This is a genomic window from Arthrobacter sp. NPDC057009, from assembly GCF_042673905.1.
Classification (GTDB): Bacteria; Actinomycetota; Actinomycetes; order Actinomycetales; family Micrococcaceae; genus Arthrobacter.
Map to the genome: position 1 here is coordinate 1 of NZ_JBHUSB010000005.1, position 56,720 is coordinate 56,720.

Here is a 56,720-nt window from a genome sequence, read left to right on the forward strand (position 1 = left end):
GCGGTCACCTTGTGAGGTGACCGGCCGGCGTCGTTGTTGGCAGCTCAGCAGACGTGCCCGTTGGGCATTGGCTGCCCAACTCCGGGGTGCAGGGGGTTCTCCCGTAGCACTTCGGCAAGACTTCAAGAAAGCTATTGCATTAATCATACAATGATGTATCTTTAATTTGTGACTAGGCGCACACCCCCGCTCCTGGACCACACAACGGTTACGGAAACCCGGTGAAGCCCGCCCGCGCTGTCAACGAAGAAGCGCCCAGGCGTCCGTTACCACACACGTTCCACACCGGATGCTCCCGCCCAGGCGGCAGGCTCCTGGTTCCCCTGAGTAAGAAGGTTCAAAATCATGAAAGATGTAGTCATCGTCGGTGCTGGACTCGCCGGCCTGTCGGCAGCATGGCGCCTGCGGCACTGGGAGACCGTGGTCCTGGAGTCCGAGAACCGCGTCGGCGGCCGGATCCGCTCGGAGCGCCGCGGTGCCTACTGGCTGAACTGGGGAGGACACGTCTTCGCCGGCGCCGGATCCTCCACCGATGCACTGCTCAACGAGGTCGGCGTGACCGCCGTCAACATCCCGGGTTCGCTGCAGGCCCTGTCCATGAACGGGAAGTTCATCCGCAAGGGGCACATCGCCACGTACCCGTTCCGCATTCCCATGTCGCTGTCGTCGCGCATCGACACGCTGCGGGCCGGCATGAAGGTTGTCAGCGGCGTCGCCAAGTACACCGGCGTTGTCCGGAAGCGCGCAGGGGAGTCCGGCGCAATGCGGCAGCAGCGCATCTACGATTTCGAGAACCAGAGCTCCTTCCAGGACTTCATCGGGAACCTCTCCGAGGATGCAGCAGCGCTGTTCAAGACCACGGTCACCCGCTCGGCCGGCGACATGAACGAGATTTCCGCCGGCGCAGGCATCGGCTACTTCAGCCTGGTCCTGGGCATCGGCCAGGGGCTCAGCCAGGGCATTGTCGGTGGCCCCTCCACCCTGACCGAATCCATCGCCGCCTCCCTCGGCGACCGCATCCAGCTCGGTGCCGCCGTGCAGGAGGTCGTGCACAAGAAGGAGTCCGTCGTCGTCCGTTACACCCAGGGCGGCGTGGACCACGAAGTGGAAGCCCGCACCGTCGTCCTCGCGACCACCGCCGACGTGACGCACCGGGTCGGCGTGGACCTTCCGGAGGAGCTGCGCGGGGCGCTCGGCCAGATCAAGTACGGCCCGCACGTCAGCACGGCCTTCCTGACCAACGAGACCTCGGCCCGTCCCTGGGACGACATTTACGCCATCGCGGCGCCGAAGCGCTCGTTCGCGATCGCGCTGAACCAGGCGAGCATCGTCCGCGGCACCGAGTCCGTGCGCAAGCCCGGCGGCAGCTTCATGACGTTCTCGCCGGCCAGCCTCGGAAAGGCCCTGCTGGACAAGAGCGACGAGGAAGTCATCAAGACCCACCTCACCGACCTCGACCAGGTCCTCGGCCACGGGTTCGCCGACAGCGTCGTCGAGGCCAAGACGGACCGCTGGAAGGTTGCTTCCCCCTACTGCTTCCCCGGCCGGGCGAAGCTGCAGTCCACGCTCATGCGCGGTACCGACCGCGTCTTCCTGGCCGGCGACTACCTCGGAACCTTGTACACCGAAAGCTCCATCACCACCGGCTTTTCGGCAGCACAGGAGGCCGCGAGCCTGCTGGCCACTCACCGCCAGGCCCCGCCCCATTCCGGCCTCTCGGTCGTCGCCTGAACCCAACAGGCACCTGAATCAACCATCGTTTTCCACCCCCCGTACTTAAGAAGAGGAACCATTCCATGTCCAACGACCTTCGCGGTGTCCTGACCGCACTCTCCACCCCCTTCGCCCAGGACGGCGCCATCGACGTCGAGACCCTGCGCCGCATCGTTGACCGCTCCATCGACGCCGGCGTGGACGGCGTCGTCGCTGCCGGCTCCACGGGCGAGGTCGGTGCCCTGTCCTCGGAGGAGCGGCTGCTCCTGATCAACACCGTCATCGAGCAGGCCAAGGGGCGCGTCCCCGTCATCGCCCAGACCGGAGCCACCTCCACGGCCGAGGCCATCCGCCTGTCGCAGGCCGCCGAGAAGGCCGGCGCGGACGTGCTGATGCTCATCACCCCCTACTACGAACCGCTCTCCCTGGAGGAGACCGTCACGTACATCAAGGACGTCGCCCGGTCCGTCACCATCCCGGTCATGCTCTACAACATCCCGGCCGTCACAGGCGTCAACCTGGACCCGGCCACGGTCCGCGCCCTGGCCGAAGAAGTGGACAACATCAAGTACATCAAGGACTCCAGCGCGAACTGGGAACAGGCACTGCAGCTGATCCACCACCACTCGGACGTCATCGGCACCTTCATCGGCTGGGACGTCTACCTGTACAGCGCCCTGGTCGAAGGCGCGGCCGGCGTCATGGCCGGCACGGCCAACGTTGTCCCCGACGAAATCGTCGCCGTCAGCCGCCTGATCTCCGAAGGCGATCTCACCGGCGCCCTGGAGCTGTGGAAGAAGCTCTACCCGGTCATCGACGCCCTCCTCTCCGTGCCGTTCATCCCGGCCGTCAAGGCGGGCCTTACCCTGCAGGGGCTTCCGGCCGGCTCCCCGCGCCAGCCCACGGCAGACCTGAACGCCGACGACCTCGCACGGGTCCAGCAGGCCGTGTCCGCCCTCTACCAGAACGTGGGTTAAGACCATGACGACAGAAACTGCACTGTTCACCGTCATCCGGGCGGACGCGACGCCGGCGCCTTCCCTTCCCGCCTTCGGCCAGTTCATCGGCGGGAAGTTCGTCCCCTCCACGTCCACCTCGACGGTGGACATCGTCAACCCGGCCACGGAGGAAGTCCTGACGCAGGTCCCGGCTGGCACCGCGGAGGACGTGGACGCCGCCGTAGCAGCCGCCGTAGCAGCCAAGGACGCCTGGGCGGCAACGACGCCCCGGGACCGCGCCACTGTCCTGCTGAAGATCGCGGACATCATCGAGGCCAACCGGGAGCTGTTCGAAACCCTTGAAGCCGCCAACACCGGCAAACCCCCGGCGGTGGCGGAAGACGACATCTCCAGCGCCATCGACACCTTCCGGTTCTCCGCCGGCGCGGCCCGTGCCTACAGCACCCTCGGCGCCGACGACTACGCCGAAAACCACACCTCGGTGATCCACCGTGAGCCGGTCGGCGTTGTCGGTGTCATCACGCCGTGGAACTACCCGCTGCTGATGGCCGCGTGGAAGATCGCCCCGGTCCTCGGAGCGGGCAACACGCTGGTCCTCAAGCCCTCCGAACAGACGCCGCTGACCACCCTCAAGCTGGCCGAACTCATCGCCGGCGAAGTCCCCGCAGGCGTCCTGAACATCGTCACCGGCCCCGGCCGCGTGGTGGGCAATCGCCTCTCCGAGCACCCCGACGTGGACCTCGTGGCCATCACGGGCAGCGTGGGCAGCGGCCAGAAGGTGGCCGCCGCAGCTGCCGGTTCGGTCAAGCGGGTGCATCTTGAGCTGGGCGGCAAGGCACCCGTCGTCGTCTTTGCCGACGCCGACCTCGAGGCCGCCGCGAAGGGCGTCCGCAGTGCCGGGTTCTGGAACGGCGGGCAGGAATGCGGCGCGGCGTGCCGTGTCCTGGTCCATGAATCGGTGGCAGACAAGTTCACCGAGCTGCTCGTCCGGGAAATCAGCGAAATCACTGTCGGCACCCCCGGCGCAGCGGACGCCGAAATCGGCTCCATGATCTCCAAAGCCCACTACGAGCGGGTCCTCGCCGCACTCGACGACATCCGCAAGGACGGCCTGACCATCGCCGTCGGCGGACGCGCCATCGAGGGCCCGGGCTACTTCATCGAGCCCACCGTGGTCACCAACGTCCCCGCGCAGGCCCCGATCACCAGCAACGAGATCTTCGGCCCCGTTGTGTCCGTGGAAACGTTCAGCACGGACGAGGAAGCCGTCACCCGCGCCAACGAAACCATCTACGGCCTGGCAGCCTCGGTGTGGACCAAGGATTCGGCCCGCTCGCTGACAGTCCCGCGGAAGCTGGACTTCGGCACGGTCTGGGTCAACTCACACCTTGTCATCGCCACCGAAATGCCCTGGGGCGGATTCAAGGGATCCGGCTACGGCCGCGACCTCTCCAGCTACGCCCTGGACGACTTCTCCCGCACCAAACACGTCATGTACAACCGAGGCTAAGCCAGGAGTGACCATGTCATCCACGAAGAACCCGGCCGATCATCGCACCGATACCTCGGCGGCCAGCAAGCGCCGCTTCCTGATCAGGATGGTCACCGTCCTGATCGGCGGCATGGTCCTGGACGGCTACGTCCTTGGCATCATCGGACCGGTGTCAGGGACCATGGCGGAGGACCTGCAACTCACCGCCGTTTGGCAGGGCCTGATCGCGGCGGCAGCCCTTGTGGGCATCCTGATCGGCTCACCTATTGGCGGCTGGGCCTCCGACAAGTTTGGCCGCAAGCCGATTTTCATGTTCGACATCGGGCTGTTCGCTATCGCATCGGGGATGCAGTTCTTCATCGACTCTCCGGTGTGGCTGGTCGTGGTGCGGCTGCTGATGGGCATCGCGATCGGCACGGAGTATGCGGTGGGCTGGCCCCTGATGGCTGAGTTTTCGCCCACCCATCTGCGCGGCCGGCTGATGGCCGCCATGGGGATCGCCTGGTACGGCGGCTTCATGATCGCGTTCCTGACCGGTCATTTGCTCAATGAATACACGGATCTGAGCTGGAACTTCATCCTGGGTACCAGCACGTTCATCGCTGTTGCCATCTTCCTCGCCCGGCTCGGCATGCCTGAGTCCCCGCGCTGGCTGTGGAGTGTGGGCCGCAAGGACGAGGCCCGCGCCCTCGCCGCACGGTACATGCCCGACGACGCGCTCGACGATCTTCAGCACGAGGATGTCCGTAAGGGCAGCTTCGGGATGTTGTTCTCCAAGGAGTACTGGCGCTCCACGCTGTTCATCTCGGGTTTCTGGTTCTGCGCTGTGACACCCTATTTCGCGATCGCCACGTTCGCCGACAGCGTCCTGAACCAGTACGGTCTGGCTGGCGGGCTTGCCGGCGGCGTCGGGCTTTCAGCCGTCGCGCTGGCCGGGGTCGTGGTCACGTTCCTGCTGATTGAAAAGATCGGACGGCGCGCGCTGACCGTTCCCCCGCAGTGGCTGTGCGCCGTCGTCCTGGCGGTCATCGGGCTGTGGGCCGGTGCGCCCGCCATCATCGTGCTGATCCTCTTCCTGGTCTTCTCGTTCTTCAACGCCGGCTACAACACGCTGACGAACGTCTATCCGGGTGAGGTCCTGCCGACGGAGATCCGGGGGATCGGAACCGGTTTCGCGGCCGCCGTCAGCCGGGTGGGGGCCGGCATCGGCACCTTCCTGCTGCCCATCTCGATGGAGAACCTGGGCCCCGGCCCCACCATGCTGATGGCCGCTGGTGTCGCCTTCGTCGGAGCCGCTCTTTCCCAGTGGCTCGCCCCGGAGACCAAGGGTAAATCGCTCACTGAAGCAGCCGCCGGATACGCGCACTGATAAGGCGCGCCGGCTGAGAGGAACTTTGCCAACGCTAAGCCTGCCCCGGAACCACTCCGGGGCAGGCTTAGCGTTGCCCTGTGTGACCACGTACATTGATGCGTAAGCCGATACGGAACGGAGTGCTTGCGTCATCGAATCTCTGGCCAGCCTTGCCTACAGGGTCATTGCCGACAGAATCATCACCCTCGATATCCGCCCCAATGAGGCAATCAACGAATCGCAGTTGTCCAAGGACATGCAGATGGGCCGCACGCCGATCCGCGAGGCCCTGGGCAAACTCGAAAACGACCGCCTCGTGGTGACAAAGATGCGCAAAGGGGCTTTCGCCGCCCCCGTCGATGCCAGTGACTTCCGCCAGGTTTCCCTGATCCGCCATGCCCTCGAACCAGTAGCGGCCGGACTCGCGGCTGAGCATTACCACCCGGGACACGCAGAGACCCTTGACCAGCATCTGGAACTCCTGCGGTCGCTAAGAACGCGCTCCCTCGAACAGAGCGAACTCATGCGGCTCCACCTTGCGGTGCATAAACTCATCTATGGCCTGAGCATGAACCGGCACCTTGAGGACACGCTCACACGATACGCCCACCTGTCCATCCGGCTCTGGTCACTGCTCCTGGAACGCCAGCCGCCTGTCGTCGAACGGACCCTGGAACTGGCCGAAATCCTGGAACGGATCGAGGCAAATGACAGCGAGCAAAGCCGCAGCCTGATGGATCAGCATGTCCGTGCCTTCGACAACTACCTGGCCGGGCTCCGCTAGCCGGCATCCAGCGTCACGTTCCCAAGGAGTTCCATGGACATCCATGCCGCCATCGATGAAGCACGCTTCTTACGGTTCCACAAACGGCTGGTTGCCGCCTGCCTGGGCGGACCCGTTTTGGCCGGCTACATCCTCGGCATCATCGCAATTGCCATGTCCGGTATCTCGGCTGACTTCGGGGCCAGCCCCCTGGAGACCAGCCTCATTGGTGCCTCGGCGCTGCTGGGCATCTTCTTGGGAGCCCTCGTCTTCGGGCCGGTAGCGGACAGGATCGGGCGTCAGTTGATGTACACCATCGACCTCTGGGTCCTCGTGGCAGGCTCCCTGCTGCAGTTTTTTGTCCAGGATGCAGTCCAGCTCATCGCCGCGAGATTCATCCTGGGCATAGCGATCGGCGCCAACTATCCAATTGTCAATGCCCTGCTGGCTGAATGGCTTCCGCGCCGGCGCCGAGGCCGGGCGCTTGGCCTTCTCCAGGCGGGGTGGTTCATCGGTGCTGCCTTCGCGTCGCTGGTGGGCTACTCCATGTTCGAAATTCTTGGTGCGGCGTCATGGCGCTGGATGCTCGTTTCCTCAGCCGTACTCGGGGTCATCGTCCTGACGCTCAGGCTCGGCATGCCTGAATCCGCACGGTGGCTCCTCCACAAGGGCAGGCCCAAGGAGGCGAAGAGCGCCGTCCGTGCTGCGCTCGCAGACCAGCCCGGTATCGGGCTCCTGGTGATTGATACCACGGGAAGGCAAGACGAGGCCGCAAACGGACAGGGACTGCGCATCCTGCTGCAACCCAGATACTTTCGGAGGCTAATTTTCTGCAGTGGCTTTTACGCCCTGCAGGCGGGCCCGCTCTTTGCCATCTACACATTCGGTCCCACGATCCTCTCCGCCCTCGGTTTAGCCCAAGGCAGCCACTCGACCCTCGGCTCCGCGGTGATCAATTTGGGGTTCCTGGCCGGCTGTCTTGCCGCCCTTGGCCTGGTCGACACCTGGGGCCGGCGCCCGCTCATCATTTGGGGCTTCGCTCTGATGTCAGTTCCGCTGTTAGTTCTGGGCATCATTCCATGGGCTCCCGCAGGCGTCATCATCGCGTGTTTCTGCGCCTATGCCTTGTTCTCCGGGGGTCCGAGCATTTTGGAGTGGGCCTATCCCTGTGAGCTCTTTCCGACCAGCGTTAGGGCCAGCGCGGTGGGAATCAGTACCGCGGCCAGCCGCATCGGGGCTGCTCTTGGCACCTTCGGTCTGCCCCTGGCACTGGAAGACAGGGGAATCGGCGCAACCATGCTGGTTGCTGCATTGATGACCGTGGCGGGACTCCTGCTGTCTTTCTTCCTTGCCGTAGAAACCAAAGGTGCCCCTCTGATGCACTCCAGCGGGGAGAGCACATCCGAACTTCGACCCGCTTCCGGAGCCGCCTGAGCGTGCCTTGCCAGGCACATGGAGCACCGCGGTGATGAGGCCTGCTTCACATTCTGGCCCGTCCGCCAAAAATGTTGACTGCATCACAGCACGTGGCATACCGTTCCTAGTGTTCTGATATATCAGCTGTTGACACGGCAATGAGGCCGTGCCACTGTCGGGAGGAACCCGTAGATGACACAAGTTGGCTTAACCCAGGCGCGCGTAGAGACTCAACAAAAGACGAGCATTCCTCGGATCCTTACGTACGCCGGCGCCATTGTCGCCTTCCTCATCGGTTCGGGCTTCGCTACCGGCCAGGAAATCCTCCAGTACTTCACGTCGTACGGGTATTGGGGCGTGTTCGGGACCGGCCTGCTGGTTCTCGCCCTGATGACGTATGTCGTCATTGAGTTCTTCGTGGTAGGCCAGGCGAAAAGCTTCGATAAGCCCTCACGAATCTTTCACTATTACTGCGGCAAGTACCTGGGCACCTTCTTTGACTACTTCTCGGTCCTCTTCGTGTTCCTGAGCTTTGCGGTCATGGTTGCGGGTGCCGGCGCCGTTTTCGAGGAGCATTACGGATTGTCAAAGTTTGTTGGCGGCATCGGACTTGCAGTGGTCGTCGGGCTCACCGTGTGGTTCGGGTTGAAGAACCTGGTGGACGTGATCGGCAAGATTGGCCCGCTTATCGTCGTCATCGCCATCGCGCTCGGCGTCCTGGGCATTGTCCGGAATCCAGGCGGCATCGCCGAGGGGAACGCGCTGCTGCCCGGGCTGGAGCTGACCCAAGCCTCAACGAACTGGTTCATGTCCGGGCTGTCCTATGTGGGTTTCTGCATGCTCTGGTTGGCTGCATTCCTCACCGCACTGGGCAAGACGGCACGCAGCCGCAAAGAAGCTGCCACTGGCGGTTTGGTGGGTTCAGTTGTCTTCTCGGTGGCGTGCATCATCGTCGGGTTGGGGCTGCTCGCCCACATCGCCCGCGTGAACGGCACCGAAATTCCCATGCTCGTGCTGGCAAACGACGTAAGCCCGCTGCTGGCCGCCGGGATTTCCGTCATGATCCTTGCCGGCATCTACACAACCGCCGTCCCGCTGCTCTGGACCGTATCCTCACGCTTCTATTCCGACGAGAAGCCGGGCTTCAAATACCTGACTCTCGCCCTCGCAGCGGCCGGAACCGTTGTGGGCCTGGTCGTCCCGTTCTCACAGATGGTCAACGTTGTCTACGTGATCAACGGCTACGTCGGCATCCTGCTGCTCTTGCTGATGCTCGTCAAGACAGGAAGCAGAGTGGTACTGCGCCGCGCCTTCTAACAGTGTCAGGAACAGTGGTGGGGGCGCCAACGCAAGCGGGCGCCCCACCACCGTTGACTCCTCAAAACCATCAAAGGAGATGGACATGAAAAGCATCGAGGCAATGAACGCTCTACGCCCGGCGCGACGTGCCGTTGTCACCGGGGTCCACTGCCCGCACACAGGTTGGTGGATCCCTGAAGGCCAGCAAGGAGGCACAGCCCGTTACTTGTGGCAAGGCTCCCTAATGCCCGGCCTGCATGGACAAAGCGTGACATGGCGGCTGGCCAAAGCAGACCCGGCAGGGAGCCAGGCAGTGAGCCGTTAATCGGCGTCGATCTCCTCCAGCAGGTCCTTGGCGGCCTTGCTGATGTCGTCATGGTCGTACTGCGCCGCCCGGCTCTCCAGGGAAATAATGGCGCAGCGGTGGACCTTCTTGAAATCCCCGAAGGGAAAGCTCACGCTGCCCTTGGTGCCTTCCGATTTCTCGCTGTCGATGCCCAGGTGCCACTTCGAGAATTCGTCGAAGCCGTGCTTGTCGATAAACGAGTTCTCCTCATCCGTTGAGGGAGCATGCTCGCTCCAGTCGTCACGGATATCCCGTTCCACTTTCCCTTTCTTTACGAGGCTGCGTGCATGCTCCAGTGCCTTGCGGTTCAGTTTCGTAGCCATGTGGTGCCTCCGGCGGTCAGATCCAGGAACAGCTCAAGGCTAAGACCGACGACGGCGGGCCCGCCAGTGGTCGCCCGGGTGCCTTAGTGCCCTGAGACTTAACTGCCCGGAGCCCCCGGCAAGCCCCCGAAACAGGCGGAAAAGACCCATTAGTGTCGCTTTGGCCACACTATTCTTGACGTTGCTGCTTTATGACCTAAACTGCTTCACTGAGGTGCCTGAATGGCGCTGTGCAGCAACGAAAGTGAACAACGCTATGGCTACCGATTACGACGCCCCACGCAAGACAGAAGAAGAGTCTCCCTCCGAATCTTTGGAGGCCCTCCAGGCGTCCCGCGGCGGCGGTGCCCAGACCGCCGTTATCGACGTCGACGAGAATGACACCGCCGAGGGCATCGACCTTCCGGGCGCCGATCTTTCCAACGAGGAACTGACGGTTATCGTCGTTCCCGAGCAGTCCGACGAATTCACCTGCGGCTCCTGCTTCCTGGTCCGTCACCGGTCCCAGGTGGCGAAGGAAAAGAACGGCATGAAGTACTGCCACGACTGCGAAGGCTAAGACAGCCCGACTGTGCATGGCCATGCGAGGCGCCGGCTCCCATTTGGGAGGCCGGCGCCTCGCATTTTGCGTCCTGCTTTCCTCACACCCGCATTATGGCCGCAAAGGGCCCGTTATGAGCGGTAACGGAAGCATGGAGAAAGGGCCACAAACGACTCTCGACGCCCTCAAAAAGACCCCGGCAATTACGTCCCCGTGACCCGCTTTTTGCGAGATTAACGGTTGCGCCCCGAACCGGCCACATCCCTCGTTTAGGGCTTTTGGCGCTCCTACGCTGGAGCTATCCAATCGCTCACTCGAAAGGGGTGGCCAAATGAAAAAAATCCCCGCCTGGTTCACAGTCATTCTGCTGGCTGTTGGACTGGGCCTGTTGGCTCCGGGCTCTGCCTCGGCAGCCTCCTACTGCGGGCAGGTGTGGGGCTCGCTGGCGAAGGCAGACCAGACCATGAGCACGGCAGCCGTCACTAATGTCCGCACTGGCCAGCACCGTTGCTTCGAGCGCCTGGTGATCGATCTCAGGGGCAAGGCCAAAGGCTACAACATCCGCTACGTTTCCCAAGTTGCCCAGGAAGGGTCCGGCCTGCCAGTCAAGCTCCGCGGCGGCGCCTTCCTGCAGCTCACCATCAACTCGCCGGCCTATGACAACGCCACCGGCAAGGCCACGTTCATCCCGGCCAACCGGTCCGAGGTGACCAACGTGTCCGGCTACCACACGTTCCGGCAGGTGGCCTGGGCCGGCAGCTTTGAGGGCTATACCACCCTTGGCCTGGGCGTCCGCGCCCGGCTGCCGTTCAGGGTGTTCACGCTGGACGGTCCCGGCTCGGGCTCACGGCTCGTCGTCGACGTTGCGCACTACTGGTGAGATGCCCGCGCCCATTAAAACAGCGGTGCCCCGCCTCCCGGGACCTGTATGGTCCGGGAGGCGGGGCACCGCCGCTGTTGCAGGATGAAGCAGGCTGCTACTCGGGAACCACCAGCGCCGGGGTGTCCCTGCGGATGGTGTCTCCGCGGAAGTAGCCGGGCTGCAGCCGTGCCATCACCAGCATGAAGACGATTCCCAAGGCGAGGATCCCCACTCCGAGCACGAACACGAGCCCCACGCCGAAGATCTCCGAACCGCTGCCGAACTCAGGCGCCCAGCTGTCGATGGCGGTCTGCAGGAAGACCACCGTCAGGCCAATGCCGCCCAGCAGCGGGCACAGCAGCCGCAGCACGAAGTTGCGGGCGCTGCTGAAGACGCTGCCGCGGAAGTACCAGGCGCAGGCAAAGGCGGTCAGTCCGTAGTAGAAGCAGATCATCAGGCCCAGGGCGAGGATGGTGTCGTTCAGGACGTTCTCGCTCACCACATGCATCACGGCGTAGAACCCGGCGGACAGCACGCCGGCCGCGATCGTGGCGAAGCCCGGCGTCGAAAACTTCTTGCTCATGTGGCTGAACGGCCGGGGCAGGGCGCCGTAGTGGGCCATCGCGAGCAGGCTGCGCGAGGGCGAGGTGAACGTCGACTGCAGCGATGCCGCCGAACTGGACAGGACCGCCAGGGACATCAGGATGGCGAACGGGCCCATGATGGGCGAGGCCAGGGCGGTGAAGACGTTCGCGTGGTTTTCCTCGTTGTTCAGGCCGATCCCCGTATCGCCCACGCCGGCGAACATCATGGTGGCGATGGTCACCAGCAGGTAGATGCCCAGGACGACGACGGCGGTCAGGGTGCCGGCGAGGCCGGCGGTCTTCTTCCCGTTGGCCGTTTCCTCGTTGACGGTCAGGCACACGTCCCAGCCCCAGTAGACGAAGATGGACAGTGAGATGCCCGCGGCGATCTGGCCGAACGTCTCGATCTTGGTCACGTCGAACCAGTCCCAGCTGAACGGGATGGCGGTGGAGGACGTGGACCAGTTGGCGAACGCCATGGCCACGAAGAGGCCCAGCACGAGCAGCTGGAAGCCCACCAGCCCGTACTGGACAAGCTTGGTGGTGTGCAGGCCGCGGTAGCTGACCCATACAGCCAGGGCCACGAACACAAAGCACGTGAGCACGTTCAGCGGCTTGTTGGCGGCAAGGTCCGCCAGCTCCGGCGACCCGGTCAGCTGTGCCAGGAACAGGTAGAAGAAGTCCACCGCCACCCCGGCGAGGTTGGACAGCACAATGATGTTGGCGGCCAGCAGGCCCCAGCCGCCCATCCAGCCAACCCACGGTCCGAAGGCCTTGGTCACCCACGTGAAGGTGGTGCCGCTGTCCGGGGAGTCAGCGTTCAGCTCCCGGTAGGCGAGCGATACGAGGATCATGGGGATGAAGCCGATGAGGAAGATCACCGGAAGCTGGAGTCCCGCCTCGTTCACCGTGGGACCGAGCGCGCTGGTCAGCGTGTAGGCCGGAGCGATCGTGGAAATGCCCAGGACGACGACGGCGAGCAGGCCCAGCTGCCCGCCCTTCAGGCCCTTCCGGGTGATGCCGTGTGCTGCGTCGCCGGCCGGGGAAGCGCTCTTCCCGCCCGGCTGGATGCTTTCACGCGTGGTTTGGCTCATGAGTGGCCCTTTCTAGATGGCAGCGGGCTGCTGCTGGGTGATGCAGTGGATCCCCCCGCCGCGGGCGAAAAGTTCGCGGGCATCGATGCCCACAACTTTGCGTCCGGGATAGGCGTCCGCGAGGATGCGGAGCGCCTTTTCGTCGTTGGGGTCGGAGAACGTGCAGGCGATGATTCCGCCGTTGACCACAACGTGGTTGATGTAGCTGTAGTCCACGAAGCCCTCCGGGTCCGTCAGGGCAACGGGCGCCGGGACTTCGATGATGTTCCATTCCCGGCCGGCGGCGTCGGTCGTGGAGGACAGGAAGCTGATGATCCCGCGGCTCACCTCATAGTCCGGGTGGGCAGGATTCTGCTGGGAATGGACCAGCAGGGTGCCCGGGGACGGGATGGCGGCCACGATGTCCACATGCCCGCGCGTTCCGAACCGCTGGGAATCCCGGGTGAGTCCGCGCGGCAGCCAGATCACCTTGGTGGCGCCGATGGTCCTGGCCAGTTCAGCCTCGACGTCGGCCTTGCTGAGTCCGGGATTGCGGCCCGGATCCAGCTGCACCGTTTCGGTGACCAGCACGGTTCCTTCGCCGTCCACCTGGATTCCGCCGCCCTCGTTGACCAGCTCGGAGACCAGGTGCCGGGCGCCCGACCGGCCGGCCACCTCGGCGGCGACCAGTGAGTCCTTGTCCCACCTCGCCCAGTCCTGTGCGCCCCAGCCGTTGAAGACCCAGTCCACAGCACCCACGGACCCGTTTCCGTCCAGGACAAACGTGGGGCCGATGTCGCGCATCCACGCGTCGTTGAGTTCCGCCGTCAGCACCTCGACGGCGGGGGAGAGGTAGAGGGCGGCGGTGCCGACGTCGGACGGGTCCACCACCATGGTGACCGGTTCAAACTCGACGGCGGCGTTCGCGACGGCGGCCCAGACGGAGCGGGCGGCATGCGCCGCCTCCGCGGTGTCCCCGAGGGTGTAGCCCCCGGTGGGGAAGGCCATCCAGAGCCGCTCCTGGCGAGCCGTTTCAGCCGGCATGCGCCACGTGCTCACGCCTGCACTCCGGCCTCGACGAGCTCGGCCGGGGCATTAGGCGTGCCGAACGGCTCCCCGGGGCGGACCGGCTCGGTGAGCCGGGCATAGGTGTCCGGGCGGCGGGTGGTGAGGAACGGGAAGAGCGTCAGCCAGTCCTTGCGCTGGTCGAGGTCGAGGTCGGCCACGAGGACCGCCGACTCGTTCCGGGGTGCCTGGACCAGGACGCGGCCGTAGGGATCCGAGATGAAGGAGGAGCCATAGAAGTTCAGGCTGCCCTCCTGGCCCCAGCGGTTCGGGACCACCATGAACAGGCCGTTGGCGATGCCGTTGCCCACGATGACCTGCTGCCAGAGCGGCTGGGTGTCAAAGTCCGGGAACAGCGGCTCGGAACCGATCGCCGTCGGGTAGACGAGCAGTTCGGCGCCGCCGAGTGAGTACATGCGCGCCAGCTCGGGGAACCACTCGTCCCAGCAGGTGGGCATGCCCAGCCGGGCACCGCCGAGTTCAGCCGGGGCATGAACCTGGTAGGCATCCTCCGCGGCGGGACCCTGGCGGAAGAACTTGTCCTCGTAGTATCCGGCGGTCACCGGGATGTGCAGCTTGTGGGTGCGGGCCAGGAGTTCGCCGGACGGCGAGACCAGGATGGAGGTGTTCAGGCCCAGCCCGTCGTCGGAGCCGTCCGGGTTGGCGGCCCGCTGGTAGAGCGAGGCGTGCACACTGATGCCGTTCCGGCGGGCGGCCTCGGCCGCGAAGCGGAAGGTGGGGCCGGTCAGCAGGTCCTCGGCGGCGTCGGAGGGGCGGGGGCGGTGCTGCCCCTGCAGCGCCAGGTCGTTCTCCGGAACCTGGTCGGCGGGGTAGCGGGAGAGGGTGAGCTCGGGCAGGAACACCATGGTGGCACCCAGCCGGGCGGCACGGTCGATGCCGTCGTTGAGCTCTGCACGGAGTGCGGCGGCGCTGCTGTGCCAGCGGTGCTGTACGACGCCCACCCTCAAGGAAGGACGTCCGGACGGCGCTGTCCGGGCGAGCGAAGCAGGCGCGTTGGGGCAGGTTATTTCGATCATGATGATGATTACTCCAGTGAGACGACCGTCACTAAATGAATGACGTTCATTTAGTATGCACGTGCGTCCGTGGCGTGGCAAGGGTTATTTGAATGCCGATCATTTATGACCCTGCCCGCTCGCGACCGGAAGTTGGTGCCCGGAAAATTAGTAAGTAAGCTGATCGTGAAATTCGCACTCCGCTGCTCCCCGTGCTGGAGCGCCTGCGGTAGCGTCGAAAGCACTGGACCATTCGAGGAGGATTCATGAAGGCTTCACCGACACTGACCAACAACATGCAGGCCGTCCTGACGGACCTGATCGAACTGCACATCCAGGGCAAGCAGGCGCACTGGAACATCGTTGGAACCAACTTCCGGGATCTGCACCTCCAGCTGGATGAAATCGTCACCGCCGCCCGGCTCTTTGCCGACGACATGGCCGAACGGATGCGCGCCCTGCATGCCCTGCCGGACGGACGCAGCACCACCGTGGCCAAGTCGACGAACCTTCCCCAGTTCCCGGAGGGGCTCATCAACACCAAGGATGCGATCGACCGCATTGTGGCCGCGCTGGAAGCGGCCGTGGGCACCATGCGCAAGGTCCATGACGAGGTGGATGAGGAAGACCCCACCACCGCAGACCTGCTGCACACCTTCATCGAAAAGCTCGAGCAGTTCGCGTGGATGACCGCCGCCGAGAACATGAAGGCGACGGCCAGCGTCACGCAGCCTGACAGCAAGTAGCCGCGCGGGCAGTTATTGCCCGCGCCGGTTGTCATGGGCGGCCCTGGGGGGATTCCTCCGGGGCCGCCCGATTCTGTGTCCGCTACTTCTTTGTGCCCGTTACTTCGCGCGGTCCCGACTACTTCTCGCGGTGCCCGCTACTTTGCGCGCGGGATGCGGCTAAGTACGACGGCGGCCAGCACCGACGCGGCAGCCATCAGTACCAGCCCAATCGCCGCAGTGATATGGACGCCGGAGCCAAAGGACGCCCGGGCTGCTGCCGTCAGCGCCTCGGCCAGCGGTGCCGGCAGCGATCCGGCGAGCTCCATCGCGCCGGCCAGTGTTTCCCCGGCCTTGTCCGCCGCCGCTGCAGGGACCGTCTCCGCAATGACTGCCGGCAGGGCGAGGTGCTGCTGGTAGGACGCGGTCAGGATGGATCCCAGCACCGCCGTGCCGAGGAGTGAGCCCACTTCGTAGCCCGTCTCGGAGATCGCTGCCGCTGCGCCGGACTTCGCTGCCGGCGCTGCTCCCAGGATCAGGTCGTTCGAGATGGTCTCGGCTGCTCCCACACCCACGGCCAGGAGAAGGAGGGCGGCCAGCAGCGTGGCGGGGCCGCCGTCGTGATTTCCGAACGTGACCAGGCAGTAGCCGGTGGCGCTCAGCGCCAGTCCCGCGGCCACCACAAAGCCGGGCCGTACCTTCCTCACCAGCGGAACCACCAGCAGGCCCGCCAGCACCATGGCCGTAAGCGCGGGCACCATGGCGGTGCCGGACTCCGATGGTGACATGCCTTCGAGCAGCTGCAGGTGCTGTGCCAGGAACAGGATGAAGCCGTTGTAGGAGAACAGCGACAGGATGTTTGCCGTGATCGCCGTGCTAAACACGGGGTTCCCGAACAGGGACAGGTCCAGCAGTGGCGATGCCAGGGCCTGCTGGCGTCGGACGAAGAGGAAGCCCATGGCCATGCCGAAGGCCATGACGGCGAAGGGGGCCAGGCCGGGGCCGTGGGTTGCCAGTTCCTTGATGCCGTAGACCACCGGCACCATGGTCAGCATCGACAGCACCACGCTGGGGGCATCCACCCGTCCCGGCTTCGGATCCTTGGATTCGGGGATGAGGAAGCGGCCCAGGACCAGCGGCGGCAGCATGATCGGCACGGCCACCAGCAGGACTGCGCCCCACCAGAAATGCTCCACCAGCCAGCCGCCAAAGATCGGCCCCAGCGCTGCACCCCCGGAGAAGCATGCCGCCCAGATGGCAACGGCCAGCCTCCGCCTGCCCGGTTCCTGGAAGATGTTGCGGATCAGGGACAGCGTGGACGGCATGAGCATCGCGCCGAAGAACCCGAGTGCTGCGCGGCCGGCGATGAGCCATTCGGCACTCGGTGCGAACGCAGACGCTGCGGACACGGCCGCAAAGCCCGAGATGCCGACCAGGAGCAGGCGGCGGCGTCCGATCTTGTCGCCAAGGCTGCCCATTGCCACAAGGAGCCCGGCAAGGACCAGCGCGTAGGCGTCCACCACCCACAAAAGCTCCACGCCTGAGGGATCCAAGCTGCGCGCGATGGCGGGAAGGGCAAACGTCAGTGCCGTATTGTCCACGGCCACCAGGAGGACCGGGAACATGAGCAGGGCCAGGGCGAACCAGTCGCGGCTCTTGTGTGCAGCCGCGTTGCCGCCGGTGAGCCTCGGGCTAAGGGTCGAGTGGATCGTCATGAAATAACTATACCGTCCGGACGGTATAGTTATCACCCTGTTTGCCGGAACCGGGCATGATGGAATCCATGCCCAGAAAACCGGTCGCGCGCGGCGCAGTCCTCGATGCCTTCGAATCCCTCCTGATTGAGGTGGGGGAGCGCGCTGCCACACTTGACGCCGTGGCCGCCCGCGCCGGCGTCTCCAAGGGCGGGCTCCTGTACCACTTTCCGAACAAGGAGGCGCTGATCGGCGTCCTGCTGGACCGGCTGGATGAGTTCGCCGAGGCGGATGCCCAGGCCATGGCAGCGGCTCCCGAGGGTGCTGCCGCCTACTTCATCAAGTCATCGGTCTGGGCCGATACGCCGCTGGACCGCGCCATCGTGGCTGCCACCCGGCTCGCCGAAGTGGCCCACGAGGAAACGCGGCGCCGGTTCGCCCACATCCAGCAGCGGTGGCTTGATGAGATCGCACGCGATGTCGGACCGGGCCTGGCCAAGGCTGTTTTGTACATGGGTGACGGGCTCTACTTCAACGCCATGCTGTCCATTGGCCCCGCCGCGACCCCGTCCGAGACGGCTGCGGACGTCGAAAGCCTCCTTGCCGCCCTTGACCGGCTGCGGGGGTAGGCCGGCTTGCGGCCGGGCTGCCGCCACGGTTTGTGGACGCGAACCCGTCGGAACGCATCGAAGCCGCCGGAAATTTCCAGCGAACGGGAGGCCTTCCGGCGTTTTCGTTCTGGGGCCGGCCGTCATGCCTCACCCTGCGCCGACACGGTTTGCGGACGCGAACCCGGAGTAGGAGAATAGGCTCGGTGGCAGCTGTCACCGCCCAACTTAATAAAGCCTTTGATCTGCGGCGGGAGAGTCCTGCAAGTAGGTACAAGCAGGCGCCGTAGGAGCAAAACCTCCCCAGGAATCTCTCAGGCCCACGTACCGCCGCGGCAAGGCAACTCTGGAGAGCAGCAGGCTGCCCCTGAAATGCTCCGCTCCGCGCGGACGGTTCAGGGCGTGCTGTGCTCACCGACGGTGCAAGCGGGGCTGTGCGAAGGCGCAGCAACGCGGAATCTCTCAGGTCCAATACAGAGCGGGGAGGAACCCGAATCAATGTGGCGTACCCTGCGCCGCCTTAGTCATGGAGTTCCTTTTGACCGTTAGTTCAGCCTCCTCGTCCTTCGTCGACCGGCATATCGGCGCCCGCCGCCAGGCCGACGTCGAAGCCATGCTCAAGGCCGTCGGCTACGACACCGTCGACGCGCTGGTTGATACGGCAGTGCCCAACGACATCCGCCAGGACTCCCCGCTGGCGCTCGCCCCGGCGCTGAGCGAAGTGGAAGCTCTCGCCGAACTCCGGAAGCTCGCGGCGAAGAACAAGACTGCCGTGCAGATGATCGGGCAGGGTTACTACGACACCGTGACGCCGCCGGTGATCCGCCGCAACATCCTCGAGGCCCCCGCCTGGTACACCGCGTACACCCCGTACCAGCCGGAGATCTCCCAGGGCCGGCTCGAGGCGCTGCTGAACTTCCAGACCATGGTCCAGGACCTGACCGGGCTGCCCATCGCCAACGCTTCCCTGCTGGACGAAGCCACGGCCGTGGCCGAGGCCGTGCTGCTGATGCGCCGGGCCAACAAGAAGAACGAGGGCAAGACCGTCCTGGACGCGGACTGCCTGCCGCAGACCATCGCGATCGTGAAGGGCCGTGCCGAGGCACTCGGCTTCGAGGTGGAGGTCGCGGACCTCGCCCAGGGGCTGCCCGACGGCGAGATCAACGGTGTCGTGCTCCAGCAGCCCGGCGTTTCGGGCCGGGTCTTTGACCACTCGGGCGTGATTGCCGCCGCCAAGGAGCGCGGCGCGCTGGTGACCGTGGCCGCCGACCTGCTGGCCCTGACCCTCATCACGCCTCCCGGCGAGCAGGGCGCCGATATCGCCGTCGGCACAGCCCAGCGCTTCGGTGTGCCGCTGTTCTATGGCGGACCGCACGCCGCCTACATCGCCGTCCGCACGGGCATGGAGCGCACCCTTCCCGGCCGCATCGTCGGCGTTTCCAAGGACAACGCCGGAACTCCCGCGTACCGGCTTGCCCTGCAGACCCGCGAGCAGCACATCCGCCGCGAGAAGGCTACCTCCAACATCTGCACCGCGCAGGCGCTGCTGGCTATTGTGGCCTCGATGTACGCCGTGTACCACGGACCGGAGGGTCTGAAGGCAATCGCCGAAACCGCCCACGGCCACGCCAGGACTCTCGCCGCGTCGCTCAAGGCTGCCGGGCTGGACGTCCTCCACACCAGCTTCTTCGACACCGTGACGGTCTCCGTCCCGGGCAAGGCGGCCGCCATCGTCGCCGCCGCCGAGCAGAAGGGCATCAACCTCCGCAGCATCGACGACACCGTTGGCATCTCCACGGATGAAACCACGACGCCGGCCATTGTCGCTGACGTTCTCGCCGCCTTTGGTGCCACGGCAGTGGAGGCGGGTGACGGTTTCGCACTGGAGACCGCCGTCGAACGTTCCTCCGCGTACCTGCAGCACCCGGTGTTCAACACGCACCGCTCCGAAACGCAGCTGCTGCGCTACATCCGGAAGCTTTCCGACCGCGACCTTGCCTTGGACCGGACCATGATCCCGCTGGGTTCGTGCACCATGAAGTTGAACGCGACGGCTGAGATGGAGGCCATCTCCTGGCCGGAATTCGCCTCGATCCACCCGTTCGCCCCGGACTCCCAGACCGCGGGCTGGCGCGAACTGATCGCTGACCTTGAGGGGCAGCTGACGGAGATCACCGGCTACGACCAGGTGTCCATCCAGCCCAACGCCGGGTCGCAGGGTGAGCTGGCGGGCCTGCTGGCGATCCGCGGGTACCACCGCTCCCGCGGTGATGAGCAGCGCAACGTCTGCCTGATCCCGGCATCCGCGCACGGCACCAACGCGGCCTCGGCCGTGCTGGCCGGCATGAAGGTGGTCGTGGTGGCCACTGCCGCCGACGGCACGATCGACCACGGGGACCTGTACGCGAAAATCGAGGCCAACAAGGATGCGCTCTCCTGCATCATGATCACGTACCCGTCCACGCACGGGGTATACGACGGCGATGTCCGCGAAGTATGCGACGCCGTGCATGCCGCCGGCGGTCAGGTGTACGTGGACGGCGCGAACCTCAACGCGCTGGTGGGCCTGGCGCAGCCGGGCAAGTTCGGCGGGGACGTCTCGCACCTGAACCTGCACAAGACCTTCTGCATCCCGCACGGCGGCGGCGGACCGGGCGTCGGCCCCGTCGCAGCCAAGGCCCACCTCGCCCCGTTCATGCCGGGCGACGCGGCGACCTGGACGGAGGGCAACGACGTCCCGATCTCCGCGTCGCGCTTCGGCTCCGCGGGCGTGCTGCCCATCTCCTGGGCGTACGTGAAGCTCATGGGCGGGGCTGGCCTGACCGAGGCCACCAAGTCTGCGCTGCTCGCAGCCAACTACGTGGCGGCCAGCCTGAACGACTTCTTCCCCGTGCTCTACACGGGCGAAGGCGGCCTTGTGGCGCACGAGTGCATCCTGGACCTGCGCGAACTGACGGCCAAGACCGGCGTCACCGCCGAGGATGTGGCCAAGCGGCTGATCGACTACGGTTTCCACGCGCCCACGCTGGCGTTCCCGGTGGCGGGAACGCTGATGGTGGAGCCCACCGAGTCCGAGGACCTGGGCGAAATCGACCGGTTCATCAAGGCCATGATCGCCATCCGCGGCGAGATCGACCAGGTGGCCAACGGAGACTTTACGGTCCAGAACTCGCCGCTGCGCAACGCACCGCACACCGCGGCCGCCGCGATCAGCTCCGACTGGGACCGCGCCTACCCGCGCGAGCAGGCCGTCTTCCCCGGGCACACGCACAAGCAGGACAAGTACTTCCCGCCGGTGGGCCGCATCGACGGCGCAGCGGGTGACCGCAACCTGGTCTGCTCCTGCCCACCTCTCGAAGCGTTCGAGGACAACACAGCAGCGTTCGAAAACTAAAGCTCCCATGGTGGGCAGGCCGAAGCCGTACTTCGGCCTGCCCACCGGCACCCAAAGGATTCCTCAATGACTGAGAACTACACCGCCCTTTACGAGGAGCACAAGAAGCTTGGCGCCTCCTTCACCGACTTCGGCGGCTGGCAGATGCCCCTGAAGTACGGCTCCGAACTGGCCGAGCACCACGCCGTCCGCAATGCGGCCGGCATCTTCGACCTCTCCCACATGGGCGAAGTCTGGGTGACCGGCCCCGAGGCCGCAGCCTTCCTGGACTACGCCCTGGCCGGCAAGATTTCCGCCATGGCCGTCGGCAAGGCCAAGTACTCCCTGATCTGCAACGAGGACGGCGGCATCATCGACGACCTCATCGTGTACCGGCGGCCCTCTGACATTGAGGACAACGACAGGTTCCTCGTGGTCCCGAACGCCGGCAACGCCAAGGTCGTGGCCCAGGCACTGGCGCAGCGGGGCGCCGGCTTCAACGCCGTTGTCGAAGACGTCTCCGCCGAGACATCGCTGGTCGCCGTGCAGGGTCCCAAGGCCGAGGAAATCCTCCTGCGCCTGGTCCCGGCCGCCCAGCACGAGCTGGTCACCGGGCTGAAGTACTACGCCGCCGTCGAGGTCCCCTTCCTGGTGGGCGGTGCCAGCCGGAACCTGCTGCTGGCCCGCACCGGTTACACCGGTGAGGACGGCTTCGAGATCTTCGTGGAGAACGACGGCGCCGCCGCCCTCTGGCAGTCGATCGTCGCCATCGCGGATGAGGGTGAGCTGACGCCTGCCGGTCTTGCCTCCCGTGATTCGCTCCGTCTGGAGGCCGGCATGCCGCTCTACGGCAACGAGCTTTCCCTCGAGGGCGACCCGTTCGCCGCCGGCCTCGGCCCCGTCGTCGCGCTGTCCAAGGAAGGCGACTTCGTGGGCAAGGCCGCGCTGGCAGCCAAGAAGGAAGCCGGGGCCGGCTCCACCACGGGCCGCAAGCTCGTGGGCCTCAAGGGCCTGGGCCGCCGCGCCGGCCGCGGGCACTACCCGGTCCTCAAGGACGGCAACGTCGTCGGTGAAGTGACCTCCGGCCAGCCCAGCCCCACCCTCGGCTACCCGGTCGCCATGGCCTACGTCGACGTCGCCTACGCCGAACCCGGCACGGCCCTGGACATCGACCTGCGGGGCAAGGCGGAGCCGTTCGAAGTCGTCGCACTGCCTTTCTACAAGCGCTCAAAGTAGCCCAACCAGTCCTGCCCCCTAGTGCCGTTCCCGGCACCGGCCCCGTCGGGGCTAACATCCTCCGCGTGCTCGGTCGCGTAGACGCCCGCTGAGCGGACGTGACGCTCCCGAATGGGCCCACGCCGTCAGGGTTCCCTGGCCGAGCTTGCGAGGTTAGGGAGACGGTGGGGAGCACGCTTCCGGATGCCAGCCCCTAAGGGGGCCGGCAACTCAGCTCGGGTTTAGCAGTTGGGACAGAACACGCTGAGGCTGTCGCGCTCCTCGCAAGCCAAAGGTGCTGGAGAGGGGCCGCCGTCGGATGAGCCCTACCGAAATCCGACCGGTGGGGTATGCCCTCGCCAAGCTCGATCATTGGCGGTTGAGCTTGGCGAACCGGCACCCCGGCTTTCCCAGCACGGGACCGCCGTAGTTTCCTCCGGGAAACTGTTGGCCCCGAGAACTGAACTGACTAACGGCGGGTGAGGGGTCTCCGGAAGCGTGCTCCCCACCGTCCCCCTAGCCTCGCAAGCTCGGCCCGTGAACCCGGACGGCGTGGGCCCAGCACGCGGAGGAGTTCCCTCAGCCGCCACCCAAGCCACGCAAGCCGGGCGCGGAGGAGTTCCCCCACACGCCACCCAAGCTACGCGCTGTACGAGACAACAGATTTCAACAGTTAGGAAAAAACACATGGCAAAAGTTGCCGCTGAACTGCAGTATTCCGCCGAGCATGAATGGGTTTCCCGCGGGGACGGGAATGTGGTGTCCATTGGCATTTCCGCCGTGGCCACTGACGCCCTCGGCGACATCGTTTACGTTGACCTGCCCGAGGTCGGCTCGGCCGTGACCGCGGGGGAGACCTGCGGCGAGGTGGAGTCGACCAAGTCGGTCTCTGACCTGTACGCCCCGGTCACCGGTGAGGTAGTCGAGATCAATGACGACGTCGTTTCCGATCCCGCGCTGATCAACAGCGACCCGTACGGGGCCGGCTGGCTGTTCAAGGTGGCCGCAGAGTCCGAGGGGCCGCTGCTGTCGGCCGAGGAGTACGCGTCCACGAACGGCGGCGAGCTGTGAGCGGCGCAGGTGCCGCAGGCACAGAAACAGTTGCGTTTGAGCAGGTTGTGTCGCCGAGCCTGAACGCTGACCTCGCGGAGCTGGATCCGGAGATCGCGGTGAAGATCGACGACGAACTTGGCCGCCAGCGCTCCGGTCTGGAGATGATTGCGTCGGAAAACCACACTGCGGCTGCGGTGATGCAGGCGCAGGGTTCGGTGCTGACCAACAAGTACGCCGAGGGCTACCCGGGCAAGCGTTACTACGGCGGCTGCGAGCACGTTGACGTGATCGAGCAGCTTGCCATCGACCGGGTCAAGGCCCTGTTCGGTGCCGAATACGCGAACGTGCAGCCGCACTCCGGTGCGCAGGCGAACGCCTCGGTGATGCACGCGCTGATCAAGCCGGGCGACACCATCATGGGCCTGAACCTGGCCCACGGCGGGCACCTGACCCACGGTATGCGCATCAACTTCTCCGGCAAGCTGTACAACGTGGTCCCGTACCAGGTCCGTGAAGATGACCACCGGATCGACATGGCCGAGGTGGAGCGCCTGGCCCAGGAGCACAAGCCGCAGCTCATCGTGGCCGGCTGGTCCGCGTACGCCCGGCAGCTGGACTTCGCCGAGTTCCGCCGGATCGCCGATTCCGTGGGCGCCTACCTGATGGTGGACATGGCGCACTTCGCGGGCCTTGTCGCTGCGGGGCTGCACCCGTCCCCGGTGCCGCACGCGCATGTCACCACGTCCACCACGCACAAGACCCTGGCCGGTCCGCGCGGCGGCATCATCCTGACCAACGACGCCGACGTCGCCAAGAAGATCAACTCGGCAGTCTTCCCCGGCCAGCAGGGCGGACCGCTGGAGCACGTGATCGCAGGCAAGGCCGTGGCCTTCAAGATCGCCGCGTCCGCGGAGTTCAAGGAACGCCAGGAGCGCGTGCTCGCCGGTGCCCGGATCCTGGCCGAGCGCCTGGTCCAGCCCGATGTGACCGCGAAGGGCATCTCCGTGGTCTCGGGCGGAACGGACGTGCACCTGGTCCTGGTGGACCTGCGGAACTGTGAGCTCGACGGGCAGCAGGCCGAGGACCGCCTCGCCGCCATCGACATCACCGTGAACCGCAACGCCGTGCCGTTCGATCCGCGCCCGCCGATGGTCACCTCCGGTCTGCGCATCGGCACCCCGGCCCTGGCCACCCGCGGTTTCGGCGAAGCCGCTTTCGCCGAGGTTGCGGACATCATCGCAGAGGCACTGACCGCCGACGCCGGCGCGGACCTCTCCGGACTGCGCAACCGGGTAGAGGCCCTGGCCGAAGCCCACCCCCTCTACCCGGGCGTCGCAAACCTCGCCTGACCCCGAGGGTGGAGTTTTTGTCCAGATACCGCGGGTTGAAGGCCCTTTTGCGGCCATGATCTGAACAAAAACTCCACCCTCACCCGACCCCATGCCTAGTTAGGATTGTTTTATGGCCGTTGGAGTCTTTGATCTCTTTTCCATTGGGATCGGACCCTCGAGTTCCCACACCGTGGGTCCGATGCGTGCCGCTGCCGTTTTCGCCGGGGAGCTGAAAGCTGGCGGGAAGCTGGACAGCGTGGCCTCGCTGCGGGTGGACCTGTACGGCTCGCTTGCGGCCACCGGGCACGGGCATGGCACCATGACAGCGATCCTGCTGGGCCTGGAGGGGTTTCACCCGGAGCTGATCCTGCCCGATGAGGTTGAGGAGCGGCTGGCGTCGATCGCGGAGACTGGAATCCTGAACCTGGCCGGCTCTGTGCCCCTGCCTTACGGCGTGAAGGACATGGTCCTGCGCCCGCTCACCGTTCTGCCGCGGCACACCAACGGCATGATCTTCGCGGTGTCTGACGCCGAGGGGACGGTGCTTCACGAGGCGACGTTCTTCTCCGTCGGCGGCGGGTTCATTGTCCGTGAGGGCGAGGAGGACGCTGCACAGCAGGAGCTCGACGAGTCGAAGAAGGTACTGCCGCTGCCGTTCCGGACCGCCGCCGAGCTGCTGGAACATTGCCGTGCCCAGGGCCTCTCCATCGCCGACATCATGCTGGTCAACGAGTGCGCCTCGCGCTCCGAGGCGGAAATCCGGGAGGGCCTGCTCCACATCTACTCCGTGATGGAGGGCTGCGTGGACGTCAGCCTGAAGCGGGAGGGGCTGCTGCCCGGCGGACTGAAGGTCCGCCGTCGTGCCCCTGACTGGCACGAGCGCCTGCTGAAGGAAGGCCGTGACCACGGAGGGGACTATCACGATCCCAGGTACTGGCAGGAGTGGGTGAACCTGATTGCCCTGGCGGTCAACGAGGAGAACGCGTCGGGCGGTCGCGTGGTCACCGCTCCGACGAACGGTGCGGCGGGCATCATTCCGGCCGTGCTGTACTACGCGCTGCACTTCGCGCCGGGCATGGACAAGGCTACCCAGGAAGACCGCGACGACGTGGTGGTCCGTTTCCTGCTGACCGCGGGTGCGATCGGGGTGCTCTATAAGGAACAGGCGTCCATCTCCGGCGCGGAGGTGGGCTGCCAGGGCGAGGTGGGATCGGCGTCGTCGATGGCGGCCGCCGGGCTCGCCGAGGTCATGGGCGGCACACCGGCGCAGGTGGAGAACGCGGCCGAAATCGCGATGGAGCACAATCTGGGCCTGACGTGTGATCCGATCGGCGGGCTGGTCCAGGTGCCGTGCATCGAACGGAACGCGATCGCGGCGGCGAAAGCGATCAATGCGGCGAAGATGGCGCTGTGGGGTGACGGTTCGCACCGGGTCTCATTGGACGAGGTCATCGTGACCATGCGCGAGACCGGCAAGGACATGAGCTCCAAATACAAGGAAACCGCGATGGGCGGCCTCGCCGTCAACGTCGTCGAGTGCTGACCGCTCACCCGCCTTCCGGGACCTAGTTGTTGGCGGCGGCCCAGAGATTCAGGCTCGAGGCAAAGACGACCCACGACAGGTACGGCAGCATCAGCAGGCCGGCCGTGCGGCGGATCGGCCCGAACAGCAGCACGCAGGCGGCCACAGCCAGCGCCAGCGCACCGATAATGCCCAGCGCCAGCCAGAGCGCGGCCGCACCCCACGCCGGATAAAGCCCGAAGAACACGGGCGTCCAGGCCAGGTTGAGGGCAAGCTGCATGCCGTAGACGGTGAGCGCAGCCCTGCGGTTCGGGCTGCGGCTCCGCCAGACGAGCCAGGCCGCCACGGCCATGGCCGTGTACAGCATGGTCCAGACGGGACCGAACACCCAGTTGGGCGGAGACCACGGCGCCTTATCGGCCACCGCGTACCAGCCGGTGACGTTGGTGATGGTTGCCTGCGAACCGAGCCAGGCCACGAGGGCGGAGGCCGCCAGGAACCCCACGAGTGCGGCCAGGTCGACGGCGGTGCGCCGCGGCTCAGGCTGCGCGCCGCCACCCGTGCGTTTGCCGTCTGTTCCGGCTCCCGCGGCCGGTGCGCTGTCCCTGCTGCCCATTTCACTACAGTTGCCAAGGGCACAGGCAGAGTCAAGCTGCTGACCAGGATCACGTGCCGGCATCGAGCGGGCAGGGAGGCCTGCCGGATAGACTTGAGGCTGCTTCTCCGGCATCTGCACGAAACGTAAGCGAAGATTGGACACGGCACACTTGCGAGAATTCACTGCCCGCTTTGCCACCTCCGAAGAGGTTGCCAACTGGGACTCCCACGTCACCGCGAATCCGAACGGCGGAAACCTGCTGCAGTCAGAGGCCTTCGCCGAGGTCAAGCAGCACTTCGGCTGGAAGACCCTGCACCTCGTTTACGAGACGGCCGACTACACGAGCTACAACCTGGTGCTGGAAAAGAGCTTCCCGGTGCTGGGCAAGCTCTGGTACCTCATCAAGGGACCGGACGTGGCCGGCGTCGAGGACATTCCGGGCATCGCCGCGGCGAACGCCGAGTTCGTCAGGCGCGCACGGCTCGGCGTGTTCGCCATCAAGATCGAGCCGGACATCATCCTCAGCGACGCCGCGCGCTCCGTCATCGAGGGGGCCGGCCTGGTCAAGACGCATAACCTGCAGCCCAACGACTCCACGGCCCTGCTGGACATCTCCCCGGAGGAGAACCAGCTGCTCCGCAACCTCCACTCCCGGGGACGCAACGCCATCCGCCGCGCCATCCGCGAGGGCGTCGAGGTGCACAACGTGGACCCCAGCGAGGAAAACTTCAAGGCCATGTACGCCCTGATGACCGACACGGTCCAGGCGAAGTCGCAGGTCCGCGTCCGCGAATACGAGTATTACCGCCAGTTCTGGACCAACTTCATCAAGCGCGGCCAGGGCCGGCTCATGTTTGTGTACGAGAACGGCGTTCCCTCCGTGGGTGCCTTCGTCATCAACTACGGACGCAAGGGCACGTACAAGGACGGCGGATCCCTGCAGAAGCGCAGCCAGTACGGCGATTCGCACCTGGTGCAGTGGACCGCCATCAACCAGCTGAAGGAGCTGGGCTGCACGGAATACGACTTCTGTGGAACGCCGCCCAGCGACAAGCTGAAGGACACGTCGAATCCCTTCCACGGGCTGGGGCTTTTCAAGACCAGTTTCAGCAAGACCGTCACGGACTTTGTGGGCTGCTATGACCAGGTCATCAGCCCGCTGAAATACAAGGCATGGATTGCTGCCGGCGAACGCGTGGCCCGGCAGCTGTACACCCGCCGCACCGGGCAACAGTTCTACTGACCGGGACGTTTAACGGCTAAGGCACCGAAACGGCTAAGGCACTGACAGAGGGGAGCCCTGATGACTAAACAACCCCGCGGCGCCAACCGGCCGCCCACGGACGGGCTGCCGAAGACGGAGCCGCTCACCGCCTCGCAGCTGCACCAGAATGCGGCGGCCAAGCGCATGCTGCGCCGCTTGGTGCAGGGGGAAAACCCGCCGACGGCGCCGCTGAGCATCGTGGACCGGCTCGCCGGAAGCCCCTACGCCAACCCCATGATCCAGGTGGGCGGGATCGACGAGTCCGCCCGCAAGACAATGGACTTTGCGCTGCATCTTGCCGAGTCCATGTTCCGGTACGGCGCCGGCGCCCTCGAGGTGGAAACAAGCATCATCGCCGTGACGGCGGCGCTGGGGCTGAAAAACATCGAGGTGGACATCACCAACCAGTCCGTGGGCATCAACTACGCGGCCAAGGACCAGACGCCCATCACCCTCCTGCGCGTGGTCCGTTCCTGGACGAACAACTATGCGGGGCTGGCCCAGGTCCACCAGCTGGTGACCGATATCGTTGCCGGGGGAGTGGGCCGGGACGAGGCCGTCCGCCGGCTCGACGAGATCGTCCGCCGCCCCAAGCCCTTCCCGCGCTGGATGGTGACGGTCGCATTCGCTGTGTTCTCGGCCGTGTTCGTGGGCGTCATCGGCGGCGGTCCCGGCGCCTCCGCCGTCGCGTTCGTCTCCAACCTGCTGATCAGCCTGGTGGCCCGGAAGCTGGGCCGCTGGCGGACACCTGACTTCTTCATCACGGCGGCCTGCTCGTTTGTGGTGACGGTCATCGCGCTGCTGCTGTGGCGGTTCGGCAGTCCTTTGGGGATCCGGCTAGCGCCCGCCATTGTGGTGGTGGGCGGAATCCTGCTGCTGCTTCCCACCGGGCGGCTCGTGTCCTCGGTCCAGGACGCCATCAACGGCTTTCCCGTCACGGCGGCCGGCAGGTTCCTGTCCACCCTGCTTACGTTCGGGGCTGTCGTCGCCGGAATCGCCGTCGCGTTTGTGGTGGGGGACAGGATCGGCATGGAGCCGATCGACGTGACCGAGACGTTCCCGCCCGCATACCCGCTGTGGGCGCAGGTGATCCTGGTTGCCATCGCCGTCGTGGCAATCGGCATTACCGAGCAGACAAACTGGAAGCTGCTGCTTCCGACGGCGGCCGTCGGTGTGGTGGGGCACCTGACCCTGATCGCGGGGGAGGCGCTCGGCGTTGGCTCACGCTTTTCGCCGGCGCTCGCTGCCGTGGTGATTGGCCTGCTGGCCCGTGTGGTTGCGCTGAAGATGGGGGCGCCGCAGTTGGTGGTCGCCGTGCCGGCCGGCCTGATCCTCCTGCCCGGCCTCACGATCTTCCGGTCGATGTACGTGCTGACCATCGAGGAGTCCGAGATCCTGCTCGGGGCCGGCGGAATGCTCAGCGCCGGGGCGATTGTGTTCGGCGTGGCGGGCGGCATTGTGCTTGGCGACACCCTGGCCCGCCCGCTTACACGGAACCTGGCCAGCAACGAGCGGCGGCGTTCGCGCCGCCGCTAGGGCAGGTTGGACGGGCACCGCTGAATCCTGGCCGGCTTAGATTTGGCCGATGGGGAGCTTCTTCTCGGCCTGGAACACGTCCTCGACCCGGCCCTTGGCCCAGTAGCCGGACAGCGAAACCTGGCTGCGGTCCAGGCCCCGCTCGCGGAACAGGACGTCCCGCAGGCCCTTCATGTAGCCGCGCTCGCCGTGCGCGAACACGTTCACCCGGCCCTCCGGCCAGGCGGCGTTACGCACCGCCTCCACGAGCTGGTCACTCTCGCCGGCGGCGACGCCGCCGCGCTGCAGCCAGACCAGTTCGAGCCCGGCCGGCGCAGCGAGCTCCTGGATGTCCGCGTCCGAGCCCACTTCGATGAAGGCCAGGCCGCGGGCGTGCTCCGGCAGGGACTCGATGACGGCGGCCATGGCCGGCAGGGCCGCTTCGTCCCCGGCCAGGAGGTACCAGTCCGCGGCCGGATCGGGGTTGTACGCGCCGCCCGGCCCGGTGAAGATGAGGCTGTCACCCGGTTCGGCCTTGGCGGCCCAGGGGCCGGCCAGGCCCTCGTCCCCGTGGACCACGAAATCAATGGCCAGTTCGCCTGCCGCCGTATCCACCCGGCGGACCGTGTACGTCCTGGTGTAGGGCCACTGCTCCCGCGGCAGCGTTTCCCGGATGGCCCAAAGGTCCAGGGGTTCCGGGTAATCCACGCCAGGCTGCGGAAAGACGATTTTGACGTACCGGTCGACGAAGTCGTTGTTGATGTAATCAGCGAAGCCCGGGCCGCCGGCAACGATCCGCACCATGTGGGCGGAAAGCTGCTCGCGCCGAAGGACAGTCAGGGTGACCTGCGGGCGGGATTTCTTGGTGGCGGACGTGGTGGCCGGGAGGGAACTCATGCAGGTAAGCCTAGCCTAAGCTCCTTAAGGGACGGCGGGGATCTCCCAGTCCACCGGGCAGGCGCCCTGCTCCATCAGCAGTGCGTTGACGCGGCTGAACGGCCGGGAGCCGAAGAACCCGCGCGAGGCGGACAGCGGGCTGGGGTGGGCGCTGGCCACCACGGGCGTGCTGCCCAGCAGGGGGCGGACGCTCTCGGCATCCTTGCCCCAGAGCACCGCGACGAGCGGGGCGGCGGTTCCGTCCGCTGTCCGGCGCCCGGCGACGGCGGTGACGGCCGCCGTCGAGATGGCCTCCCAGCCCTTGCCCCGGTGCGATCCGGCGGCGCCCTCGCGGACGCTCAGCACCCGGTTGAGCAGCAGGACGCCCTGCTCCGCCCAGGCGCCGAGGTCACCGTGGATCCGCGGCGGCAGGCCAAGGTCGGATTCAAGCTCCCTGTAGATGTTGGCCAGGCTGCGGGGGATGGGGCGTGTTCCGGCGTCAACGGAAAAGGCAAGCCCCACCGCATGGCCAGGGGTGGGGTAGGGATCCTGGCCCACGATCAGGACCCGCACACCCTTCAGGGGCTGCCGGAAGGCCCGGAGGACATTCGACGCCGACGGCAGCACCCGCCGCCCGGCTGCCTCCTCAGCGGCGAGGAAAGACAGGACGGACCTCAGCGCGGCTTCCACCCCGGACAGGGCCTCCGCCCAGTCAGGCGCCATCAGTTCGCTGAACGGCAGCCTGGCGAGCTCCGCAAAATCCGGGCCGGCGGTCCCGGCTGGTTCCAGGTCGAAGAGGGGTTCGGGTTCCATCACGCCGTCCATTCTTCCGCAAGGCCGCGCGCAGGCGCTTGCCGGAGCCCTTGCCGGGAGCGTGCAAGGGGCCGCCTCCGGCAGCCGCGCCGCAAATGACAAGGCTGTTATTCCTCCGTAACATAGGGGAGGTACTTTGACCGGATTCAGCTAAGGAGAGCGCAGTGGCCGAGCCGTTGCAGGACCACCTCGCAGCTCAGGAATCACACCAGGATTCAGGGCAGGACGCTGAGCAGGATGCAATGACGGGGCACGGGCTGCGCAGCGGCTCGCTGCTGGACGACTTCAAGCTCCGGGACTCGCCGCTGAGCGAGCGTGAGCAGCAGATCCTCGCCCTCGAACGGCAGTGGTGGAAGTACGCTGGAGCCAAGGAACAGGCCATCCGGGAGCTCTTTGACTTGTCCGCCACGCACTACTACCAGATCCTCAATGCCCTGATCGATACCGAGCATGCGCTGGCCCACGACCCCATGCTGGTGAAGAGATTGCGTAGACTACGTACGTCACGTCAGCGGGCCCGCACTGCACGCCGCCTTGGATCTGACGCGTAATTGCTAGTGCCGGACTGCCGGCGAAAACCAATAAGGACGCCTGTTTACCATGACTAATTTTGCTCGGGACGAATTCGACAGGGTGCCTGAGGTCTCCTCCCGGCAGGGCGTTCACCGCGCCGTTGCCGCGCCGTCCCGCCCGAAGTTGTGGCCGATCCTGTCCGTGGGTATCGGGGCGCTCGCAGTGGGCCTGGTTGCTTTCCTCCTGCTGCCGCAGCTCGGTTTCCAGCCCGTCATCGCACCGCCGTCGGCCGCGGCGCCCGGCACTTCCGCGTCGGCAAGTGCAACGTCGACGCCCTCTGCAAGTGCGACACCCAGCGCCACTGCGTCGGCGTCACCGTCCACCTCTGCCTCCGAGCCCGCTTCCCCTTCCGCCGTGGAGCCTGCCACCTCGGAAACCATCGCCCCTGCGGCTGCCGACAAGTCACAGCCCGTCGACATCTTCAACGGAACGCTCACCTCCGGCCTGGCAGGACGTGTGGGTGCCACGGTCCAGTCCGACGGCTGGGTGCTCGGCGAGGTGGCCAACTGGCAGGGCGCGCCCCAGCAGCAGTCAGTAATCTTCTACTCCGCCGCCCACCGCGCCAACGCCGAGGCGCTCGGTGCATTGCTGAACATCCCGACCCTGGTGGAAAGCGCGGACTTCGAAACGTCCGTGGCAGTGGTGCTGGGTCCCGGCTACCAGTAGCCATCCGGTTACGCCTGAATAACTATTGCCTCCCTCCGGGGCCGCCGGCCTCCGCCGCCAAGGGCCTGTTTGGATAGAGTGAAGGCAAGCTTCAGGGCGTAATTCACGGCACACACCGACGTGGGCCTTACGGAAGCAAACGTGAAAGTGTGGGGATCATGGCATTGGGAACCGTGAAGTGGTTCAACGCCGAGAAGGGCTACGGCTTCATTACCGTCGACGAGTCAGGCGACGACGTCTTTGTGCACTGGTCGGCCATTCAGACTGACGGCTACCGGTCGCTTGACGAGGGCCAGCGTGTGGAGCTGGAAGTCGGCGAAGGTGAAAAGGGTCCGCAGGCAGAAATGGTCCGGCCCGTCTAGTGGCACGCCGCACAGGTTTCCGGGGCCCTGCTGCCTGGGGCGCCGCCGGCTGGTGTGCCGCCGCCGTGCTGGCGCTCGGCGCCTGCTCCGGCTCCGGGGACAATGCCCGGACGGCTCCCGTTGAAGCCAGCGGCGACGGAACCCTGCGGATCGGGCTGATCCTCGACAACACCGGGCCCCAGGCCTTCCTGAACGCCGCCCAGCTGGCCGCTGCCAAACTGGCCGTCCAGGAGATCAACGCGGCGGGCGGGCACAAGGGCCGGCCCGTGGAGCTGCTGCCCGAAACCACCGGCGGCGACACAGCCGCCCAGGCCCGTGAACTGGTCAATGCCAAGGCCGACGCCGTCATCGGCCCCACCGATTCGAGCCGCGCACCCGCCGCCATCGACGTGCTGTCCAAAGCCAGGATCACACTCATCTCACCGGCCAACACCGCCCCGGAGCTCAGCAGCTACAAGAGCGGCGGCTACTACTTCCGCACAGCCGCGTCGGACATTGCCCAGGCGCCCGTCCTGGTCAAGGTCGCCAAGGACGCCGGAGCCAAGAGCCTCGCGGTGGTCTATGAGGACAGCAGCTACGGCGAAGAACTGTCTGCGGCCGTATCTGCTGCGGCCAAGGCAGGCGGGCTGGACCCCGTGACCCTCACCGGCTTCAAGGCGGGCGAGGCCGGGCAGTCTGCGGCCGCTGCCCGCGACGCGGCGCCGGACGCCGTCGTCCTCATTGCCCGGGACGGCGCGCAGGGTGCCATCGCCGAGCTCGCCAATGCCGGGCTGCCGGGCAACAAACTCATCCTGGGCGACGGCGCCTTCAGGCAGTACGGTTCCGCCCTCGGCTCCAAGGTGCTGGAGGGGGCGCGCGCCCTGGTGCCCGGCGTCTTCCCCTCGGCGCACTTCCAGGCTGAACTGGTGGCCATCGACGAGGGTCTCAAGGACATGACGTTCGCGGCTGAGACCTATGACGCCGTGAACCTCGCGGCCCTGGCCGCCGCCGCGGCAGAGGACGACGCCGGTGCCTCCATTGCCGGTGCGCTCATCTCCGTCTCCGGCGGCACGTCCGGCAGCCGTGTGTCCGTCTCGCCGTCCGGCCCGGCGACCGTCTGTTCCACGTACAAGGACTGCCTGGCGGCAATACGGGACGGAAAGGCCATTGACTACGACGGCGAGTCCGGCCCCGTCCGCTTTGATTCCAACGGAGACGTCACCGCGGCGAAGTACATGGTGTTCACCTACGGCGCCGACAACAAGGCCAAGCTCACAGGCAGCGAGGCCGCCGGCAGGTCTTCGGGCTGATCGCTGGCAGCGAATACTGCTGCCGGTGCACGGGACAAACAAGGGCATCTGCTTGCACTCTCCCCGGGGGAGTGCTAATTATTGATTAGCACTCCAGCGTGCCGACTGCTAAAGGGTCGTCCGGTTCCCGCCGGCATACCGACGGCGGCGGCGCAAGGAGCGAAAGAAACACCTGGTTGGGGTGAGATCCGGACTGTCGGGCGTACAGAGGCCTGCGGGAAGGATCGTCCGTCGCGGGCACCGCAGCAAGGTTCCTTCTTAACGACTGTCCCGAAAGGACTACTGCCGTTATGGCCAAGATCATTGCATTTGATGAAGAGGCTCGCCGCGGTCTTGAGCGGGGCCTGAACACCCTCGCCGACGCCGTCAAGGTCACCCTCGGCCCGCGTGGCCGCAACGTCGTCCTCGAAAAGAAGTGGGGCGCCCCCACGATCACCAACGATGGTGTCTCCATCGCCAAGGAGATCGAGCTGGACGATCCCTACGAGAAGATCGGCGCCGAGCTGGTCAAGGAAGTTGCCAAGAAGACGGATGACGTCGCTGGCGACGGCACCACCACGGCCACCGTCCTGGCCCAGGCACTGGTCAAGGAAGGCCTGCGCAACGTCGCGGCCGGCGCTGACCCGCTGTCCCTCAAGCGCGGCATCGAGAAGGCCGTCGAGGCCGTCACCGCAGAACTGCTGGACTCCGCCAAGGAAATCGAAACCAAGGAAGAGATCGCAGCCACGGCTTCCATCTCCGCCGGTGACGACGAGATCGGCGCCCTGATTGCTGAAGCCCTCGACAAGGTGGGCAAGGAAGGCGTCATCACGGTCGAGGAGTCCAACACCTTCGGCCTCGAGCTGGAGCTCACCGAAGGCATGCGCTTCGACAAGGGCTACATCTCCGCTTACTTCGTCACGGACACCGAGCGCCAGGAAACGGTCCTCGAGGACCCGTACATCCTGATCGTCAACTCCAAGATCTCCAACGTCAAGGAACTGGTTGCTGTCCTCGAGAAGGTCATGCAGTCCAACAAGCCGCTGCTGATCATCGCCGAAGACATCGAGGGCGAGGCCCTGGCCACCCTGATCGTCAACAAGATCCGCGGCACCTTCAAGTCCGTCGCCGTCAAGGCCCCGGGCTTCGGTGACCGCCGCAAGGCGCAGCTGGCCGACATCGCCATCCTCACCGGCGGACAGGTCATCGCCGAGGAAGTCGGCCTCAAGCTCGAGACCGCCGGCCTCGACCTCCTGGGCAAGGCACGCAAGGTTGTCGTGACCAAGGACGAGACCACCATCGTCGAGGGTGCAGGCGACGCAGACCAGATCGCCGGCCGCGTTTCCCAGATCCGTTCCGAGATCGAAAACTCCGACTCCGACTACGACCGCGAGAAGCTGCAGGAGCGCCTGGCCAAGCTGGCCGGCGGCGTTGCAGTCATCAAGGCCGGTGCCGCCACGGAGGTCGAGCTCAAGGAGCGCAAGCACCGCATTGAGGACGCTGTCCGCAACGCCAAGGCTGCCGTCGAAGAGGGCATCGTTGCCGGTGGTGGCGTGGCCCTGATCCAGGCCGGCGCCAAGGCATTCGCCAACCTGCAGCTCGAAGGCGACGAGGCAACCGGTGCGAACATCGTCCGCGTTGCCATCGACGCCCCGCTGAAGCAGATCGCCTTCAACGCTGGCCTCGAGCCCGGAGTTGTGGTTGACAAGGTCCGCGGCCTGCCCGCCGGCCACGGCCTGAACGCAGCATCCGGCGAATACGTCGACCTGCTGGCTGCCGGCGTGAACGACCCCGTCAAGGTGACCCGCTCTGCCCTGCAGAACGCGGCTTCCATCGCCGGTCTGTTCCTCACCACCGAGGCCGTTGTGGCCGATAAGCCGGAGAAGGCTGCTCCGGCCGTCGGCGGCGGCGACGAGATGGGCGGCATGGGCGGCTTCTAGCCTCCCGCTGCTCCCAGCTGGCTAAAGAGTGCGGCCTCCTCCTGGCGAGGGGGCCGCACTCTTTTTGTCTGCGCATTTTTGTCCTTGCAGTCTGGCAGGATGGTTCGGTGACGATTACTGCAGCAGCCGACGGTTCGGCATTGGGAAACCCGGGTCCCGCAGGGTGGGCCTGGTACGTGAACGACGACTGCTGGCGGGCCGGCGGCTGGCCGCACGGCACCAACAACCAGGGTGAGCTGATGGCTGTCCTGGACCTCTTCCGCTCCACCGCGCACCTCCCCGACGAGGACCTGCACATACTCTGCGACAGCCAGTACGTGATCAACTCCGTGACCAAGTGGATGCCGGGATGGAAGCGCAAAGGCTGGCGCAAGGCCGACGGCAAACCCGTGCTGAACGTGGACATCCTCAAGGACATCGACCGCGAGCTCGCCGGGCGCAAGTACCGGTTCGAGTGGGTCAAGGGCCATGCCGGGCACGAGCTGAACGAGGCCGCGGACGAGCGGGCCAGGGCCGTGGCACTCGCCTACCAGCAGGGCGTGGCCGCCCGTTCCGGACCGGGGTTTCCCAACGCGGAACCGGCGACGGCCCGGCGCGCTGTCAAGGAGGGCCGCGGCATGGGCGGTGTCCCGCCGCTGCTGGAACCGGAACCCGAAGTCCCGGCGCTCTTCGGATCCGGGGAACCTGATCTCTTCACCGAACTGGGTCTGGATGAGTCGGAGGCTGAGGCGTTTGCCGAAGCGCCGGCAGGCGCCACGCCCGAGGAAATCGTCGAGGCGCTGGAACGGGAACTCCTGCGCCCGGACGTCCGCAGCGACATCGGGCGGATAGGACAGCTCCTGCACCCGGACTTCACGGAGATCGGTACGGCCGGACGCCTCTGGACCCGGGACGCCATGATGATGTCCCTGGAGGAAAGCCCGGCCGGTCCTGTTGATCTGGACGTGCTCAGCGCTGACCGGATCGGCACCGACACTGTCCTGCTGACCTACCGGAGCTACTCCCGCACCGGTTCCGCGCTGCGGAGCTCCCTGTGGGTCCTGGACGGTGGACAGTGGCGCCTGCGGTTCCACCAGGGCACACCCGAAGCCTGACCTGCCCGCGTCAGTACTCCGCAGGCGTCAGCTGAAGCGCTGCGTGTTGCCCAGCTCCGCCTGCGCATACGTGTCAGCGGCCGAGGACAGGGCCAGAGTGATGGAGGCGAGCGAGGCCTCGACCTTGCCCTGCGTCAGCGTCCACTCGGCGATGAGCGCCTGGAAGTTGGTGGCGGCCGACCCGCGCCACGTGGCCTGAAGTTCGTCCAGGCCATGTTTCATGGCCTGGACGTCGGCACTGATGCGGTCAACAGTCGCTTTCACGTTGGCTGATTTCGCCTGCAACAGGTCGGTATCGACGGAAATGATGCTCATGGCGGGCCTCTCGACAACTTGGAGGACTGCCCCGGCCGGACAGTCGCTGTGGGTGGCGGACCAGCCGTTCCGGTCCGCTATGTCAAGCCTAGAAACCCGGCAGCCGATGGCGCCACGGCAGGTTCGGCTATGTGGATAACCGGTTTCCGCCGGCAGCCCCGCCTCCGCCCGCGGCGCGGTTCCCGCCGACGCGGTCCCCGGCCATATGCTCCCCGGCAACACGCTCTCCTGCGCCGCTGTCCGAGAACGTCCCGATAGCGTCCACCTCGGGGCCGTCCGCCGCATGACTGTCGGTCTCGGGGGAGTCCTCGCGGAAGGGGAGGCTGACTACGAGCGTTGCGCCGCCGCCGTCGGTACCTTCGACCCGAACGGAGCCGCCGTGCGAGCCGACGATGGCGGCCACGATCGCCAGGCCCAGCCCGCTGCCGCCCGTCTCGCGGGTGCGGGAGGTATCGGCCCGGTAGAAGCGTTCAAAGACCTTGGGCGCCTCCGTGTCGGAGATCCCGGGGCCATGGTCCCGGACCTCCAGGACCGACTGAGCGGAACCGTCGCCGGCCCGGCGGACGCCCACGGCCAGCTCGATCGGCGTTCCCTCGGGGGTGTACCGCAGCGCGTTGCCCACCAGGTTGCCGATCACCTGGCGCAGCTTCGCCTCGTCGCCCAGCACGGGGGCCGGTTCGGTGCTGCCGTTGTCCAGTCCGGTGAGGCGGATGGCGCGTTTCCGGTCACTGGCCTGGGTGTCCACCACGGCGTCATGCGCCAGCAGCTGCAGGTCGATGGGCTTGCGCTGCAGAGGCCGCTGCTCGTCGAGCCGTGCCAGCAGCAGCAGGTCCTCCACCATGGAGCCCATCCGCTTGGCTTCGCTCTCGATCCGGCCCATGGCGCTGGCCACGTCCTCGGGCGACTGCAGCGCGCCGTGCCGGTACAGTTCCGAATAGCCCCGGATTGTCACCAGGGGGGTGCGCAGCTCATGGGACGCGTCCGCGGCAAACCGGCGCATCCTGTTCTCGGAGGCCATCCGGGCCGCGAAGGCCGCCTCGATGTGGGCCAGCATGGCGTTCAGGGACCTGCCGAGGCGGCCCACTTCCGTGGCGGGGTTCTCCACATCGACGCGGCGTGACAGGTCGCCGGCTGCAATGGCGGCGGCGGTCTTTTCCACCCTGGAAAGCGGGCGGAATGACCTGGTCACGGTCCAGTTGGCGATGAAGAAGGCAAGGATGAGTGTCAGCAGGCCCACACCCACCACCACCAGGGTGGCGTGGCGCAGCACCGCATCCACGGGGGACAGCGGCAGCCCGATGACCACCACCGCGCGCTGCTGTTCACCGCCCACGACAACGGGAACGGCCACCACGCGCCAGTTCTTGCCGTCCGTGCCCCGGACCTGGTATGGCCTCAGGTCGCGCTCACGTGCCTCCTCCAGGGAAACGGATGCAATGGCGGGACGGGCATCCTTGTCGTCCAGGTCGCTGGCCTCGGCTCCCGGATAATAGAGGGTCACCGTGTAGTCCGTGGGCACTGCCGGGTTGGCTATGGGGGAGATGGAGCGCTGGCGCTGGGCCGCGTCGACGGCGGCCCCCAGCTTGTCGTCCACCTGGCCTTCGAGATACCCGCGCAGCAGCGTCAGCGCACCCGTCCCGGTGACGGCCAGCGCCACCAGCAGGAGGGCCATCATGATGGCCACCAGCTGGGACCGGAGGTTGGCGGACTTCCAGCGCTCCAGCCCGGACTTCCAGCGCTCCAGCAACGTCAGCGCTTTTCTGCTGTCCGCAGCACGTAGCCGACGCCGCGCTTGGTCTGGATGAGGGCCGGGGCGTCCGGATCGATGTCCACCTTGCGCCGCAGGTAGGAAATGTAGGACTCGACGATGGAGGCGTCACCGTTGAAGTCGTATTCCCAGACGTGGTCCAGGATCTGTGCCTTGGACAGGACCCGGTTCGGATTCAGCATCAGGTACCGGAGCAGCTTGAATTCGGTGGGGGACAGCTCGATCACCTTGCCGCCGCGGCGCACCTCGTGGGCGTCGTCGTCGAGCTCCAAATCATCGACCCGGATGACGGCCTCGTCATCCTCCAGCAGCGGCTGCGTCCTGCGGAGCACCGCACGGATCCGGGCCACCACCTCGTCGAGGCTGAAGGGCTTGGTGACGTAGTCGTCCCCGCCCACCGTCAGCCCGGTGACCTTGTCCTCGGTGTCGTCCTTGGCCGTCAGGAAGAGGACAGGGAAATGCTTGCCGGACGCGCGCAGCCGGCGGGTGACGGTGAAGCCGTCCATGTCCGGAAGCATGACGTCCAGCACCGCAAGGTCGGGTGCGTGCGCCTCGACGGCGGCCAGCGCCTCCCGCCCGTTCCCGGCGGACACCACTTCAAAGCCGGCGAAGCGCAATGACGTGGAAAGCAGCTCGCGGATGTTGGGCTCGTCATCGACCACGAGGAGCTTCGCTTCGGCGCTGTTCTTTTTCATATTTCCCATGATGCTCCCAGAATCTGGGAGTTTTCTGGATGAAAGTTGTGTGTTGCTTGGGTCAGCAGGACTCGACGTCCTTGGCGTCCATGATGCGGTAGGCGTACCCCTGCTCGGCCAGGAAGCGCTGGCGTTTGGCGGCGAAATCCTGGTCCAGGGTGTCCCGTGCGACGAGCGAGTAAAACCGTGCCGCCCGCCCGTCCTGCTTGGGCCGCAGCAGCCGGCCAAGGCGCTGGGCCTCCTCCTGGCGCGAACCGAAGGACCCGGAGACCTGGATGGCCACGGAGGCCTCGGGCAGGTCGATGGAGAAGTTGGCCACCTTGGACACCACGAGGGTCTGGACCTCCCCGGCGCGGAAGGCATCAAAGAGTTTCTGGCGGGCTTTGACCGAGGTTTCGCCCTTGATGACCGGGGCGTCCAGCCGCTCACCCAGCTCGTCCAGCTGGTCGATGTACTGCCCGATCACGAGCACCTGCTCGCCACGGTGGTGTTCCACCAGCTGTTCGGCCACGAGGGTCTTCGTCTCGGACGTGGCGCACAGCCGGTACTTGTCGGCATCCTCGGCCATGGCGTACGCCACGCGCTCGTCCTTGGGAAGGTCGACGCGGACCTCCACGCAGTCCGCGGGGGCGATGTAGCCCTGGGCCTCGATGTCCTTCCACGGCGCGTCGTAGCGCTTGGGTCCGATGAGGCTGAAGACCTCGCCTTCCCGGCCGTCTTCACGCACCAGCGTTGCCGTGAGTCCGAGCCGGCGCCGTGCCTGCAGGTCCGCCGTCATCCGGAAGATCGGCGCGGGAAGCAGGTGGACCTCGTCGTAGATGATCAGGCCCCAGTCGTGGCCGTCGACAAGCTCAAGGTGCGGGTACACGCCGCCGCGCTTGGTGGTGAGGACCTGGTACGTTGCGATCGTTACCGGCCGGACTTCCTTGACGGCGCCCGAATACTCGCCGATTTCGTCCTCGGTCAGTGAGGTCCGCCGGAGCAGCTCGTCCTTCCACTGCCGTGCCGAGACGGTGTTGGTGACCAGGATGAGGGTTGTGGTGGAGCCGGTGGCCATCGCCGCGGCACCCACGAGCGTCTTTCCGGCGCCGCAGGGGAGCACGACGACGCCGCTGCCGCCGGCCCAGAAATTCTCCGCGGCCAGCCGCTGGTACGGCCTCAGCTTCCAGTCCGACTCGTCAAGCATGATGAGGTGCGGGGTCCCGTCGACGTAGCCGGCCAGGTCCTCCGCGGGCCAGCCGATCTTCAGCAGCAGCTGCTTCAGCTGGCCGCGCTGGGAGGAATGGACCACCACCGTCTCGGCGTCGATCCGCGGCCCCAGCAGCGGCTGGATCTTCTTGGCCCTGCTGACCTCCTCCAGCACGGGGTAGTCGCTGGTGCGCATGACCAGCCCGTGCTGGGGGTCCTTCTCCAGCCGCAGCCGGCCGTACCGGGACATGGTTTCTTCGATGTCGATCAGCAGCGAGTGCGGCACCGGGAACCGGGAATAGGTGAGCAGCGTATCCAGCACCTTCTCGGCGTCGAGCCCTGCGGCCCGGGCATTCCAAAGCCCCAGCGGCGTCAGCCGGTAGCTGTGCATGTGCTCGGGTGCGCGCTCCAGCTCGGCGAAGGGCGCGATGGCGTGGCGGGCTTCCGTGGCCTGTTCGTGGTCCACTTCGAGGAGGATGGTTTTGTCGCTCTGGACAATCAGCGGTCCGTCATTCACGCAGGTAGAACCTTCACTGCTGCATTTCCTCTGCTGCCTCGATATCAATGATCCGGTGGATGGAGAGCACCCGCTCCGTGTCCTTCGCGGGGTCGAACACGCGCACGCGTCCACCCGTCACGGAGACCGGAACAACCGTTTCCAGTTTCGCATTCCCCAGGCTGTCCACGACGTTCATCACGACTTTCTGCCGCAGCCTGATGGCCTTGTGCAGGGTCTCCAGGCCCAGCTGGGTTGCCTCCTCGCTTCCGGCTCCGGCCGGGCGGGAGCCGTTGGGGCTTGTGCCCGCCGGGCCATGGCTGCGCAGGACGGCGAGCTGCGCGGTGACGTCGGCGTCGGGAAGGGCGGTGCGGGGTGCGCTGTAGACGGGGCGCCCGCTGCCCGGAACAGGTGCGGTGCGGTCAAGGCGGACGACGGCGGAGCCGGCCTCTTCGACGGCGGGCGACAGTCCCAGCCCCCGCAGCACGAGGGCCGTCTGCCGGGGAGAGGCCATGGAGACCAGGACGGTGGGGGCGATCCGGACCAGGCCCAGGGACGCGGCCGCCGCTTCCCGGCAAAGCTCGCCGAGCGCGGCCTCATCGTCACTCTGGATGAAGCTGGCGGCAGCCCCGACCCGCAGCTTGCCGTGCCGGGCGGCGGTGTCCTCCACGAGGTACTGCAGCGGCTGCGGCACGGCAGTGGCGGAGTGCCGGCGGAGGAAATCGAGGATCGCTGCGGCGTCCTTACCCGAGTCCAAGGCCCGCCGGATGGACTCCACGGAAAACCGGTACGTCGTGGCCGGGCCCTGCCCTTCGGCGTCGGCCATCTGCAGGAGCTGTTCGGCCAGGTCGGGGGCAAGGTACCCCGGCGCGACGGCGGTCAGGTCGGCCTGCAGGAGCACGTGGTTGAGTGCCGCGGGCAGGTGTTCGCCAAGGAGGTTCATGGCCTGCTCAGGCGCGTCCGCCGCGATGGCGGCACCCAGCTGGCTGAGCGCACCGGACCCGATCAGCCCCAGCAGCTCCGCCTCGGCCAGGACGCCGGCGATCAGCGAACTGAACCGCCGCGCCATGCGGGGCTGGGACCACTCGGCACGCTGCAGGACGGCTTCTGCGTTGAGCACCGGCGCCCCGCCGTCGGGCATCTCGGCCTCCTGCGTCAGCTCCCGGAGGATCTCCAGGATCCGCTTGCGGATGACGGGCGCGTCGGACCGCTGTGCCTCCGCGGACAGGGCATTGACGGTGGCCGCAGCGGGGGAACGGTGGTTGGCGGTCCCGGCGGCCTGGCTACTGATGGGCTGCCCAACGAGCGACGGGGCGCGCTCGCTGGCCAGCCAGGCGGTGACGAGCCACAGCCACTGTTCCTGCCGTGACAGCCCGAGCCATTCCAGCTGCGGCGGCTGCACCCAGCAGGAGGTGTCCACGTCCAGCCGTATCAGGCCGGACAGGGCACAGAGCTCCAGCAGCACAGCCGTGGTGTGCTGGTCCACGCCGAGGGCCTCGGAAAGCCGGCGCATTTCACGGATCCCCACGCCTCCGCTGCGCAGGGTGGCCAGGGGCTGGTCCCTGACAGCATGGAGCACCTCGCCCGTGAGGCGCAGCGTCTCGGCGATGGCGCCGAGTGCGGCGTTGCGGCGGAGCGCCGCGGTGGTGACGCCGAGCGTTGGCGTCGGGGGAGTCAGGGTGAAGTTGTCGATGATCGCCCCGCCGCGCAGGGAGATGCCTACGCTGTGCGGAAGTTCGACGTGGGCGGCGTCCAGCGGCACCAGCAGAGCCCGGGCCAGCAGCCAGTCGACAGGCCCGACGTCGTGCCCTTCAGTGGTCACTGAAGCCTTCCGCTGGGCCTGGGGTACAGCGCCCATCGCCCAGTTGCTGAACCGCGCCAGCAGCGCCGTCGTTCTTTCCGGGGCGGTGGCGAGGAGCGCATGCAGCGCCTCGGGGGAGGACGTCCAGTGCTGCAGCGCCAATGCTGCATCCATCGGAGTGGTGGCGGCCCGCACGGCCGCGCCGCTGCGGTGCAGCTCCCCGACAAGCTGGACGACGCGCTGGGCGAAGGCAGGCTGCAGCCTGACCAGTTCGGTGTAGCTGCGCCCCAGCCCGGCGGGGTAGATGCCGACGACGTCCTTCAGGCTGCTCACCGGAAGGTAGAAGCGCTGCCGCTGCGCGCCGGGGGCCGCACTGTGCGGCGGCTCCGCCCGCTGGATCAGGGCGAGGTCATGCAGCGACTGCAGGAGCTGTTCGATGGCGGCGACCGTTGAACCGGCGATGGCCTTCTTCAGCACCGCCGCCGATGCGCTGTGCCCGGTGTCCGTGTTGGTGCACAGGTGCAGGGTCTCCAGTACCTGCATCTGCGGGCGGTTCAGGCGTTCCAGGGCGCGCTGCACGCTGACCCGCGCGCTGGCACGGGCCGCCAGGGCCGGGAAGTCCGGAACGCCGGGGGAGATCAGGTCCGGCCGCGCAGCGAACAGAGCCCGCAGCGACTCGTCACTGCGTGCCTCCAGTTCCTTGCTGAGCGCACGAATGAGGGACATCAGTCCAACGTTACCGCCCGCCGGAGGTTCCTGCCCGGCGGCGGGCGGCAACGCCGTCGGCCACCAGCACGAGCATCAGCAGGAACGCTGCCGGAAGACCATAGAGCGCCGTTGACGTGACCCATTGCGGGGCAGCCTGGCCCGCAGCGGCCAGCGCCATGACCACACCCACAGCTGCGAGGGACAAAACTGCAAGGACTGCTGCGGCTGCCGTCAGTGGCCGCCGGATACGCGCGGATGTCATGAACGTAACGCTAACAGCAGCGCGGCGGCGGCGCCTCAAAGCAGGATTAGCCTGCCAATCAGGATAACCTTGAAGGAGCAGACCAACATGGACCAGGCAGTCATGCCCTGAACCCGCACATCAGTGCGGATGCGGTGACGGCCGGCCATGTCCCAGAAACATCAGAACGAAGAAGGTTGATTAGGTGCCTACCGGCAAGGTCAAGTGGTACGACAAGGACAAGGGTTTCGGATTCCTCGCAGCCGAGGACGGGCAGGAAGTGTTCCTTCCCAAGTCCGCGCTGCCCGCCGGAGTTTCTGAACTGAAGGCCGGCACGCGGGTTGAATTCGGCGTCGCCGACGGACGCAAGGGTGCCCAGGCCCTCGGCCTGCGCGTCCTCGAAAAGACGCCGTCCATCGCCAAGGCCAAGCGCCCCAGCGCGCGGGATCTGGCCCCGCTGGTGCAGGACCTCGTGACGGTCCTGGACAACTTGTCGGGGACGCTGTCCTCCGGCAAGTACCCGGACAGTAACAAGGGCAAGGCCATTGCCGCGGCCCTGCGTAAGGTTGCCGACGAGCTGGACGCCTAGGCTCTTCGATGAATCCGGAACCTGAACAGGCCGAATCCAAGGCTGAACCCAAGGCGCCCAAGAGGCGCGCCGGTGTCCCGGTGTGGCGGACGGGGAAGCCCGACGCCGTGCTGGCCGCTGCCGTGGGCACCGCCCGGACCGCCATCGAAGGCATTGCGAAGGCATCCGAAATCGGGGACCACCTCGCTGCCCGCACCGAGGGCGACCGCGTGGTGACGCACCTTTTCGAGTCGCGCCTGCCGGGGTATGTCGGCTGGCAGTGGTACGCGGTGCTGACCCGCAACTCGCGTTCCAAGGTGATTACGGTCAACGAGCTGGGTCTGCTGCCGTCCGAAAACTCGATCCTCGCTCCGGAGTGGGTGCCGTGGGCCGAACGCGTCCGCCCGGAAGACGCTCAGGAGCCGGAAGCACAGGAAATCCAGGAGCCGGAAGCGCCGGACGCCGAGGACACCCAGGATGAAGGGGTCGCTGAAGGGTCGGATGAAGGCGCCGCTGGCGCTGCTCCTGAAGAGGAGCCCGACGACGGCACGGAGTCTGGCGTTGAAGCTGCGGCCGACAGTGAATCAACGTCCGCCAACCAGGAGCAGGGCTGACCCTCCCGCGGGACCGTCCCGCTCTGTAGATTCAATTGCCCCGCGTTTTCCGAACGCGGGGCGATTGCTTTATGGCTTAAACGGCGGACGGCGCCATCCGGGACAGAAGCCCGGACGACGCCGTCGCACTTTTAGGAAAGAGTTTTTGTACAGATAATGGGGCCAAACGGCCTTCGAACCCGGATTATCTGGACAAAAACTCCTCGCCGGCGGGCTACTTCTTCAGCTCGCCCACCACGTAGTCGATGCACTCCAGGAGGGCGGAGACGTCGGACGGCTCGATGGCCACGAAGGTGGCGATGCGCAGCTGGTTGCGTCCCAGCTTCCGGTACGGCTCCGTGTCCACGATGCCGTTGGCGCGGAGCACCTTGGCGATGGCGGCGGCGTCGATCGAGTCATCGAAGTCGATGGTGGCGATCACGTTGGAGCGCTCGGCGGCGTTGGCAACGAACGGCGTGGCGAACTCGGAGGCTTCCGCCCATTTGTAGATGCGTCCGGCCGAGTCGGCAGTCCGTCCGGCGGCGAAGTCCAGGCCGCCGTTTGCGTTGAGCCACTGCACCTGGGCGTCCAGCGTGACCAGCGTGGACAGGGACGGGGTGTTGTACGTCTGGTTGAGCTTGGAGTTGTCGATGGCGGTCTTCAGGTCCAGGAAGTCCGGGATCCAGCGCCCGCTGGCCTTGACGCGCTCGGCCCGCTCCAGCGCCGCCGGGGAGAACAGGCCCAGCCACAGCCCGCCGTCGGAGGCGAAGTTCTTCTGGGGCGCGAAGTAGTAGACGTCCGTCTGGGCCACGTCGACGTCCAGTCCACCGGCAGCGGAGGTTGCGTCCACGAGTACCAGCGCGCCCTCATCAGCGCCGTTCACCCGCTGGACGGGCGCGGCAACGCCGGTTGAGGTCTCATTCTGCGGCCAGGCGTACACGTCGACGCCGGCCTCCGCCTTGGGTGCGGGGCATGTGCCGGGCTCGGACTTGATGATGGTGGATTCCGCAAGGAAAGGTGCCTTGTTCGTGGCCGCGGCAAACTTGGAGCCGAACTCGCCGAAGGACAGGTGCTGCGCCTTCTGCTCCACCAGGCCGAAGCTGGCGACGTCCCAGAAAGCGGTGGAGCCGCCGACGCCGAGGACCACCTCGTAGCCTTCGGGGGCACGGAAGAAGGTGCTGAGGCCTTCGCGGACGGAGCCCACGAGGTTCTTCACCGGCGCCTGGCGGTGGGACGTGCCAAGGAGCGTGGTGGCGGCTGCGGAGAGCGCCTCGATCTGCTCCGGCCTGACCTTGGAGGGGCCGGCGCCGAACCGTCCGTCCTTGGGCAGGAGGTTTGCGGGGATAGTGATGCTGGTGTCGCTCACAGTGGCTCCAATTTTCGGCATGGAAGTGCGGTTCGGCTGGGGCGGGGCGATGGCCGGCAGGCAACCGTGACCGCCACGAAGACCCTCCTTATTCTGCCCGAAGCGCGGATACCGCGGGAACACGGACCCGTCATAGTCCGGACACTGAGACGCCGCCAGGCAAGGCTTCACGAATTATTCGGAGCTATTCAAAATAGGCTAAGCTGGCAGTACGTACGGGCAAACAGCCGGTGCTGCGCCGCCGTCGGAAACAGCGACCGCCGCTGCAGCTTGCCGGCTCCCGGTGCGGTGGGCCCGCGGTACGGTGGGACGGACACAAATACTGTGCTCGAGGAGCTGAGCTGAATGACGGATCTGATCGACACCACGGAGATGTACCTTCGCACCATCCTGGAGCTGGAGGAAGAGAACATCGTGGCGCTTCGGGCACGCATCGCCGAACGTCTCCGCCACTCGGGCCCCACCGTTTCGCAGACCATCGGGAGGATGGAGCGCGACGGCCTCGTCGTCGTCTCCGGCGACCGGCACCTTGAACTGACGGAGGTGGGCCGCAAGCGCGCCACCGAGGTGATGCGGAAGCACCGGCTCGCCGAGCGCCTCCTTGCCGACGTCATTGGCCTGGACTGGGCGTACGTCCACGACGAGGCCTGTCGCTGGGAGCACGTCATGAGTGAACGGGTGGAGCGCAGGATCTACGAGATGCTCGACCACCCCACCGAATCGCCCTACGGGAACCCGATTCCCGGCCTCGCGGCACTGGGCGGACAGCCGGCCCGTCCGTTCGCCGACGGTGTGGTGAATCTGCTGGACGCCATGACCGGCTACGGCCCGAATTCCAAGGTCACCGTCAGCCGTCTGGCCGAACCCATCCAGGTGGAGCCGGAGCTGCTCCTTCAGCTGGATGAGGGCGGGATCCGTCCCGGCGCAGCCGTGTCGCTTGAACGAGTGGGGGAGTACATCTCCGTGCGCGTGCCGGGCTTCGAAGGTGCCCTTGAGCTGCCGCCGGAAGTTGCCGCCCACGTGTTCGTTCACGTCGCCTGATTTCCTCGCGCACGGGGCTTGAGAGGCTTCCTGTCAGACATCTGCAGGCAGGATGACCTACCACTTTTGCACAGTGAATATAACGGAATTATTACTGTGCCCTTTAATCCCCTATAGTTAAACGGCAACGCCGATGCAAAAGCGTTACCTGATCTGGAGCCGAACCCTGCCAGCAGATCAGTAGCACGAGTCACCCACTGGCAGGGGCGGGGGAACCACAACCGGCTGTATCTACAGCCTTGGGGTGAAGTCCGCAGCAGCAAGTCTTATCCGCAGAAGGAATCCTCCCGGGATACCCCTGTGCCGGATTGGCTTGCTATGGCGGACCGGGTCTACGCACTCTCTGACCCGAATCCGACAGCTAACTTCGCAGGCTATCCAGAGAGGAAGCAGTACTTGTCCATGCAGAATGCCCGGGGCCGCCGCCGCGCGACCGGTCCCGCTCCGGAGCCGCGCCCTGCGGAGGCCATTGCCGCGGACCGTCCCCGGGACGCCCAGCGTGAAGCGCGCCGCAAGCGCCGGGGTGCGTTCCGGCAGGTCACGGATTTCGCCTCGGCCAGTGGGGTTGGGCAGAAAGCCGGCGTAGCCCTCGCGGCCACCGGCCTGCTGCTGACGGTTACTGTCCCTGCCACGAGCCCTGTCCTGGCTGCCGGCGGGCAGCAGTCAGGGGCGTCCGCTTCGGCAGCCGCACCGGCGGCCCAGCCGAAGGTTTCTGCAGAAGCGGCAGCAAAGATCGATTTCAGCCGCACTTCCGTCTCCACCACGGGTGACCCGGACGGAAAGCTCAAGCAGCTCCTCAGCGCCCAGTCGGCCAGCAGCATCAGCCGCTCGGCGTCGCTGGGAAGCCTGGGCGCGCCGCTGTCCACGATGGTCAAGTCCTCGCCGTTCGGTTACCGGGTCAGCCCGATCACCGGCGGCGCCGGCGAGTTCCACCGCGGCCAGGACTTCGCCGCCCAGTGCGGCACGTCCGTGCTGGCCGCGGCCAGCGGCAAGGTTACCTTCGCCGGGTGGCATCCGTATGGCGGCGGCAACCGGGTGGTCATTGACCACGGCAACGGCCTGGAAACCACGTACAACCACCTGTCGTCCTCCAGCGTCCAGGTTGGCCAGAAGGTCACCCGGGGCGAAGTGGTGGCCCTTAGCGGGACCACCGGCGCTTCCACCGGCTGCCACCTCCACTTCGAGGTGATGGTCAACGGTGACGTCGTTGATCCCGCCGGCTGGCTCTGAGCCAAGCTGAGTGAGAACTCTCATTCCTGTGACACGCCGTGACCTGAATGTGACTTTCGCTCTGAACTGCTGTACCGTCTAAACCGCGTCAACTTCGCCGAAGTTGACGCTCTTGAGTGGATTGCCTAACTCTGCCACCGCTCAAGGTCCGTTCGCATTACATCGTCTGGCAGGGGCGGGGGAACCAATTTTGGTCTTCGCAAGAAGGCCTTGGGGTTAAGTCGCAAAGCTTCCCAGGAAGCAGCGCGGCCGGGTGACTCCCATCCGAATCCGACAGCTCACCTCGTAGGCATTGGGAGAGGCTACCTTCGTGTCTTCACGCCACAATGCCGCGCGCCATCGCGCGCAGACGGTTCGTATGAACCCATTGGACTCCGTGTCCAAGGCGGTTAGCGCCAATGCCGGCACAGTAGGTCGCCAGGCAGCTGTGATCGCAGCTGCTTCAGGACTCATCCTGAGCGTTGGCATGCCGGCCAACGCAGCCGACGCCAGCATCGGTGTTTCCGCCTCCTCGGAGACCGGATCCCAGGCCACGCAGCTTGCTGTGACCGCCGCGCCCACCGCCACCATCTCCTTCGAGCGTCCTGCCGTCACCACGGTGGCAGCCCCGGTCGCCGAGATCATTGCTCCGCAGTCGAGCGATGAGGGCCAGGCGGCCGATGCAGGCGACGCCACCGATGAGAGCGCCGACGCGGCCCAGGCAGTCACTGCAAAGTCCACCGATGGTGCGGCTTCCGCCGCGGCGTCCGGGCTGGCTGCAATCGCGTACACCGGCATCGGCAGCCCCTACGTCTGGGGCGGCACCACCCCCGGCGGCTGGGACTGCTCCGGCTTCACTCAGTGGGTTTACGCGCAGGCAGGCATCAGCATTCCCCGCGTCAATGCGTGGAACGCCATGAAGCCCACCTCGACGCCTGCTCCCGGCGACCTGGTCATGCAGAACGGCGGCGCCCACGTGGGCATCTACGTCGGCAACGGCATGATGATCAGCGCGCTGAACCCCTCGCAGGGCACGCTCCTGCACGCGGTGTCCGCAACGGGCACGTCCGCTTTCTTCACCCTTCGCTAAAAATCCGATTCGAGACGGGCCGGCTTACCCCCAAGATGCCGGCGCGTCGATAACCCACGGCCTGCTACCGCGGTCCGTGGAACACGAAAGAGAGAAACTTAATGACTACACGTGCGACCATTGCACGGCACCGCGCCGAGGTCACCAAGACCAACTCGCTGGCTGTCATTGCCAAGGCCGTCGGCGACAACGCCGGTGGCATGGGCCGCCAGGCCGCAGTTATCGCTGCTGCTTCCGGTCTTGTCCTGACCAGCGGCATCGCCGCCAACGCTGCTGAGACCAACGTCCAGCGCGAATCCGCCGCAGCGTCCACGCTGGAAGTCCAGTCCGCTGCCCCGGCCGCCATCTCCGCAGCTTCCAGCATCGCCATCTCCTTCGAGAAGCCTGCTGTCTCCACCACGCCGGCTCCCGTCGTGGAGGCCCCCAAGCCTGTTGTCAAGGTCCAGGAAGCCGCTCCTGCCGTTGAAGCTGCTCCGGCTGCTGAGACTGCTCCGGCTCCCGCTGCTGAGACCGCTCCGGCTGTCAAGACCGCCGCCGCCGTCGAGACCGCTGCCCCGGCAGCTCCGAAGACCACTGCCGCGAGCGGCAAGGGTGCTGCGATCGCAGCTGCCGCCTACGCCCAGCTGGGTGTTTCGCAGGACTGCACGATGCTGGCCACCAACTCCCTGGCCGCTGTGGGCATCAACTACCACGGCTGGCCGGCCGGCTACCTGTCCCTCGGCCGCACCGTCAGCGCTGCTGAAGCCCGTCCGGGCGACCTCGCCTACTACCAGAACGGCGGCATGGGCCTGGCCCACATCGCTGTTTACGTCGGCAACGGCCAGGCCGTCCACGGCGGCTGGAACGGCGGAACCACCGCGCTGTTCAGCGTGAACGTCGGCTCCGGGCCGGTCTTCATCCGCGTCGGCGGCTAAGGCCCGCAAGCACCACAGAAGGACCCCCGCCAGCCGGCGGGGGTCCTTTTTTGCCGTGTGTGCGCATGAATTTTTGGTGACACGCCAGGACGAAGCTTGTGTTCGATTCGCTCATCTGCCTAGTGAGTGTTTACTCTTGTGGTGTCGATCCATAGCCCGGACATGCAGAGGGCAGCCGGCCCTCGCGCCTCTGCCGGGTGCGGCCGTGAAGAGGTATGTGCATGCGCACTCTCGTTCTGAATGCTGGATATGAACCGCTGGCGGTAGTGACCTTCCGCCGGGCGCTGGTCCTTGTGCTCACCGGAAAAGCAAGCGTGGTGGCCGAAGGCGACGATCCTGTCGTCGGGCCGCAGGACATCATGGGCCGTCCGTCCGTGATTCTCCTTAACCGCTACATCCGGCCACGGTACAACATGATCACCGCGGTAAGCAGGCGCGGCGTTCTTCGCCGCGACGGCCACCGGTGCGCCTACTGCGGGAAAGCAGCCCACACCATAGACCATGTCCAGCCGAAATCCCGGGGCGGTGCCGATTCCTGGGAGAACCTCGTTGCAGCCTGCCTCCGCTGCAACAACGTCAAAGGTGACCACACGCCCAGTGAGATGGGCTGGAAGCTCCGGTTTGAGCCGGCTCCACCGGTGGGCACGATGTGGCAGATCAAGGAACTGGAGAAGCCCACACCGGCGTGGGATCCGTTCCTGCTTCCGGAAAGGGCAGCCTGACCATCGCCTGAGCATTCCAGCATTACGCTGGGTGTGTGGACTTTGACGCAATAATCCTGGCCGGCGGCCGCTCCTCGCGGCTCGGCGGCTCACCCAAGTCTGCCCTGATGTTCGACGGCGCCACCCTCCTTGAGCGGTCGCTCGCGGCGGCCGCAGGTGCCCGGCACACTGTTGTGGTGGGTCCCGCAGTGGCGGGCCTTCCGCCCCGGGTGCTCACCAGCCGTGAGGATCCGCCCTTTGCGGGTCCCGCGGCCGCCATCGCCGCGGGCCTTGCCGCGCTCCGCGGCGCAGGCCCGGCGGACAAGGTCCTGGTCCTCGCCTGCGACATGCCCGGCGTCGGGGCTGCTGTCCGCGCCCTCCGGGAAGCCCTTCCCGGTTCGGGGGCCGACGGCGTCATGGCGGCGTCAGCGGATGGGCGGCTGCAGCCTCTGGTCGGTTTTTATGGCACAGCTGTGCTGGAACGCGCGGTGCAGGAAGCCGCCGCGCGCAACGCCCTGGTGCACGGCTCGGTATTCGCCCTCCTTGCTAGTCTTGACGTGCAGGCTGTGGCTGTCCCTGCCGGTTCCACGGACGATGTGGATACCTGGGATGATGCGGCCGCTTTGGGAGTAGCTGTCCGGGAGCAATGAACCGCATCCCGGACCGCAGTGGATTTGGAGGCAGGCATGAAAACCCAGGACGAGACGCTTGAGGAATGGTGCCGTTTGCTGCTGCGGGCCTTTGAGCTCGAGGATGTGGACGTGGACATCAACGAGGTGCTGTCCGTTGCGGGAGTGGCTGCCCACTCCGTGGTGCGCCCGGCGGCGCCTCTGACCACCTTCATAGCCGGCCTCGCCGTCGGGCTCGCTTCCGGTCCGGACCAGGCGCCCGATCCCTCCTCCATGCAGAAAGCCATGGACGTGGCGCGTTCCGTGGCCAAGGCCTATGCGGCCGATGAGGCCCAAACTGTCGCTGGTTCCCCGGCCGAGGGTTCCGCCGGAGCTTCGGTGCCCACCGGGACACCGGGGGAATGACAGCCGCACCCGAGCACCGCTCCGACAACTCCACCTCTGCCGGTTCTCCGGACTCCGCAGGGGACGGTGGCCATGGGAATGCTGGCCCGGGGGAGGACGCCACTCCATCCGGGGACGTGGCTGTCCCGGACAGCGAACCTGCCCCGGATGCTGAAGCTGTACCGGAGGGCGAAGCAGCTTCGGACGCTAAACCTGCCGCGGATGACGAACCTGCCGCGGATGGTGAACGTGCCGGGGATGGCGAACCCGAGGCGTCGGGGGAGCAGGATGCACACGCGAAGCACCTGGCGCACACCTGGGAGGAAGCCCGGCAGGCAGCTTTTGACTGTGCCACCCCCATTCCGGCCGCCCCGGTATCCCTGCGCGACGCCATGGGCCGGACCCTGGCCACGGACATCACCGCCCGCCAGGACATGCCGCACTACGCGTCGTCGGCCATGGACGGCTGGGCCGTTAACGGAACCGGCCCCTGGATCCTGGCCGAACCGGGGCATCGGCTGGCTCCGCACCAGGCGAGCGTGATCGTCACAGGCGGACTGATTCCCCCCGGCGCCAAGGCAGTGCTGCGCAAAGAGAGCGGTGTAATTTCCACAGACGACGACGGACTCCCTGTCCTGACGCTCGGCGGCACCGCCCGACCCGGCGAACCGCGGAACGGCCAGCACATCCGCAAGGCCGCTGAGGAGGCGACCGCCGGGGACGTGCTGGTCAGGGGCGGCGTGGTACTGAATCCGGCCCACGTTGCGCTTGCCGCCCTGGCCGGGTACGACGAGGTGGAGGTCCTCGGCAAACCGGTGGTGAAGCTGCTGCTGACAGGTGCGGAAGTCGTGGAGCAGGGGCTTCCCGAGCCCGGGCGCGTGCGTGACACCTTCGGACCGCAGCTGGGCACGGTAGTGGAGATGCTGGGCGGGCTGTGCCGTGAACAGGCCCGGATCGGGGACAGCTACACCGAATGGCTGGAAGGGCTCGAAGACTCAGGCATCCCCGAGGCACAAAACCTGCCGGCCGACGTCGTCATCACCACCGGGGGCACCGGCGTCTCCGGGACCGACCACTTCCGGCGCGCCGTGGCTGAACTGGGCGGACGACTGGTCATCGACGGCGTGGCAATGCGGCCGGGGCACCCCACGGTCCTTGCCGAACTGCCGGACGGGCGCTTCGTGCTCGGGCTGCCAGGGAACCCGCTGGCCGCCATGATGGCCCTCTCCACGGTAGGGGCGCCGCTTCTGGCCGCCCTCGGGCACGGCCAGCTGCCGCCGGTCCGGGAAGTTCCCTGCGGCACCATGCTTGAACCCGAGCCGGGCCGCACCCGGCTTCTGCCCTTCCGGCTCCTCTACGGCATGGCCTCGCCCGCACAGCACACCGGCCCCGGCATGATGCGCGGACTGGCGTCAGCCGACGGGGTCATGGTGGTTCCGCCGCACGGGGTGCAGCTCGGCGAAATGGTGCCGGCTTTCGCACTGCCCTGGGGCCCGCCGATCCCCGAACCCAAGGCCGCCGAGTCCAAGGCCAAGGGCCCGGCACGGAAGTCTGCCTCCCGCACATCCAGGCAGGGGGCCCAAAGCGGGCCGGTGGACTGGAGTGCCCTGCTCGACTGAGACCTGCCCGTGAGATGCAATGATGGAGTCATGAACAGCCACTCAGCGCGGAGTACCTCATGGGCCGTGTAACGCAACGACGCAAGGTGCACCGCTACGTCCTGGACGGGTCGGCAGCCGCACTCGAGTTCCCGGTCCGGCACCGTGAGGACGTGCTCGCCGTGGAGGAGCCGCTTGAGATCCGGCTCGGAAACCTTTCCTACTCGGTCACCATGCGTACACCCGGGGATGACTTTGACCTTGTGGCAGGTTTCCTCGTCTCCGAGGGGGTCATCTGGGACGCCGACCAGCTGGTCTCGCTCAGGTTCTGCGCCGGCGAGGACGAAAACGGCGTCCAGACCTTCAACGTGGTGGAGGCCCAGCTGCGGCCGGACGTGCCGCTGCCGGATACCGGCCGGCGCGTCTACACGTCCAGCTCGTGCGGGATCTGCGGCACCGACTCGATTGAAGCGGTCACGAAGTCCTCACACTTCAACCCCGCCGCGGACCGGCTTACCGTTCCGGTCGAAACGCTCGCCTCCCTACCGGACAAGCTGCGGGAAGCCCAGGCCGTGTTCGAGGTGACCGGGGGAGTGCACGCTGCCGGACTGTTCAGGATCGACGACGGCGGCGGCGCCGAGCTGCTCTGCCTGCGGGAGGATGTGGGCCGGCACAACGCGGTGGACAAGGTGGTTGGCTGGGCACTGCGCGAACGGAAGCTGCCGCTGGCCAACACTGTCCTTCAGGTATCCGGGCGGGCATCCTTCGAGCTCGTTCAGAAGGCCGCACTGGCCGGCATCCCGGTGCTCGCCGCAGTCAGTGCCCCCTCAAGCCTCGCGGTGGAGCTTGCCGAGTCCACCGGCGTCACGCTCGCCGGGTTCAGCCGCGGGACCAGCCTGAACGTTTACGCAGGTCCCGGCCGCATTTCCGCCCCTGCACCGGCGGCGCGGTAGGGGCGTGCCCTTGGCGGCGGGACGCCAACGCAGTAGATTTTATCCATCGAATGGAAGCGTAGCTCCGCTCAGGGGCGAATTGCCCGGACACGAGCTGACCGCGCCGCCCATGCCCGCACGAAAGCCAGCACACCCCGCTTCCGCTTTCACGTACTAAAGAGGTACACATTGCACGACGACCGCCGGATCACGGAAGTCCGCCTTGACCGCTTTGTCCGCGAACGGATCGCCCCTGCCGTCTATGGGCGCAGCGTGCCCCTGGAACTCAGCAGCTGGGACGTTCCGGATGAACCCGTCCCGGTGCTGGAGGCCCTGCGCCAGGAGTTCGTGCCGCAGGAACACGGTGCTGCATGGGGTCGTCCGTGGAGCACCAAATGGCTGCGGCTGCAGGGGGAGGTGCCGGATGCCTGGGGAACCGCGCCGGACACCGAGGTGGAGATCGTGGTGGACCTCGGCTTCACCACGGAAATTCCCGGCTTCCAGTGTGAGGGGATCGCATGGCGCCCGGACGGCAGCATCATCAAGGCCATCTCGCCCCGCAACCAGCACATCCCGCTGAAGCTGCTGGGCAGCGGCCTCGCCGTCGACTTCTACGTCGAGGCGGCAGCCAATCCTGATGTCGCCCAGGGCTGGAGCTTCGCGGCAACTCCCTACGGGGACAAGGCCACCGCTGGAAACGAACCGCAGTACCGCCTGGGCAGCATCGCCATCGCCGAGCTGAACCGCGCCGTGTGGGAACTCCAGCAGGACGTGCTGACGCTCAGCGGCCTGATGCATGAGCTGCCCACCGAACTGCCCCGCCGGCACGAGATCCTCCGCGCCCTGGAACGCATGATGGACGTTATGGACCCGGATGACGTCGCCGGCACAGCGCCCGCCGGACGGGCAGCGCTGGCCGAGGTGCTGGCCAGGCCCGCCTACGCCTCCGCCCACCAGCTGCTCGCCACCGGGCACGCGCACATCGATTCCGCCTGGCTGTGGCCGGTTCGGGAGACCATGCGCAAGTGCGCCCGGACGTTTTCCAATGTGGTTGCGCTGATGGACGAGGATCCGGACTTCGTGTTCTCCTGCTCCTCCGCCCAGCAACTGGCCTGGATGAAGGAGTACTACCCGGAGCTCTTCGGCCGGATCCGCGAAAAAGTTAAGTCCGGCCAGTTCATTCCCGTGGG

General features: G+C 66.4%; 51 protein-coding genes and 3 riboswitches (1 of these 54 running past the window's edge). Of the genes, 36 read left to right on the forward strand and 15 right to left on the reverse strand.

Going from position 1 to position 56,720, the window contains the following annotated elements:
* The first annotated feature begins 345 nt into the window (after positions 1–345).
* The 7 genes from ACFTR6_RS06800 (at position 346) to ACFTR6_RS06830 (ending at position 9,011) form a co-directional block, all read left to right on the forward strand.
* Positions 346–1,731: a protoporphyrinogen/coproporphyrinogen oxidase gene (locus tag ACFTR6_RS06800; protein ID WP_377957334.1), complete on the forward strand. Its 1,386-nt coding sequence runs from the start codon at positions 346–348 to the stop codon at positions 1,729–1,731.
* 65 nt (positions 1,732–1,796) lie between these two features.
* Positions 1,797–2,690: a 4-hydroxy-tetrahydrodipicolinate synthase gene (gene dapA, locus ACFTR6_RS06805; protein WP_076798772.1), complete on the forward strand. Its 894-nt coding sequence runs from the start codon at positions 1,797–1,799 to the stop codon at positions 2,688–2,690.
* A 4-nt stretch (positions 2,691–2,694) separates the two neighbouring features.
* Complete coding sequence (locus tag ACFTR6_RS06810) at positions 2,695–4,182, forward strand: aldehyde dehydrogenase family protein (protein WP_377957335.1); 1,488 nt, start codon at positions 2,695–2,697, stop codon at positions 4,180–4,182.
* 13 nt (positions 4,183–4,195) lie between these two features.
* The gene (locus tag ACFTR6_RS06815; RefSeq protein WP_076798770.1) at positions 4,196–5,533 is read left to right on the forward strand and encodes an MFS transporter; all 1,338 of its coding nucleotides are present in this window, start codon (positions 4,196–4,198) and stop codon (positions 5,531–5,533) included.
* A gap of 166 nt (positions 5,534–5,699) precedes the next feature.
* The gene (locus ACFTR6_RS06820; RefSeq protein ID WP_377957483.1) at positions 5,700–6,299 is read left to right on the forward strand and encodes a GntR family transcriptional regulator; all 600 of its coding nucleotides are present in this window, start codon (positions 5,700–5,702) and stop codon (positions 6,297–6,299) included.
* 33 nt (positions 6,300–6,332) lie between these two features.
* Positions 6,333–7,712: an MFS transporter gene (locus ACFTR6_RS06825; protein ID WP_377957336.1), complete on the forward strand. Its 1,380-nt coding sequence runs from the start codon at positions 6,333–6,335 to the stop codon at positions 7,710–7,712.
* Positions 7,713–7,886: 174 nt separating this feature from the next.
* The gene (locus ACFTR6_RS06830) at positions 7,887–9,011 is read left to right on the forward strand and encodes a hypothetical protein (protein ID WP_377957337.1); all 1,125 of its coding nucleotides are present in this window, start codon (positions 7,887–7,889) and stop codon (positions 9,009–9,011) included.
* Positions 9,012–9,314: 303 nt separating this feature from the next.
* On the opposite strand, the gene ACFTR6_RS06835 is transcribed toward ACFTR6_RS06830, so the two are convergent.
* The gene (locus ACFTR6_RS06835) at positions 9,315–9,662 is read right to left on the reverse strand and encodes a hypothetical protein (protein ID WP_087872225.1); all 348 of its coding nucleotides are present in this window, start codon (positions 9,660–9,662) and stop codon (positions 9,315–9,317) included.
* A gap of 256 nt (positions 9,663–9,918) precedes the next feature.
* Here ACFTR6_RS06835 and ACFTR6_RS06840 point away from each other — a divergent pair, with 256 nt between their 5' ends.
* Together ACFTR6_RS06840 and ACFTR6_RS06845 are read left to right on the forward strand one after the other, a co-directional pair.
* Positions 9,919–10,221, forward strand: a complete 303-nt coding sequence (locus ACFTR6_RS06840; RefSeq protein ID WP_076798765.1) for a DUF4193 domain-containing protein — start codon at positions 9,919–9,921, stop codon at positions 10,219–10,221.
* A gap of 313 nt (positions 10,222–10,534) precedes the next feature.
* Positions 10,535–11,083 (forward strand): hypothetical protein, encoded by a 549-nt coding sequence (locus ACFTR6_RS06845; protein WP_087872223.1) that lies wholly within the window; start codon positions 10,535–10,537, stop codon positions 11,081–11,083.
* Between the two features lie 97 nt (positions 11,084–11,180).
* Here ACFTR6_RS06845 and ACFTR6_RS06850 read toward each other — a convergent pair whose 3' ends face one another.
* From ACFTR6_RS06850 to ACFTR6_RS06860, 3 genes are read right to left on the reverse strand one after another with little or no spacing between them, the layout of a single operon-like run.
* Positions 11,181–12,743, reverse strand: a complete 1,563-nt coding sequence (locus tag ACFTR6_RS06850) for an APC family permease (protein ID WP_377957338.1) — start codon at positions 12,741–12,743, stop codon at positions 11,181–11,183.
* 12 nt (positions 12,744–12,755) lie between these two features.
* Positions 12,756–13,766: an agmatine/peptidylarginine deiminase gene (locus ACFTR6_RS06855; RefSeq protein ID WP_377957484.1), complete on the reverse strand. Its 1,011-nt coding sequence runs from the start codon at positions 13,764–13,766 to the stop codon at positions 12,756–12,758.
* 11 nt (positions 13,767–13,777) lie between these two features.
* Positions 13,778–14,824, reverse strand: coding sequence for a nitrilase-related carbon-nitrogen hydrolase (locus tag ACFTR6_RS06860; RefSeq protein ID WP_377957339.1), 1,047 nt, complete (start codon positions 14,822–14,824; stop codon positions 13,778–13,780).
* Positions 14,825–15,069: 245 nt separating this feature from the next.
* On the opposite strand from ACFTR6_RS06860, the gene ACFTR6_RS06865 reads away from it, so the two are divergent.
* Positions 15,070–15,549, forward strand: a complete 480-nt coding sequence (locus ACFTR6_RS06865) for a Dps family protein (protein WP_076798760.1) — start codon at positions 15,070–15,072, stop codon at positions 15,547–15,549.
* Between the two features lie 137 nt (positions 15,550–15,686).
* On the opposite strand, the gene ACFTR6_RS06870 is transcribed toward ACFTR6_RS06865, so the two are convergent.
* Positions 15,687–17,243 (reverse strand): MFS transporter, encoded by a 1,557-nt coding sequence (locus tag ACFTR6_RS06870; RefSeq protein ID WP_377957340.1) that lies wholly within the window; start codon positions 17,241–17,243, stop codon positions 15,687–15,689.
* Between the two features lie 68 nt (positions 17,244–17,311).
* Here ACFTR6_RS06870 and ACFTR6_RS06875 point away from each other — a divergent pair, with 68 nt between their 5' ends.
* From ACFTR6_RS06875 to ACFTR6_RS06900, 6 genes are all read left to right on the forward strand, one after another.
* Positions 17,312–17,851, forward strand: a complete 540-nt coding sequence (locus ACFTR6_RS06875) for a TetR/AcrR family transcriptional regulator (RefSeq protein ID WP_076803542.1) — start codon at positions 17,312–17,314, stop codon at positions 17,849–17,851.
* Between the two features lie 220 nt (positions 17,852–18,071).
* A riboswitch (glycine riboswitch) is annotated at positions 18,072–18,170 on the forward strand.
* Positions 18,171–18,356: 186 nt separating this feature from the next.
* Positions 18,357–21,224, forward strand: a complete 2,868-nt coding sequence (gcvP, locus tag ACFTR6_RS06880) for an aminomethyl-transferring glycine dehydrogenase (protein WP_377957341.1) — start codon at positions 18,357–18,359, stop codon at positions 21,222–21,224.
* Between the two features lie 66 nt (positions 21,225–21,290).
* The gene (gene gcvT, locus ACFTR6_RS06885; protein ID WP_377957342.1) at positions 21,291–22,439 is read left to right on the forward strand and encodes a glycine cleavage system aminomethyltransferase GcvT; all 1,149 of its coding nucleotides are present in this window, start codon (positions 21,291–21,293) and stop codon (positions 22,437–22,439) included.
* Positions 22,440–23,105: 666 nt separating this feature from the next.
* Entirely contained in the window at positions 23,106–23,489 is a 384-nt protein-coding gene (gene gcvH / locus ACFTR6_RS06890) for a glycine cleavage system protein GcvH (RefSeq protein WP_076798756.1), read from the forward strand.
* Positions 23,486–24,820 (forward strand): serine hydroxymethyltransferase, encoded by a 1,335-nt coding sequence (glyA, locus tag ACFTR6_RS06895; RefSeq protein ID WP_076798755.1) that lies wholly within the window; start codon positions 23,486–23,488, stop codon positions 24,818–24,820. Before gcvH ends, glyA begins: the two co-directional genes overlap by 4 nt.
* 112 nt (positions 24,821–24,932) lie before the next feature.
* Positions 24,933–26,345 (forward strand): L-serine ammonia-lyase, encoded by a 1,413-nt coding sequence (locus ACFTR6_RS06900; RefSeq protein ID WP_377957343.1) that lies wholly within the window; start codon positions 24,933–24,935, stop codon positions 26,343–26,345.
* A gap of 22 nt (positions 26,346–26,367) precedes the next feature.
* On the opposite strand, the gene ACFTR6_RS06905 is transcribed toward ACFTR6_RS06900, so the two are convergent.
* Positions 26,368–26,940 carry a TspO/MBR family protein gene (locus tag ACFTR6_RS06905; RefSeq protein ID WP_377957344.1) on the reverse strand — a complete coding sequence of 191 codons (573 nt, stop codon included), beginning with the start codon at positions 26,938–26,940 and terminating at the stop codon, positions 26,368–26,370.
* A gap of 151 nt (positions 26,941–27,091) precedes the next feature.
* Between ACFTR6_RS06905 and ACFTR6_RS06910 the strand changes: the two genes are divergently transcribed.
* Complete coding sequence (locus ACFTR6_RS06910) at positions 27,092–28,165, forward strand: peptidoglycan bridge formation glycyltransferase FemA/FemB family protein (protein ID WP_076798752.1); 1,074 nt, start codon at positions 27,092–27,094, stop codon at positions 28,163–28,165.
* 60 nt (positions 28,166–28,225) lie between these two features.
* Positions 28,226–29,722: a threonine/serine exporter ThrE family protein gene (locus ACFTR6_RS06915; protein WP_076798751.1), complete on the forward strand. Its 1,497-nt coding sequence runs from the start codon at positions 28,226–28,228 to the stop codon at positions 29,720–29,722.
* Between the two features lie 36 nt (positions 29,723–29,758).
* Here ACFTR6_RS06915 and ACFTR6_RS06920 read toward each other — a convergent pair whose 3' ends face one another.
* Positions 29,759–30,598 (reverse strand): siderophore-interacting protein, encoded by an 840-nt coding sequence (locus ACFTR6_RS06920; protein WP_377957345.1) that lies wholly within the window; start codon positions 30,596–30,598, stop codon positions 29,759–29,761.
* Positions 30,599–30,622: 24 nt separating this feature from the next.
* On the reverse strand, positions 30,623–31,390 hold the full coding sequence (locus ACFTR6_RS06925) for a uracil-DNA glycosylase (RefSeq protein ID WP_377957346.1): 768 nt from the start codon (positions 31,388–31,390) through the stop codon (positions 30,623–30,625).
* A 164-nt stretch (positions 31,391–31,554) separates the two neighbouring features.
* Here ACFTR6_RS06925 and ACFTR6_RS06930 point away from each other — a divergent pair, with 164 nt between their 5' ends.
* The 6 genes from ACFTR6_RS06930 (at position 31,555) to ACFTR6_RS06955 (ending at position 37,293) form a co-directional block, all read left to right on the forward strand.
* Positions 31,555–31,941: a DUF3263 domain-containing protein gene (locus ACFTR6_RS06930; RefSeq protein ID WP_377957347.1), complete on the forward strand. Its 387-nt coding sequence runs from the start codon at positions 31,555–31,557 to the stop codon at positions 31,939–31,941.
* Between the two features lie 49 nt (positions 31,942–31,990).
* On the forward strand, positions 31,991–32,629 hold the full coding sequence (locus ACFTR6_RS06935) for a LytR C-terminal domain-containing protein (RefSeq protein WP_377957348.1): 639 nt from the start codon (positions 31,991–31,993) through the stop codon (positions 32,627–32,629).
* A gap of 158 nt (positions 32,630–32,787) precedes the next feature.
* Complete coding sequence (locus ACFTR6_RS06940) at positions 32,788–32,991, forward strand: cold-shock protein (protein WP_140416381.1); 204 nt, start codon at positions 32,788–32,790, stop codon at positions 32,989–32,991.
* Positions 32,991–34,280, forward strand: coding sequence for an ABC transporter substrate-binding protein (locus tag ACFTR6_RS06945; protein ID WP_377957349.1), 1,290 nt, complete (start codon positions 32,991–32,993; stop codon positions 34,278–34,280). Before ACFTR6_RS06940 ends, ACFTR6_RS06945 begins: the two co-directional genes overlap by 1 nt.
* Positions 34,281–34,570: 290 nt before the next feature.
* On the forward strand, positions 34,571–36,199 hold the full coding sequence (groL, locus tag ACFTR6_RS06950; protein WP_076798746.1) for a chaperonin GroEL: 1,629 nt from the start codon (positions 34,571–34,573) through the stop codon (positions 36,197–36,199).
* A gap of 107 nt (positions 36,200–36,306) precedes the next feature.
* On the forward strand, positions 36,307–37,293 hold the full coding sequence (locus ACFTR6_RS06955) for an RNase H family protein (RefSeq protein WP_377957350.1): 987 nt from the start codon (positions 36,307–36,309) through the stop codon (positions 37,291–37,293).
* 27 nt (positions 37,294–37,320) lie between these two features.
* Here the strand turns inward: ACFTR6_RS06955 and ACFTR6_RS06960 are convergent, their stop codons facing one another.
* The 6 genes from ACFTR6_RS06960 to ACFTR6_RS06985 form a co-directional block, all read right to left on the reverse strand.
* Entirely contained in the window at positions 37,321–37,608 is a 288-nt protein-coding gene (locus ACFTR6_RS06960; protein WP_087872207.1) for a WXG100 family type VII secretion target, read from the reverse strand.
* Between the two features lie 127 nt (positions 37,609–37,735).
* Positions 37,736–39,283, reverse strand: coding sequence for an ATP-binding protein (locus ACFTR6_RS06965; RefSeq protein WP_377957485.1), 1,548 nt, complete (start codon positions 39,281–39,283; stop codon positions 37,736–37,738).
* Between the two features lie 74 nt (positions 39,284–39,357).
* Positions 39,358–40,071: a response regulator transcription factor gene (locus tag ACFTR6_RS06970; protein ID WP_076798742.1), complete on the reverse strand. Its 714-nt coding sequence runs from the start codon at positions 40,069–40,071 to the stop codon at positions 39,358–39,360.
* Positions 40,072–40,132: 61 nt separating this feature from the next.
* The gene (locus tag ACFTR6_RS06975; RefSeq protein ID WP_076798741.1) at positions 40,133–41,776 is read right to left on the reverse strand and encodes a DNA repair helicase XPB; all 1,644 of its coding nucleotides are present in this window, start codon (positions 41,774–41,776) and stop codon (positions 40,133–40,135) included.
* A gap of 13 nt (positions 41,777–41,789) precedes the next feature.
* A complete protein-coding gene (locus tag ACFTR6_RS06980; RefSeq protein WP_377957351.1) occupies positions 41,790–44,282 on the reverse strand; it encodes a helicase-associated domain-containing protein in 2,493 nt (830 codons plus the stop codon).
* 10 nt (positions 44,283–44,292) lie between these two features.
* Positions 44,293–44,526, reverse strand: a complete 234-nt coding sequence (locus tag ACFTR6_RS06985) for a hypothetical protein (protein WP_076798739.1) — start codon at positions 44,524–44,526, stop codon at positions 44,293–44,295.
* A gap of 184 nt (positions 44,527–44,710) precedes the next feature.
* On the opposite strand from ACFTR6_RS06985, the gene ACFTR6_RS06990 reads away from it, so the two are divergent.
* Positions 44,711–45,094, forward strand: coding sequence for a cold-shock protein (locus ACFTR6_RS06990; protein WP_076798738.1), 384 nt, complete (start codon positions 44,711–44,713; stop codon positions 45,092–45,094).
* Positions 45,095–45,102: 8 nt separating this feature from the next.
* Positions 45,103–45,687 carry a DUF3027 domain-containing protein gene (locus ACFTR6_RS06995; protein WP_377957352.1) on the forward strand — a complete coding sequence of 195 codons (585 nt, stop codon included), beginning with the start codon at positions 45,103–45,105 and terminating at the stop codon, positions 45,685–45,687.
* 214 nt (positions 45,688–45,901) lie between these two features.
* On the opposite strand, the gene serC is transcribed toward ACFTR6_RS06995, so the two are convergent.
* Positions 45,902–47,032, reverse strand: coding sequence for a phosphoserine transaminase (serC, locus tag ACFTR6_RS07000; protein ID WP_377957353.1), 1,131 nt, complete (start codon positions 47,030–47,032; stop codon positions 45,902–45,904).
* Between the two features lie 345 nt (positions 47,033–47,377).
* On the opposite strand from serC, the gene ACFTR6_RS07005 reads away from it, so the two are divergent.
* From ACFTR6_RS07005 to ACFTR6_RS07050, 10 genes are all read left to right on the forward strand, one after another.
* The gene (locus ACFTR6_RS07005; RefSeq protein ID WP_076798736.1) at positions 47,378–48,073 is read left to right on the forward strand and encodes a metal-dependent transcriptional regulator; all 696 of its coding nucleotides are present in this window, start codon (positions 47,378–47,380) and stop codon (positions 48,071–48,073) included.
* Positions 48,074–48,220: 147 nt separating this feature from the next.
* Positions 48,221–48,464, forward strand: a riboswitch (cyclic di-AMP (ydaO/yuaA leader).
* Between the two features lie 11 nt (positions 48,465–48,475).
* Positions 48,476–49,303: a M23 family metallopeptidase gene (locus tag ACFTR6_RS07010; protein WP_377957486.1), complete on the forward strand. Its 828-nt coding sequence runs from the start codon at positions 48,476–48,478 to the stop codon at positions 49,301–49,303.
* 112 nt (positions 49,304–49,415) lie between these two features.
* A riboswitch (cyclic di-AMP (ydaO/yuaA leader) is annotated at positions 49,416–49,609 on the forward strand.
* A gap of 52 nt (positions 49,610–49,661) precedes the next feature.
* A complete protein-coding gene (locus ACFTR6_RS07015; RefSeq protein WP_377957354.1) occupies positions 49,662–50,372 on the forward strand; it encodes a C40 family peptidase in 711 nt (236 codons plus the stop codon).
* 101 nt (positions 50,373–50,473) lie between these two features.
* Positions 50,474–51,286 (forward strand): NlpC/P60 family protein, encoded by an 813-nt coding sequence (locus tag ACFTR6_RS07020; RefSeq protein WP_377957355.1) that lies wholly within the window; start codon positions 50,474–50,476, stop codon positions 51,284–51,286.
* A 221-nt stretch (positions 51,287–51,507) separates the two neighbouring features.
* Positions 51,508–52,008 (forward strand): HNH endonuclease, encoded by a 501-nt coding sequence (locus ACFTR6_RS07025; protein WP_076798734.1) that lies wholly within the window; start codon positions 51,508–51,510, stop codon positions 52,006–52,008.
* 35 nt (positions 52,009–52,043) lie between these two features.
* Positions 52,044–52,637, forward strand: a complete 594-nt coding sequence (locus ACFTR6_RS07030) for a molybdenum cofactor guanylyltransferase (protein ID WP_377957356.1) — start codon at positions 52,044–52,046, stop codon at positions 52,635–52,637.
* 36 nt (positions 52,638–52,673) lie between these two features.
* Entirely contained in the window at positions 52,674–53,021 is a 348-nt protein-coding gene (locus tag ACFTR6_RS07035) for a DUF6457 domain-containing protein (protein WP_377957357.1), read from the forward strand.
* Positions 53,018–54,619 (forward strand): molybdopterin-binding protein, encoded by a 1,602-nt coding sequence (locus ACFTR6_RS07040; protein ID WP_377957358.1) that lies wholly within the window; start codon positions 53,018–53,020, stop codon positions 54,617–54,619. Before ACFTR6_RS07035 ends, ACFTR6_RS07040 begins: the two co-directional genes overlap by 4 nt.
* A 59-nt stretch (positions 54,620–54,678) precedes the next feature.
* Positions 54,679–55,551, forward strand: coding sequence for a formate dehydrogenase accessory sulfurtransferase FdhD (gene fdhD, locus ACFTR6_RS07045; protein WP_087872194.1), 873 nt, complete (start codon positions 54,679–54,681; stop codon positions 55,549–55,551).
* A gap of 168 nt (positions 55,552–55,719) precedes the next feature.
* Positions 55,720–56,720, forward strand: the 5' portion of a protein-coding gene (locus ACFTR6_RS07050; RefSeq protein WP_377957359.1) for an alpha-mannosidase. 2,026 nt of this gene lie beyond the right edge of the window; 1,001 of the gene's 3,027 nt are visible here — the first part of the coding sequence; it begins with the start codon at positions 55,720–55,722; its stop codon lies off the right edge, out of view.

Excerpts from the sequence above, each read along its gene's own strand:
- ACFTR6_RS06800 (WP_377957334.1), top strand. The coding sequence starts at position 346 with ATGAAAGATGTAGTCATCGTCGGTGCTGGACTCGCCGGCCTGTCGGCA.
- dapA (WP_076798772.1), top strand. The coding sequence starts at position 1,797 with ATGTCCAACGACCTTCGCGGTGTCCTGACCGCACTCTCCACCCCCTTC.
- ACFTR6_RS06810 (WP_377957335.1), top strand. The coding sequence starts at position 2,695 with ATGACGACAGAAACTGCACTGTTCACCGTCATCCGGGCGGACGCGACG.
- ACFTR6_RS06815 (WP_076798770.1), top strand. The coding sequence starts at position 4,196 with ATGTCATCCACGAAGAACCCGGCCGATCATCGCACCGATACCTCGGCG.
- ACFTR6_RS06825 (WP_377957336.1), top strand. The coding sequence starts at position 6,333 with ATGGACATCCATGCCGCCATCGATGAAGCACGCTTCTTACGGTTCCAC.
- ACFTR6_RS06830 (WP_377957337.1), top strand. The coding sequence starts at position 7,887 with ATGACACAAGTTGGCTTAACCCAGGCGCGCGTAGAGACTCAACAAAAG.
- ACFTR6_RS06835 (WP_087872225.1), bottom strand. The coding sequence starts at position 9,662 with ATGGCTACGAAACTGAACCGCAAGGCACTGGAGCATGCACGCAGCCTC.
- ACFTR6_RS06840 (WP_076798765.1), top strand. The coding sequence starts at position 9,919 with ATGGCTACCGATTACGACGCCCCACGCAAGACAGAAGAAGAGTCTCCC.
- ACFTR6_RS06845 (WP_087872223.1), top strand. The coding sequence starts at position 10,535 with ATGAAAAAAATCCCCGCCTGGTTCACAGTCATTCTGCTGGCTGTTGGA.
- ACFTR6_RS06850 (WP_377957338.1), bottom strand. The coding sequence starts at position 12,743 with ATGAGCCAAACCACGCGTGAAAGCATCCAGCCGGGCGGGAAGAGCGCT.
- ACFTR6_RS06855 (WP_377957484.1), bottom strand. The coding sequence starts at position 13,766 with ATGCCGGCTGAAACGGCTCGCCAGGAGCGGCTCTGGATGGCCTTCCCC.
- ACFTR6_RS06860 (WP_377957339.1), bottom strand. The coding sequence starts at position 14,824 with ATGATCGAAATAACCTGCCCCAACGCGCCTGCTTCGCTCGCCCGGACA.
- ACFTR6_RS06865 (WP_076798760.1), top strand. The coding sequence starts at position 15,070 with ATGAAGGCTTCACCGACACTGACCAACAACATGCAGGCCGTCCTGACG.
- ACFTR6_RS06870 (WP_377957340.1), bottom strand. The coding sequence starts at position 17,243 with ATGACGATCCACTCGACCCTTAGCCCGAGGCTCACCGGCGGCAACGCG.
- ACFTR6_RS06875 (WP_076803542.1), top strand. The coding sequence starts at position 17,312 with ATGCCCAGAAAACCGGTCGCGCGCGGCGCAGTCCTCGATGCCTTCGAA.
- gcvP (WP_377957341.1), top strand. The coding sequence starts at position 18,357 with ATGGAGTTCCTTTTGACCGTTAGTTCAGCCTCCTCGTCCTTCGTCGAC.
- gcvT (WP_377957342.1), top strand. The coding sequence starts at position 21,291 with ATGACTGAGAACTACACCGCCCTTTACGAGGAGCACAAGAAGCTTGGC.
- gcvH (WP_076798756.1), top strand. The coding sequence starts at position 23,106 with ATGGCAAAAGTTGCCGCTGAACTGCAGTATTCCGCCGAGCATGAATGG.
- ACFTR6_RS06900 (WP_377957343.1), top strand. The coding sequence starts at position 24,933 with ATGGCCGTTGGAGTCTTTGATCTCTTTTCCATTGGGATCGGACCCTCG.
- ACFTR6_RS06905 (WP_377957344.1), bottom strand. The coding sequence starts at position 26,940 with ATGGGCAGCAGGGACAGCGCACCGGCCGCGGGAGCCGGAACAGACGGC.
- ACFTR6_RS06915 (WP_076798751.1), top strand. The coding sequence starts at position 28,226 with ATGACTAAACAACCCCGCGGCGCCAACCGGCCGCCCACGGACGGGCTG.
- ACFTR6_RS06920 (WP_377957345.1), bottom strand. The coding sequence starts at position 30,598 with ATGAGTTCCCTCCCGGCCACCACGTCCGCCACCAAGAAATCCCGCCCG.
- ACFTR6_RS06925 (WP_377957346.1), bottom strand. The coding sequence starts at position 31,390 with ATGGAACCCGAACCCCTCTTCGACCTGGAACCAGCCGGGACCGCCGGC.
- ACFTR6_RS06935 (WP_377957348.1), top strand. The coding sequence starts at position 31,991 with ATGACTAATTTTGCTCGGGACGAATTCGACAGGGTGCCTGAGGTCTCC.
- ACFTR6_RS06940 (WP_140416381.1), top strand. The coding sequence starts at position 32,788 with ATGGCATTGGGAACCGTGAAGTGGTTCAACGCCGAGAAGGGCTACGGC.
- groL (WP_076798746.1), top strand. The coding sequence starts at position 34,571 with ATGGCCAAGATCATTGCATTTGATGAAGAGGCTCGCCGCGGTCTTGAG.
- ACFTR6_RS06960 (WP_087872207.1), bottom strand. The coding sequence starts at position 37,608 with ATGAGCATCATTTCCGTCGATACCGACCTGTTGCAGGCGAAATCAGCC.
- ACFTR6_RS06965 (WP_377957485.1), bottom strand. The coding sequence starts at position 39,283 with ATGATGGCCCTCCTGCTGGTGGCGCTGGCCGTCACCGGGACGGGTGCG.
- ACFTR6_RS06970 (WP_076798742.1), bottom strand. The coding sequence starts at position 40,071 with ATGAAAAAGAACAGCGCCGAAGCGAAGCTCCTCGTGGTCGATGACGAG.
- ACFTR6_RS06980 (WP_377957351.1), bottom strand. The coding sequence starts at position 44,282 with ATGTCCCTCATTCGTGCGCTCAGCAAGGAACTGGAGGCACGCAGTGAC.
- ACFTR6_RS06985 (WP_076798739.1), bottom strand. The coding sequence starts at position 44,526 with ATGACATCCGCGCGTATCCGGCGGCCACTGACGGCAGCCGCAGCAGTC.
- ACFTR6_RS06995 (WP_377957352.1), top strand. The coding sequence starts at position 45,103 with ATGAATCCGGAACCTGAACAGGCCGAATCCAAGGCTGAACCCAAGGCG.
- ACFTR6_RS07005 (WP_076798736.1), top strand. The coding sequence starts at position 47,378 with ATGACGGATCTGATCGACACCACGGAGATGTACCTTCGCACCATCCTG.
- ACFTR6_RS07010 (WP_377957486.1), top strand. The coding sequence starts at position 48,476 with ATGCAGAATGCCCGGGGCCGCCGCCGCGCGACCGGTCCCGCTCCGGAG.
- ACFTR6_RS07015 (WP_377957354.1), top strand. The coding sequence starts at position 49,662 with ATGAACCCATTGGACTCCGTGTCCAAGGCGGTTAGCGCCAATGCCGGC.
- ACFTR6_RS07020 (WP_377957355.1), top strand. The coding sequence starts at position 50,474 with ATGACTACACGTGCGACCATTGCACGGCACCGCGCCGAGGTCACCAAG.
- ACFTR6_RS07025 (WP_076798734.1), top strand. The coding sequence starts at position 51,508 with ATGCGCACTCTCGTTCTGAATGCTGGATATGAACCGCTGGCGGTAGTG.
- ACFTR6_RS07035 (WP_377957357.1), top strand. The coding sequence starts at position 52,674 with ATGAAAACCCAGGACGAGACGCTTGAGGAATGGTGCCGTTTGCTGCTG.
- ACFTR6_RS07040 (WP_377957358.1), top strand. The coding sequence starts at position 53,018 with ATGACAGCCGCACCCGAGCACCGCTCCGACAACTCCACCTCTGCCGGT.
- fdhD (WP_087872194.1), top strand. The coding sequence starts at position 54,679 with ATGGGCCGTGTAACGCAACGACGCAAGGTGCACCGCTACGTCCTGGAC.